Source organism: Pseudomonas sp. UBA3149, assembly GCF_002364655.1.
Lineage (GTDB): Bacteria > Pseudomonadota > Gammaproteobacteria > Pseudomonadales > Pseudomonadaceae > Chryseomonas > Chryseomonas luteola.
The window spans coordinates 57,672-108,387 of sequence record NZ_DEYV01000037.1 but is presented as its reverse complement, the minus strand read 5'-3'; the positions used below and the strand labels follow the sequence as shown (position 1 = coordinate 108,387).

The following is a 50,716-nucleotide window of genomic DNA, read 5'->3' as shown; positions in this document are numbered from 1 at the left end:
GAAAGAGAATTGCGTACCGGCGTCCTATTGGGCGGCAGGTCCGGGCTGGGGCAATTATTTCATGTCGGTTGAGCCTATCAATGGTGTAGAGCGCCCGCAGTGGCCGACGCTCAAGAAGTACATGGACAGCAGCAGCTGTACGGAAATAGGCCCGAAGAAAGCTGTTGCTACAACACCTGCAGCATCGACTACTCCTGTGGCCTCTACACCGGCCTCAGCAGGCACGGTGAGTGAGATTAATAACATCACTAACGTGGACTGGCTAAACGGCGTGTATCGCAAGAAGCCAGGTTTTTCGATTCCGGCCAATGATGCTAACAAGGCGGCCTTTAAAGTAGGAGCGTCGGTACGCTTGGCTGATGGCCAGGTCAGAAAGATCAGCTCCGCACAGGTCGGTGCAAAGATGGCGGTGTATCTTGAGGGCGCGGCGGTTAACGGCGCGGTGGTTGGGTATCCTAAAACACTGGTAGTTGTGCCTAACTAAATAAACGATTTCAGCCTCTATAAATCAAAAAGCCGTCCGTAGGGGCGGCTTTTTTTTGGCGTTACCCTATGGCTGATAGCAATACTACTACCGCTCCATTACATCAAGTACGACCCTATCCAATCCTGTCTTCGCGAGCCATTAGGATACCCCTGATGCTTAGAGTGGACACGGTAACAATCAAACGACAGTCATGAGCGTGATCAATCCCGGGGCTGTAACTCTTCTGGCTCAGGACAACGCGGTAGTCTTTCTAAGGGGTCTTGTGCAACCTGCCGGGTGGCAAGGTAGTGTTTTATATCGGCCCGCCTGTCTGCAAGCTTCTGGCGCCGCGTATGCCGCTCGAGCACTACGGCAGCTAATGCCATAGCCAGTAGCGAGACGCTGGCCAGCGTTACGAGTGCGCCTAGCCAGTAGGTATCGATACTGCCATCTATATCCCCGCTAGAGCTTCCCATGTGGAAACATGCGCTTGCCATTCCGGTGTAATGTATTGCCGCTATGCCAAAGCCGAGAAAAATGGATGCGGCGGAACGCAGCATCCAGACATGCGCCAAAGGCCGTTTTAGATGAAAAGCTACATACAGCGCCGAGATTGAGGCAGGTACTGCGATTACCAGGGAGGCGCCTAGCCATATGGGGTCGTAGCTGATGGCTGGATGCATATTGATTGCAGCCATGCCGGTGTAATGCATCGCTGCAATCCCGGCGCCCATGACCAGACCACCCCAGAAAAAATGCCGAGTCGCCAGTGCTGGACGGCAGACGATTCCCAGCGCTACAGCCGCTGCCAAAATAGCCAGCCCTAACGAAAGCACAGTGGCCGAGGCTTGGTAGCTAAGCTCGATAGGCAGGCTGAAAGCCAGCATGCCAATGAAATGCATTGCCCAGATTCCAACCCCCATTGCCACTGAGCCACAACCAAGCCATTTCCTCGCAGCAGTGCCGGATGTATTAAACACAGCAGAGGCCAGCTGGAGCGCCGTGTAGGAGGTCAGAACTGCCACAAGGATGGAGATTAAGACTAGGAGTGGGTCATAACTACCAGTAAGCATAGAGTTACCCGGTTTCAGATCCTAAGCTTAACGGCCGACTGCGTCGTTTCTGAAATTACGCTCGCAGTCCGAGGTCCATATCCCGGTACGCTCATGTGCTGCAACACATGCGCCAAATACAGCCGTCAATGAATATCCCATGTAGTCGATACACAAGAACCACCCCTTAAGCTGCGCCGTAGGGAAAAGCGTAACTGGTACCCACAACAAATGATCTCCATGAACCAGGCCAATCGTCTTCGGCGCGTCTTCATCGTGTTTGCCCTGTGCTTTACCCTAGGGCTTACCAGCGTTGTGTCACTTCAGCTTTTTAGAAGCTATGAGGCTACTTTAAATGCTGCTGAGGTGAATGCGGCTAATCTGGTGAAATCAATTGCGCAGCACGCTCAGGACACTTACGAGGAACTGGATCTGACCAGCTATGGCATAGTCGAGAGGCTGGAGTGGGATAACTTTGGCGCAGGGCTATCGGATGAAAATGTGGCGCGTTTGAAGCACTTTTTCAAACGCCAAGTGGCTCAGATGAACCAGGTGCACGGCATTTTCGTTTATGACAAGGATGGCAAATGGATCGTGACGGATAAGGATGACTATCCCGCCAGCATCAATAACAGTGACCGCGAATATTTCATCTACCACAAGACCTTCATGGATCGAGGGGTTTATATTGGTACACCCCTGCGCAGCCGATCTACAGGCGACCTTGTAGTCCCTGTTTCGCGCCGAATCAACAACCCGGACCAGAGTTTTGCCGGCGTTGTGCTGGTTACCATCAATATCGAGTATTTCAACGCCTACTATGCTGACTTCCGACTGGGTGCCGGGGATATCATTGTCCAGGCCTTGCGTAGCGGTGAAGTGATCTCACGGTTGCCCAACTCAGAAAATAACATACGGCTTAATCTCTCCAAGGGAGAGGTATACAGCAAGTACCTGCACCAAGGACGCTTTGGCGTTACTCGAATTACTTCAGTTGTAGACGGCGTAGAGCGTATCCAGGGATATCAGGCGCTTGAGCGCTATCCGCTGGTGGTTCAGGTCGGATTTTCCTTAGAGGATGTATTAGGCCCCTGGCTGACCGAGGTGGTGATCTATACCGGCGGGCTAGTAGTCATGCTCGCCGTTTTATTTGCCCTGGCGCTGGTAGTGCTACGCTACATGCGACTGGACCGGGAAAATCAACTTGAACTCAAAGCCGCCTATGACGCTGTTGAAAGGCTGGCAATGGAAGATGGCCTGACCGGTTTAGCCAACCGACGCCATTTTGATGTCATGCTGCCGGTTGAGCTTAACCGAGGACGCCGTCAGGCTCACCCGATCGGGCTTATCATGCTCGACGTAGATTATTTCAAACGATTTAATGACCGCTATGGCCATCAGATGGGAGATCTGTGCCTTCAAGCTGTAGCGCAGGTCATCAAACAGAATGTTCGCCGCGCAGGTGACTTAGCCGCACGCTATGGTGGTGAAGAGCTTGTCATCCTGCTGCCTAATACCGATGAAGCGGGTACTTACGGCATTGCGACGGCAATCATGGAAGGTATCAGGGCGGCAAACATTGAGCACATGGACTCTCCTCTGGGTCGCGTCACAGCCAGTATCGGATACCATGTAGTGATTCCAGACAGTTCTGAATACAATCCGGCCTATGAGCTGGGCTTTGCTGACATAAATCTGTATACAGCAAAGGAGCTGGGACGAAACAGAGTCCATCCTATTCCCAATATTATCTAACACCCTCTTGCCCAGCCGTTAGAGCAATTTCTCGTTTTCCTCCCCCTCGATTCGGTACGGCTGAAAATCTGCGAGTCTACTTGAAGCCGATATGAATTTACTTTTATCGCCTTATAGTCAGTGGTTATAGATTTGCGGCAGTAGACGCAGGAAGTAGTGCAGCCGCAGGCCTTATGAATAGTCTCTTTCGTGAAGCCAGAGGCATGAAAGATATAGAAGAATGGCTGATATCGAATATTGACCAGGAGTACTTTGTTTCAAAAACATAATTGGGCTTTGAATAAGTCAGCACAGGCCTGGATTGCGAGCAGGGCGAGGCTCCTACTAAGCTGCTATTACACGGTCACGGCCAGCCCTTTTAGCCATATACATCGCACTATCAGCCATACCGATTAGCTCTACCGGCTCTGTGCTGTTTTCTGGCGCAGTGGCTACACCAAAGGAGGCTGTAACGGAAATGGAGTGGCCACCTTCTAGAGTATTGAGCTGGCGCAGCGCCTCACATACCTGCTGAGCGCGAGCCACGGCGTTTTCCTTTGTACAATCCGGCAAAATCATGACCAGCTCTTCACCGCCATACCGGCAGGCTAGATCAGAGGCACGCAAGGACTTTTTCAATAATTGGGCTGTCATGCGCAGGGCTGCATCCCCTCCGGCATGCCCATGGAGATCGTTTATCTGCTTGAAATGGTCGATATCAAGCATGATTACGCTAACAGGTGATCCATTACGTTGTGAGCGGGCCAGTTCACGAGCCAGACTTTCCTCCATGAAGCGTCGGTTGTAGAGGCCGGTCAGAGCATCCTTGACGGACTGGTCACGCATTACCTGTCTCAGCTTCGCATTGGTTAGTGCCAGCGCTGTCTGCTCGCTGATGGCTTCAGCCAGATTCATCGCTTGATCAACCAAGGCGCCGTCCTTAATGGGCTTGCTGATATACAAAAGGCCCAGCACTTCACCGTAAGCGGTTAAGGGTAGGCAGTAATGATTGCGCGGGTCCTCTGCCATATAGTGATTACAGCGTAATGCAGAATGACTTTCCTCGCAGTAATGCACTTGTCCCCGGCGCAAAGCCCAGCAATCATGGGGAGCCATCATACGTGGCTCGACCTCCTCGCTGCCCCATGTGGCGCCTCGTTCCAACATGTCTGCTGAATTACGGTAGAGAAAGATCGCACCTACTGTATCTGGCAGCAGTTTTGAGCAATATAGCGAGCTGATTGCCAGTCCCTCTTGCAACGTCATCTCAGTCTGAAGCGTACGAGACATCTCTCCCAAGAGAGATACTTCAAGGTTACGCTGGCTAAGTTCTCTGACGCTCTCCTCAAGCTTTCGGCTGATGAGTTGAGCATCATTGGCTGAGTTTTCTTGAGCAAGGATAGCGTTACGCATTGACCTGAACATAAAGGATAGAAGCAGCATGGTCAGGAGTGTACTGACTAGAGAAAAGCCTACTGCCGCTATACTTTTCTCTCCAAGCTTATTATCAAGCGCTGCCAGTTCCTGCTGCTCTCCAAATATGAGTTCGCCTACCACGTTACGAACGTTTTCCATCAAATCCTTGCCGTGACCGGTACGAATAATGGCCTCTACTGCAGCGTACCCCTGCTCATGCCTGAGGGTGATGGTTCTGGCCAGATCTTCGAGCTTCAGCTGAGCATGCTTAATAAGCACATCTACTTTTTCTGTCTGATCCAGAACGTCGCCAGCGTAAACACTCTTGAGCCTCTTGAGTTCGTTAGGCAGGGAGGATAGCGAAACATAGTAGGGCCGTAAAAATACCTCATTACCGGTAATGACATAACCACGCTGGCCCGTCTCTGCATCGACCACCAGTTCCTGCACAATACGGAGACTTTCTATCTGCTTCTGGACAACATTACGTTCTTGGCGCGTATCGTTGACCCAAAACAGGCTAAGGGGGGCAACTGCTGCGGTTAGGATCATGATGATTGAAGCGCTGCCGGCAGCAAGCTTGAGCCGAGCCTTTCTGAACGCCATTACATTAACCTTGCTACCAAATCCGGTTGAGCGGAGCCAAAGTCAGCCGTACCTAAAGGAACGAGAGGGCCATAGAAACGTACTGCTCTGGTAAGCGCCAGCTTGTGAGTAGGCGCTCACCAAGAAACTATGAAAGCAGGCCTAAAGGAAATAAAAATAGCTCGCTCCATAATCACAGGTCTGTTCATTGTCATAAGCATCGACCAACCCTTCAAAAACCTGAGCTTGGCGGCAGCCTTTAAGCCTAGTGGCAGACAGACGGTCATACAGATTCTTGAAGGTCAATAATAAGGTGGGTCGTTACCTTATACAGACAAGCAGCAGAGTATCTGGCTCTGGCTTTAGGTGACGCCCTAGACCTCTCGCTGGCTTTGATAAGTAACGGGCAAGTACTGCGTGATATGACCATCGTCCTGCATGAACACTGGCCTAACGATGGTGAAACAATGACCAAAAAGCGCAACATGCTCCGTACTTTTAGTGTGGGAAGCATAGCGCGGGACGCGAAGCGGCCCTAATCGACCTGTTCTGCTGCTCGATGTACTGGCGTATGTTCGATATCGACGCCGCGCCCACGTTGCCCGCGAAATAGCTTGGGCTCCATAGGGCGTTATTTAAATACGCAGCCACCACGAGTTCCGGGTACATCAGCCGCAGTCGCCTGCTGGAGACGCCCTTGAGGCTATTCACGAGTCGCGAGAGCGCTACCTTCGACGGATAGTGCATAGCAAATGCACATGGTCAGGCCCGCCATTGAGCTCAATGAGTTCAGATTCAAAGTCCGCGCTGACACTACGGAAAATTCCTTCTGGCGAGAAGCGTACACCACCCGCGTCTGTTCAGCTTGCGGCTCCTTAGTAGGACCGCAGGGCGTCAATGGGTTGCGTATAAAAGAATGAACCTGCTGTGAGTGCGGTGTCGCTCACGATCGCGATATTAACGCGGCTAGAAACATTCTTGCGCTCGGGCATGAGCGTCCATCTGTGGGAATCCCCGTCCTTTAGGCCGGGGAGGATGTAATGGCAGGCATGAGCAATTACGTACCTGTAGTGAGCGCAGGCTAGATACTTCTGGGTTCGGTTACTCCCAGCATCACAGCATTACCTGCCTGCGCTCATCAGTAAGGCTTCGCTAGTGATGCTTAGTCCAGTAGATCTGCGGGTACGTTGCCGCCGTTCTCAGCCAGCTTTTGCAGTACAGCTTTGTGCAGCCACATGTTCATCTGCGCGGAGTCCTGCAGTTTGTCTGCTGGGCAGTTCAGTTCTTTGGCGAGCTCCTGACGAGCAGACAGGCTGCTGTCCAGGTCAAGCAGCTTGAGCAGATCGACGATGGACGTTTTCCAGTTGAGCTTTTCGGCATGGTTGGCTGCCAACCCGTCGAGCTTGGCAGCCACATCCACCTGACTGATGGCCTGTGGTGCGGCTCCGGTAGCTGTATCCGTGGACGAGGATGACGTTCCAGCGGGCGTACCTGCCGCTGCATCAGTGCTGCCCGGCTGCTGCGCGGTAGGTTCGGCAGCGTGTGCTTCTTTACCAATACCAAGCTTGGACAGGATATTGCCAAATAGGCTCATATAAACTCCTCATCTATCAATCGAGACGGTGACCTGCTTGTGCAGGGCTTGCCTATCTTCCGACCGCTGTGTCGAGGAATTAGTTTGAAATAAATGCCATTAGTTTGAGACCAGACCCAACATCTTCATTCCTGTTGGTGTTACTTCTCCTTCGGAATAATGGAGATGGCACCATTTTTCTCCAGAATCGCATATTTGATCTGATCCATTCGCTCAAGCCCATGCGTGGTACGGGCCGCCTCCAGGATGTCCTCCTCGGCCAGACGTACCTTGTTCAGTCTCGCCTTGAGCACCTGTCCATTCTCCACGATGATCATGGGCATCCCATCTATGAACCGCGCAAGCTTGGGCGACCGCTCCTTGACCAGCGATAACCCGATATCGATGACTACCAAGGTCACGATGATGAGCGCTGCGTTGGTTACGGAAAAATCATCGCCCAGCAACGCCTGTTGGGTCGCCTCGCCAATAATCAGAAGTAGCACAAAATCAAACGTTGTGATTTCAGCCAGGGTACGCCGCCCGGCAATCTTGAAGATAACAAAGACCACCAGATAAACCGCCGCAGCGCGTAATACCGCGTCCATGATTGCTCCTTACGGATAAATGAATTGCGTCAGTTGCAGGGCGGGCCCTGAAGTCAGCGTTGAAACGACACTGCGAGACAGACCAACCCCCTGTGCCCGAAGACTCAGGTGCGTCTGGACCCAGCCTCGATCATCAGCCAGGTAGGTAAGGCGCATCCCTGAGCCGTAGCTGCGGGATTCGACTGGCTCGGGTTGCAGGCTGTCGACACTGAATGAGTCCAACAAACTGCCGTCGAGCAGGATGGTCGCTTTTCCATCTGCTCCAGCCTTGGCCTTGATGGTGACCGGCATGGATGCACCATTACGTGCAAAGCGCTCGTAGACAATGATCAGTTCGCCATCAGGGCTCTGGATTTCGGTATGACTTAGTGGACCCTTGGAGAACAGACCAAGCAACGTCAGGATGACAATGACGCATAGCATGTACCAGCCTATACGCTCGATCATCCAGATCCGTTTCTGTACGCAAAGGTCTTCTTGGATCGGATACTGACGGCTGGAAAACTCGTTCTTATCGTCTGGCATTGACATATTTACGTCCCTGGCCTGTTGTTACGGTTGAAAGCCGGGACACTCATTAGTTCTGCGCGTACACGCCGTGCCTCGCCTCATCCCCCCTATCGCAGCACACCGCATACGGCGACCAGGAACCAAGCCCTTAAGCATTACGTCTGCAGGTAATACCTTGAGGGTGCACCATGACATTCAATGAACTCTCGGCAAAACTCTCAAACTGGGCAGGCCAGGCCCGCCGTTTCAGCTGGCTGTCGCAGGCATTATCCTTAGGGCTGTCACAGGCCCAATCTTTCATTACAACGATACGTGGCAGCTAATCATCAACACCTCCACGACCATCATTACGTTTCTCATGGTGTTTCTGATCCAGAACACACAGAACCGTGACAACGATGCCCTGCACATCAAGCTCGACGAACTCTTGCGCGTTACCAAGGCGCCCAGGATCGCCTGCTCTACCTGGAAAATCTCGACGCCAATGAACTTAAAGCGCTGCGCAAGAAGTATGAGGAAATAGGAAAAGAGGCCAGTGCGCTCAAGCGTCGGGACCTAGAGGCCGAAGAAAAGACTGAGCAGGCCTAAAACAACGTGAAACCAATCACAGTTAGAAAAACCCGACCTCAGTAATGGCACTAAACCATCACCTCATTATTGACATGTAAATAAATCCTATACCCGCCATTAAGTTTCAAGCGTAGAAAACGATAACCCTTCCAATGCGGTTCTCTGCGCAATCGACTTAATGGTGGTGCTTGATGCCTTCCTCTGATGTTTCTCTCGATCATTCCATTTCTGGAGCTTCCAACCACGCGTCAACGACAGGTACCGTCTGGATTCCGCTTGCGCTGTGTGGCGTAGCTGGCGGAGCCGGAATTGTCTGGGCAGGAAACGCTTCCTTGTTGAGCTGGGTGCTGGCAGCTGCGCTACTGATTGCAGCCGGGCTTTTGGCTGTCTGGGGCCAGGCGCGTCAGCAGCAGGTGCTGAAAGCACTTTCCGCCTCACAAAGCGAGGCACGCGGCATGACCGGCAAAAAGGCCCAAGAAGGTGCTGTGGACGGGATCTGTATTGAAGTGCTCCCGGTGTGGGCACAGCAGATCGAAACAGCGCGTAGTCACACGGAAGAAGCCGTTACCCAACTGACCCATCGCTTTGCTGAGCTGGCAGGCCGTATTCAAATGTCAGTCGAAGGGTCCCATGACGGCAGTGCTCAGGCGCTTGTTGCGCTCCTGTCCTCCAGCCAGAACGAACTCAACGGCATCATTACCGGCCTGCGTGAAGCCTTGTCAAGCAAGGCAGTGCTCCAGCGTGAAATCACGCAACTGCATGAATTTACCGGCCAGCTTCAGGCCATGGCCAAGGATGTTGCCGATGTTGCCAAGCAGACGAACCTGTTGGCCTTGAACGCGGCTATCGAAGCTGCACGTGCAGGCGAGGCAGGCCGTGGATTTGCGGTGGTTGCCGATGAGGTTCGCAAGTTGTCGACTCTGTCGGGGAATACCGGACAAAAGATCAGCGAAACGGTGGAAACCGTTAACGCGGCCATTCTCCGCACGCTGGATGCCTCCGAGCAGTATGCGCGCCAGGATGCTGAAACTTTGGCAAATTCCGGCAATGTCATTGAAAACGTCATCACCCAGTTCAATGCCAACGCCAGTCATCTGGTGCAGCAGAGCAACACCTTGCGCGAGCAAAGTGAAGCCGTGGGCGCTGAAATCTCGGACGTCCTGGTAGCCCTGCAATTCCAGGATCGCGTCAGCCAGATGCTGAGCCATATCCGCAATGATTTGAACAAGCTGGAACAGCGCCTGCTTGACCGGCGTACTCAGGCCGCGCAGGGCGAGGCGTTGAAGCCGATCGACACCAAAGCCTGGCTTGATGAGCTGGCCAAGACCTATACCACAGCGGAGCAGCTGGCTGTCCATCACGGCAAAACGCCGGCCTCAGCCGCTTCATCCGATATCACCTTCTTCTAAGCCACACTTCTGTTCGAGACCATTATGAGCACGAAAAAAACCGTTCTTATCGTTGATGACTCCATTTCGATCCGCCAGGTCGTCGGCATGACACTCAAGGGCGCCGGCTACGACGTGATCGAGGGCTGTGATGGCAAGGACGCATTGGGCAAGTTAGACGGCCGCAAGATCCACCTGATTATCAGCGACGTGAACATGCCCAATATGGACGGCATTGCGTTTGTTACAGCAGCCAAGAAGCTGCCGGCCTACAAGTTTACGCCGGTCATCATGTTGACCACCGAGTCGGGTGCCGACAAGAAATCAGCCGGTCAGGCCGCAGGCGCCAAAGCCTGGATGGTCAAGCCCTTCCAGCCCGCTCAGATGCTGGCGGCTGTTTCCAAACTGATTCTGCCGTAACCCTGCTACGAGATCGTCACCATGACCGAAGCCGCTATTGAACTGCATCACCGTGTGGCCCTGGATGGCCCGTTGACTATTTATACAGCAGCTGAGAGCAAGGCCAAGGTGCTCGATCCGCTCAAGGCCAGCGCACTTGTCGAATTTGATCTGGCAGGAGTAGATGAATTCGATTCGGCTGGCCTGCAGCTGCTCATCCTTGCAAAACAGGAAGCAGCCAGGCGTGGCTGCTCGCTTAGCCTGTGCAATCACAGCCCTGCGGTTGTGGAGTTGCTTGAGCTAAGCGGGCTAGTCAGCTTTTTTGGCGACCCTCTTCTTATTCAGCCGCATCTCGCTTGAGGCCACGCCGTGAATATCGATGACGTGTTAAAGATTTTTATTGCCGAAAGCCAAGAGCTTCTCCAGCAGATGGAAGATGCTCTGTTGCAGATCGAGCAGAACCCGCATGATCCAGACCTGATCAATGCGATTTTCCGTGCTGCCCATACAATCAAGGGTTCAGCAGGCCTGTTCGGGCTGGACGGTATCGTCAGTTTTACCCATGTGGCAGAAAGCGTTCTGGATCGCATTCGCAGTGGCGAGCTTGCCTTCAACGATGCGTTGGCCGCCCTATTCCTGCAGGTATGCGATCAGCTCAACGCCCTTATTACGCATGTAGAAACTGGCGGCTCGCTGGATGAATTGGAGCCGGCATTGCACAAGCAGGGTACAGCCCTGGTCGAGACCTTGAGCCAGTATCTGTCTGGCAATGCCATACCGACCTCGATTGTGGAAGCGGCTGCGCCCGTGGCCCGTGAGATCAGTGACAAGCCTGGCGAGCATTGGCATCTGTCACTGCGCTTTGGTCCCGATGTGTTACGCAATGGCATGGATCCCTTAGCGTTTTTACGGTACCTCAATACCTTCGGGCAGATCACTCATATCGTCACGCTAACTGAACATGTTCCTACGGCTGACGAAATGGACCCGGAAACCAGCTATCTGGGTTTTGAAGTGGCGTTTGCAACGGATGCCGATAAGGAAACTATTGAAGGTGCCTTCGAATTTGTTCGTGAAGACAGTCAAATTCGTATCTTTCCACCGAACAGCAAGACGGCCGATTATATCCAGTTGATCAACGAGCTACCGGAAGAAGATCTGCGCCTGGGTGAAATGCTGGTACGTTGCGGTGCGCTGACACAATCGGAGCTGGAAAAAGCACTTCAAAAACAGTCAGAGCCAGAAGCAGAAGCAGCGCCTATTGGTCAGGTACTGATCAATGAGAAGAATGTCCAACCACAAGTCGTGACCGCTGCGCTGCAGAAGCAAAAGCAGGTCAAGGACAACCGGACAGCTGAAGGTAACCTGATTCGAGTGGATGCCAACAAGCTTGATCAGCTTATTAACCTGATCGGTGAGCTGATTATTGCAGGGGCCGGTACCCAACTAGCCGCTCAGCAAAGTGGCGTTGCCCAACTGGTAGAGTCTACTGGCGTACTGTCGCGCTTGGTGGAAGAGGTACGTGATTCAGCCTTGACCCTGCGAATGGTACAAATCGGCACGACATTTAACCGCTTCCAGCGCGTCGTGCGTGATGTGTCCAAAGAGCTGGGTAAGGACATCGTTCTGGAAATCAGCGGTGGTGAAACCGAACTGGACAAGACCGTAGTCGAGAAGATCGGCGATCCGCTGACCCACCTTATTCGCAACTCCATGGATCATGGTATTGAGCCGGCCCCTGTTCGCCTCGAGCGTGGCAAGCCTGCCCAGGGTACGGTGCGCCTGAATGCGTATCACGAGTCCAGCAGCATTGTCATCGAGGTATCGGACGACGGTGGTGGTCTTAACAAAGATCGCATCCTACGCAAAGCCATAGAGCGCGGACTCGTCAGCGACAACCAGAGCCTGACCGACAAGGAAATCTTCAACCTGATTTTCGAGCCTGGTTTTTCTACCGCCGAGCAAGTCAGCAACCTGTCCGGTCGTGGCGTTGGGATGGACGTGGTAAAGAAAAATATCACGGCTCTACGTGGCACAGTGGATCTGGACAGCGTTGAAGGCATAGGCACTACGATTAGTATCCGCTTGCCCCTGACACTGGCCATTATTGATGGCTTCCTGATTGGCGTTGGCAAAGCCACCTATGTGGTTCCACTGGACATGGTTGAGGAATGCATTGAGCTGACCAGCGACCAGTCCTCTGCGGCCAGACAAAGTACGAGCGATTACATCGATTTACGGGGCGATGCCCTGCCCTTCATCCGACTACGTGAATTGTTTGCCGTTGAAGATGAACCGCCACGCCGTGAAAACGTGGTTGTCGTGAACTACGCAGGTAATCGTGCCGGCTTGGTTGTAGACCAGCTCATGGGTGAGTTTCAGACCGTTATCAAGCCACTCGGCAAGATTTTCGATAACAACCGCGCCTTGGGCGGCTTCACCATATTGGGTAGTGGTGCCGTGGCGTTGATCCTCAGTGTGCCGGGAATGATCGGCACAATTACACAAAGGCAGGCCGCTTCCAGCGCCGCCATGACCATCAATTCCTGATTGAGACAGCTATCATGAACGAAACGAAAAAAATGGTGCTGCTGGTAGTCTCTGCATTACTAGGCATCTTGGTCCTGGCCGGCGCTGCGCAGTACCAGATCAGCCGGGTATTCGAGGCAGCAAACTTCGGCAACGAGAACGCAGTGCCGAGCTTATTGGCTATCGCAGCGGTCAATGATCCTACCAATAAGTCTGTAAGAGCTATGTTCCTTCACTTACAGAGCAACGATGCCCTTGAGAAAGGGCAGCTGGCTCAAGAAGTCCATGACCTGCAGAACAAGGTCCAAAACGCTCTGAAAGACTATGAAAATTTCCTAGCCAACGATGAGGATCGTCGTCTGCTGGAGCAGGACCGTGAAACCATCGGTGCCCTGTTCACCCTTCAGGATAAATTGCTTCTGCTCTCCCAGCAGGGACAACTGGATCAAGCCAGGGAAGTACTGATGGCTAACCGTCCGGTTTTCACCAAGCTGGCCGAAGCCTTGGGTGCTCATCGTGAGTTCAATCAGCGCCTGGGTGAACAAAGTGCTCAGCTGGCAGCCAGCATCAAGACCAATGCAACAATTACATCCATTGTTATCGCCCTGGTGACTCTGCTTGCTATCGGCTTTATTGGTTTCGTCATCATCCGCAGCCTGCAAAAAGTCGTAGCCGTAGCCAATCGCGTGGCTAAGGGCGATCTGCCGGATGACATTGTAGTCAAGGCAAGCGATACAACTAGCCTCATGGCGGCCATGAGTCGCATGGTAGGTACGTTGCGCAATCTGCTCAACGAGATGAATCACATGTCCAAGGAGCACGACAAAGGGGAAATAGATGTTTTCATTCCCGCTGACCGCTTCGAGGGCAGCTACCGCACCATGGCGCAAGGCGTAAACACCATGGTGTCCAGCCATCTCGAAGTCCAGCAGAAAGCCATGGCATGCGTAAAAGCCTTTGGCGAGGGCAATCTGGACGCCTCTCTTGAGCGCTTCCCCGGCAAGAAGGCGGTGATCAACGATAACATCGAGCAGGTACGTGCAAACATCATGCAGCTGGTCAATGAAATGCAGCGCATGTCCCGTGCTCATGACAAAGGTGACATCGACGTCTTCATCGAAGCAGCCCGTTTTAGCGGCTCCTATCAGGCGCTGGCAGAAGGCATCAACACCATGGTCGATGGCCACCTTGAGGTGCAACGCAAGGCCATGGCGTGTGTACAGGCTTTTGGCGAAGGTGATCTTTCTGCACCGCTGGAACGCTTCCCAGGTAAAAAGGCAGTAATCAACGACAATATCGAGCAGGTACGGGCCAATATCCAGCGGCTGGTAGATGATGCCAGCGCGCTCAGCAGTGCAGCCATGGCCGGCCAGTTGGCGACCCGCGCCGATGCTGGTCAGCATAAGGGTGATTTCCGCCGTATCGTCGAAGGCATCAACGGGACGCTCGATGCGATTGTCAGCCCCGTTAATGAGGCCATGAGTGTTATGGCCGGCCTTGCCCAGGGTGACCTCAGCCGCACGGTACAAGGTAATTACCAAGGTCAGCTCTTGGAACTCAAGCAATCCATTAACAGCACCGTTGGCAAGCTGAACCAGATCATCACGGACGTTCGCGATTCGGCCGATGCACTGGCTAGTGCGTCAGAGGAGATTTCAGCAACTGCCCAGTGCATGAGCCAGGCCTCCACAGAGCAAGCGGCATCGGTTGAGGAAACCAGCGCGTCCATGGAGCAGATGTCCGCTTCTATCGGCCAGAATACCGAGAACGCCAAGGTCACTGACAGTATGGCCAGTAAGGCTGCCCAGGAAGCATCCGAAGGTGGCAAGGCCGTGAAGGACACGGTCGCAGCCATGAAGACTATTGCCGACAAGATTGGCATCGTGGACGACATCGCCTATCAGACCAACCTGTTGGCCTTGAACGCGGCGATCGAAGCGGCACGTGCCGGTGAGCATGGCAAGGGCTTTGCGGTAGTCGCTGCTGAGGTGCGCAAGCTGGCCGAGCGTAGTCAGATTGCAGCTCAGGAAATCGGCAACGTGGCCAAGGGCAGCGTAGACCTTGCCGAACGTGCCGGTACGTTGCTGGACGAAATTGTGCCGTCGATTGGCAAGACCTCCGATCTGGTTCAAGAGATTGCGGCCGCATCAGAGGAACAGAGTTCAGGTGTCAGCCAGATCAATGCAGCCATGGGCCAGTTGAGCCAAATTACGCAACAAAATGCTTCAGCCTCTGAAGAATTGGCCGCTACAGCCGAAGAAATGAGCAGTCAGGCCGAACAACTGCAGCGTCTGATGAGCTTTTTCAGCAGCAATGGCCACACGGCTACAGCAGACCTTCAACGTGCGTTGGACCATACTCGTCCATTCACGGAGCAGGTACGCATTAAAGCTCAGGCTCATCCGCATGCTGCAACGGCATCTGGAGCGTTACCGGAAGGCTTCATCCGCTTCCAGAGCTGATGATCATACAGGGCGCCTGCATCTTCCGCAGGCGTCCCTTCTATCTAGATATCTAACCCAGGTTGGCCAGAGGCTTACCTGTGAGGCTGATCATGACTGTTTCAAAGAAAATGCTTCTTCTGGTGTTCTCAGCCCTGTTTGGCATTGTGCTATTGGCAGGGACAGGTCAGTACCAGATCGGCCGCGTATTCCAGGCGGCTAACTATGGCAATGACAATACAGTGCCTAGCCTATTGGCGATCAATGAGATTAGCCAAAGCGTTGATAGCTCCATCAAGAATTTTTACGTGCACATCTTAAGCACTGACGCGGCTCAAATGGCGCAAGTCGATGAGACACTGGCGTCTATTCGCGCAGATATTGACCGGGGCTTGAAGCACTATGAAACCCTACTGTCAAACGATCAGGACCGCCAGTTGCTGGCTAACGACCGGGAAGCGTTGAAAGGCCTAAAAGAACTAGAGAGCAAGGTGCTGCCCTTGTCACGGGAAAACCGTACTGAGGAAGCTAAATCAACGCTCTTGGAAAATCTTCAAGTCATTGAAAAAGTTAGCCAGGCATTTGATGCTCACGTCCGGTTCAATGAGCAACTCGGTAAAGAAGGCGCCGCGACCGCAGTAAGCCTGAAAGGAACTGCCACGCTTATCTCTATCATGATTGCGCTGGCTACATTGGTAGCCGTAGGCCTGATCGGCTTTGTCATTACCCGCAGCCTGCTTCGGCAGTTGGGTGGCGAACCCGCCGACGTTGCAGCCATGGCCAATCGTGTTGCGGCCGGTGACCTGCCTAGCGAGATTGCGCTAAAGAAAGGCGACTCTACCAGCCTCATGGCAGCCATGAGCCGTATGGTGGAAACCTTACGCGGCCTACTCAATGAAATGAATCGCATGTCCACTGAGCACGACAAGGGCGAGACCGATACCTTCATTCCGGCTGATCGCTTCGAGGGTAGCTACCGCACAATGGCGCAAGGCGTGAACGATATGGTCAAGGGCCATATCGATGACCAGCGTAGTGCAATGGCCTGCGTAAAAGGCTTTGGTGAAGGCAACCTGGACGCGCCTCTGGCCCGCCTGCCGGGCAAGAAAGCATTCATTAACGATAACATCGAGCAGGTACGTGCCAACATCAAGGCACTGATTACCGATACCCAGCAACTCAGTCAGGCGGCAATAGCCGGTCAGCTCGATGAGCGAGCCGACGCTTCCCAGCACCAGGGTGACTTCCGCCGGATCATCGAAGGCGTCAATGGCACATTGGACGCCATCGTTGCACCACTAAGCGAAGCCATGGACGTTATGGGAGCGCTGTCAAACGGCGACCTAGGCCGTACGATTCAAGGCGATTACCAAGGTCAGCTCTTGGAACTCAAGCAATCGGTCAACAGCACCGTCAGCAAGCTGTCCCAGATCATCATGGATGTGCGTGATTCGGCCGATGCATTGGCCAGTGCGTCAGAAGAAATTTCAGCTACGGCGCAAAGCATGAGCCAGGCGTCCTCTGAGCAAGCGGCATCGGTTGAAGAGACCAGCGCGTCCATGGAGCAGATGTCTGCTTCCATTGCCCAGAACACCGAGAACGCCAAGGTGACTGACGGCATGGCCAGCAAGGCTGCTAAAGAAGCCGTTGAGGGTGGTCAGGCGGTTCGTGAAACCACTTCTGCTATGCAAAGCATTGCCGAGAAGATCGGCATTGTGGACGACATTGCCTACCAGACCAACCTGCTGGCCTTGAACGCGGCGATTGAAGCTGCACGTGCCGGTGAGCATGGCAAGGGCTTTGCGGTAGTCGCTGCTGAGGTGCGCAAGCTGGCCGAGCGTAGTCAGGTTGCCGCTCAGGAAATCGGCAACGTGGCCAAGGGCAGCGTTGCCTTGGCCGAGCGGGCAGGCACGCTGCTGGATCAGATCGTTCCGTCGATTACCAAGACTTCCGACCTGGTACAGGAAATCGCTGCTGCATCCGAAGAGCAAACCTCAGGTGTAGGCCAAATCAACTCCGCAATGGGTCAGCTCAATCAAATTACGCAACAAAATGCTTCAGCCTCTGAAGAATTGGCGGCAACGGCCGAAGAAATGAGTAGCCAAGCAGAAAAACTGCAGCAACTGATGAACTTCTTCTCAGCCCATCGTGCCGCGGCCGATCTGCAGCGCGCCATTGATCATGTAAGGCCGGTTTCTAGCAAGCCGAGCCATAGCAGGGAGCGGGTCATGGCGCAACGTCCACTTCGTACAGGCTCGTCACCGGAAGGATTCGTCCGGTTCGAGGAATAAGACATGAGTACCGATGTGACTACTGCGTTGCTCTCTTCAAACGGTGAAGCCGAGCGTCAACACCTGACCTTTGTAGTAAACGGTGAGACCTTTGCCGTGGATACGCTGTGCGTACGGGAGATTATTGAATACGGCCAGCTTACTGTCGTTCCGCTGATGCCAGCATTTATCTGCGGAGTAATCAACCTGCGCGGCGCCGTCGTGCCAGTCATTGATCTGGAAGCACGGTTCGGAGGCACTCGTACGGCTGTTACATCGCGGACCTGCGTCGTCATCCTCGAGACTGTAGATGACGATCAACCCCAGGTCATTGGCGTGGTGGTTGATGCTGTAAGTGAAGTGCTTGAAATACCTCTTGAACATGTCCGTCCGACTCCGGCTTTCGGCAGCCGCATCCGGACTGACTTCATTCAGGGCATTACCAAGATCAAGGACGAGTTCGTGGTCCTGCTGAACGTCAGCCAAGTGCTGTCCATCAGCGAAATCGCAGGACTCGTCAAAACCCCAGAAACCGCTATGGCCTTCGGCAGCGCGCGTGCAGCGCTTCCGCAGCGCTCGTTGTAACCTTTCGGAGTCATAGCCATGTTTAGAAACATGCGCGTTACTACCAAGCTTGCCTTGGGCTTTGGCACAGTCGTCGCTCTACTTGTCATCGTGATTCTAGTGGGCGTCGTTAACATGGCGGCCATGAAGAAGTCTGCAGATACCATGTCTTTGGATCGTTTCCCAAAAACGGAAATGACCAACGAGCTTATTCAGAACACACTGAATAATGGCCGATTGCTCCGCAATATTTTGCTTAATGATGATTTAAGCAAGCGTTCTGAGTATGTCGATCGGATTAATAAGTACCGTAGCGCAAATGCGGAGGTCATCAGTCGTCTCGAAAAGAGCGTTTACTCGGAAGAAGGCATCAAGCGTATCAAGGCTGCTATTGCTGCTCGAGATGCACTACAAGGTAAATATGCGCAATTTTTTAAGTTAGTTGAATCGGATCAGAACCAAGCTGTTCATTTCCTATTGGACGAATTTACTCCAACCAATAACGCCTTCGTTGACACCCTCACGGCACTCAATCAGTACATGAAGGATGAAATGAGCAGGGCGGGAGTCCAGGCGACTGAGTCTTTCGAGTCGGCGCGCCTGCTCATGATCAGCATCGGCATTGCAGCCGTTATCATTGCCATGATCCTAGGCTTCATCATCGCTCGCAGCCTTATCAAGCAACTGGGTGGCGAACCGGCCTATGCTGCTGAAGTCGTTAGCCGCGTTGCTGCAGGTGACCTGAGCGTCAATGTTGTGACCAAACCTGGTGATACCACCAGCATGCTTGCGGCTATCAAAGGCATGACAGACAAACTGGCTTATATTATCAGTGAAGTGCGGGGCTCTGCCGATGCGCTGTCCAGTGCCTCAGAGCAGGTTTCCGCTACAGCACAAAGCATGAGTCAAGCGTCTTCTGAACAGGCCGCATCGGTTGAGGAAACCAGCGCGTCCATGGAGCAGATGTCTGCCTCTATCGGCCAGAATACCGAGAACGCCAAGGTTACCGACGGCATGGCCAGCAAGGCCGCCCAGGAAGCAGCCGAAGGTGGCAAGGCCGTGAAAGACACAGTCGCAGCCATGAAGACTATTGCCGACAAGATTGGCATCGTGGACGACATCGCCTATCAGACCAACCTGTTAGCCTTGAACGCGGCGATCGAAGCGGCACGTGCCGGTGAGCATGGCAAGGGCTTTGCGGTAGTGGCAGCTGAAGTACGCAAGCTGGCCGAGCGTAGCCAGATTGCAGCCCAGGAAATTGGCAATGTAGCCAAGACAAGCGTTGCCTTGGCCGAGCGTGCCGGTACGTTGCTGGACGAAATCGTACCCTCGATCGGCAAGACGTCTGATCTGGTACAGGAGATTGCGGCCGCATCTGAAGAGCAAACCTCAGGTGTAGGCCAGATCAACACGGCGATGAGCCAATTGAGCCAAATCACTCAGCAGAACGCTTCTGCCTCGGAAGAGCTGGCTGCGACCTCCGAAGAAATGAGTGGTCAGGCCGAACAACTCCAACAGCTGATGGAGTTCTTTACCCTGGCTCACAACGGGAGTGTCTCTCCCAGTGAAGCTCCGCGCAGCCAGCCACCAGCGGCTGTACCGACTCGCAAGGCAGCAACGCCAGCGCGTGACTACAGTCCTGCCGCCGGTCAATTGGCTGGCGTACCGGCCGGTTTTGTACGCTTCAAGGATTAACGCCCATGAGTGTTCTAAAGGCTAACCGCGTGGCTGCTATCGAGCAGCCACAGCAATACCTGACCTTCTCATTGAATGCAGAGATGTTTGCGGTCAGCACGACGTGTGTACGTGAAATTATCGAGTATGGCCCGATTACAGCCATGCCCATGATGCCTCGTAGCATTCGCGGCGTAATTAATCTGCGTGGTGCAGCAGTACCTGTTTTCGATCTTGGGGTGCACTTTGGTGGTGCGCCTACCGAGGTAAACCGGCGCAGTTGCATTGTGATGCTGGAGCTAAGTGTCGAAGGTCGACATCAGATCTTTGGCATCGTAGTAGATGCCGTTAACGAAGTACTGGAAATCAGTGCCGATGCCATTGAACCAGCGCCGCGCTTTGGCACCCATGTCCGTACCGACTTCATTCTCGGCATGGCCAAGCGCGAAAATGGTTTTGTAATCCTGCTCAATATCGACCAAGTCCTCAATGCTGAGGATATTGATTACCTGGCCAGCCAGAACTGACGGTAAATGCCATGACGATGGATAACCTTGCTCTTTCAGACAGCGATTTCCGCAAGTTTCGTGGAATGATTTACGATGCTGCCGGGATCAGCATGGCAGACTCCAAAAAGCCCCTGGTCAGCGGACGGCTGGCCAAGCGGGTTCGTCAGCGGGGCCTTCCCAGTTATGGAGCCTACTTTGACGTCCTGATGCGCGATCGGAGCGAGTTTCAAATAGCGGTTGACTTACTCACCACTAATGAAACCTATTTTTTCCGTGAGCCCAAGCATTTTGAGTTCCTCCGTACCGTTGTACTACCAGAGATACGTGACCGCGCGTCCGTTCGTATCTGGAGTGGAGCGTGCTCGACCGGTGAGGAACCTTATACCCTGGCGTTAACTCTGGCTGATACGCTCGGCACCCGCCCGTGGGAAATCGTTGCATCTGATATCAGTACCCGGGTGCTGGAAAAAGCGCGTCGGGGCCAATACCCCTTGGAAGATGCCGAAGGTATTCCAAAAGCATTACTGCACAAACACTGCTTCAAGGGTATTGGTCAAAATGAAGGGACATTCCTGATTGATCCAAATCTGACGGCACGCATTACCTTTCGACAGATCAATCTCAATACCACCCTGCCTGATGTTGGTCAGTTTGAAGTGATCTTTTTGCGAAATGTAATGATTTACTTTGACAACGACACCAAGCGCCAAGTGGTCCAACGTCTTGTAAACCATTTACGTCCAGGAGGTTATTTCATGGTAAGCCATTCAGAAAGCCTCAATGGCATCACTGAAGCGCTCAAGATGGTTAGACCCTCTATCTATCAGAAGCCTCATGCCTGAGCCAACCAAGATTAAAGATGTTTATCTTAAGCCTGGGGAGCTGCATTTCGGGGGTGCTGATACACGCATCCGAACGTTGCTAGGCTCCTGTGTGGCGCTGGTGTTCTGGCATCCCCAGCGCCAGCTGGGCGGGATGTGCCATTACCTACTGCCTACTCGCAGCAAGGGGCACAAGGTATCGGACCGACTCGATGGTCACTACGGTGACGAGGCGCTGGCGCTACTGCTCCAGGCTATCCAGATGTCAGGTACACAACCATCGGAGTTTACTTTGCGTGTCTTCGGTGGCGGCAACATGTTTCCAGGAATCGCACGTAATGAAAAGGACCACATAGGCTTGCAGAACGTCAAGGCGGCTAAGCGCCTTCTACAGGCACACGGACTGGTTTGTAGCGCCAGCCATGTGGAGGGGATCGGTCATCGACGCCTTAGCTTTTCCATTTGGGATGGGGAGGTCAAGCTTGAGCAATCGCCTCCTGTACAGGCTCCACCACGGCAAAGAGATCGCCTATGACTAGCATTAAAGTACTGATCGTCGACGACTCCGCCGTGGTGCGTCAGGTGTTATCCACGACGCTGTCTGCCGACAGTGCCATCGAAGTGATTGGCGTGGCGGCTGATCCGCTTTTCGCCATGGACAAGATGAATAAGCAATGGCCGGATGTCATCGTCCTTGATGTGGAAATGCCCCGCATGGACGGCATTACCTTTCTCAAGAAGATCATGGCCGAGCGCCCTACTCCGGTTGTGATCTGCTCGACGCTGACGGAAAAAGGTGCCGCGACCACCATGCAGGCTCTCTCATCCGGCGCGGTCAGCTTTGTCACCAAGCCACAGGCTGGGCTCCGACAGTTTCTGGTAGAAAGTAGCCAGGAGTTGATTTCCGCGGTCAAGGCAGCGGCCCGCGCCAACGTTCGCCGTATCGCAACGTCCGCGCCACCGGCCAGCCCGCCGCCGAAACTCAGCGCAGATGTCATCCTGCCGCCGGGCCAGGCGATGACCCGCACGACCGATACAGTGGTCAGCATTGGCACCTCTACTGGCGGCACTCAGGCGCTGGAAGTGGTTCTGACCGCCCTGCCACGGGTGTGTCCAGGCATCGTCATCGTTCAGCATATGCCCGAGCGCTTTACGGCCGCCTTCGCCGAGCGCCTGAACGGACTCTGTCAGATCGAAGTACGCGAGGCCCAGCATGGTGATCGCGTCATTCCCGGTCGCGCCTTGATCGCACCCGGCGGACGGCACATGCTGCTCAAGCGCAATGGCGCGCAGTATCAGGTAGAGATCGTCGACGGCCCGCCAGTAAGCCGTCACCGCCCTTCTGTTGATGTCCTGTTCCGTTCAACGGCGCGCTGCGCCGGCAAGAATGCCCTAGGTATCATCATGACCGGTATGGGAGACGACGGGGCACGAGGTCTTAGGGAAATGCGTGAAGCAGGCGCCAAGACATTGGGCCAGGATGAGCAGAGCTGTGTGGTTTATGGAATGCCCAAGGAGGCTTTCAAGTTGGGGGCCGTGGAGCGTGAACTGCCTCTGGACCAGATTCCGGCAGCTATTTTGAACATGGCCCGCTAGGCATTCTACGGACAAGCGCAGCATGGCGCCTGTCCGTAGGATTTTAATTAACGCGTAAGGTCCGCCTTCAACTGCTCGCCTGCATACTGCTGAGCCTGTCTGGCCTTCTCAACGACCGCTGCCGTACCAAAGAACTCGTGCGTAACCCCTGAATATAACTGACGATCTACCGCTACGTCCGCATTGCGCAGGGCAGTCTCTAACTGGGCGCCGTCATCCCGCAACGGATCCACCTCGGCATTGATAATTGTGACTGGCGGCAAGCCTTTCAGGTCGGCATGGACCAAGTCGATACGTGGGTCGTTCAGGTCGACCGGAGACTTCGTAGCCTGGGCCACGAACCACAGCATCATGGGTCGATTGAGCGGCATCGCATCGGCGTACTTGTCATAGGATTCGGTGTGGGTGTTGGTCTGGGCCACCGGGTAAACCGACAGAATATGCTTGGGCGCCGTCAGGCCGGCCTTCTTTGCGGCAATGGCCGTTGCAACAGCCAAATTACCACCGGCGCTTTCGCCCGCCAGTGCCAGGCGCTTGGGATCACCACCCAGCGAGCCGGCATTCTGGATCACCCAACGGTAGGCTGCGATGGCATCATCATGGGCAGCCGGGAATTTATGCTCGGGCGCAAGATGGTAGTCGACCGAAACCACGATAGCATTGGCCTGCTTCGCGAGCCCACGTGCACCTGCGTCATAAACATTGCGATCCGCATACACCCAGCCGCCACCGTGGAAGTACAGGATGACTGGAAAAGGCCCCTTGCCTTCAGGAGTATACACGCGAGCCGGTAATGTACCTGCGGCGCCGGATACGCTGGTATCCACGCTCTTGACCCCGGGTACCAGTGCTTCAGGCGCACTGTCGCGCCCTTCCTTTTCAAGCACCGCCTTTACCGCATCTGCAATGGTTGGCTGCTGACGCGCCTCAGTCGGAGTGATCTTCTCGATGGCTTTCGGATCGAAGCGGGCGTACTGATTCAGTACTTTTTGCATGTCCGCATCATTACGTACCGAGCTTTTAGCCCCGCTTATCGCCAGTTCGGACAAGGGCCTCTTTTCCGGCGACCGGTTGCTGCAGGCCGCCAGCGACACGCCCATGCCCACCGCAGCCATGAGAAGAATGCCGTTCTTAAGTCGGGAAGGTTGTAAACGCATAGGGTTTCCTGTTGTGTGATGTCATGTTAAAAACGACCACACAGGTTCAGGAACGTTGCCATTTCACATCAAAACACGGTAGTGGTAGCCATAGCGACGCTCAAAGCCGAGCGAGTGGTAAAGGCCTATTGCAGAGGTGTTTGAGTCTGTTACCTGCAGGTATGCCTGTCGGGCACCTTGGCGCTTTCCCCACGCTAACAGTGCGCTAACCAACTGACGCCCGAGACCACGCCCACGCCAGGCTGGCGCTACCACCAGATCAAACAGGCCCACCCAGTCACCTTCCGCCACTGCCAAGCCATAGCCAACAGGCTGCCCTTCTCTGTAAACCGTCGCGTAGGCCACAGGCCAGACGATAGCGTCCAGCAAGGTATCATGGTGTTGGCGACGGGGCGCATCCAGGCCGCTGAGCAAGGCAAAGCCGTTACCCCAGGCCTGTGTACGCAAGGATTCAAGCGTGACCGTACCCTGGCTCTCTTTTAGATTACCTAAGCCCAGCGTCATCACCTCGGTAGGGTCGACCCGCTCATAACCCGCCGCTTCGAGCTGCCTGCCCGGCGCATCACCTGCCAGAGGCGTCAATCGAAAGATGACAGGCAAACCCTGCCGGCGGTACAGCAACTCGATATAGGAGCGTACGCTATCGAACGAGGCCGTTGGCTGCCAGGCATTGGCGGAATTAGCGCGCTTGGTATAGCCGCCTGCCAGACGCAGCACCCACCCCTCGTGAAAAACCGTCTTTTGTGCAGGCCAGGCATTAAAGGCACAGGCTTCCAGCGTAAAGATATCAGTCATGAATTGCTCCTGAGCTGCTCCTTAAGCATGAGCCGCGCAAGGCCCTCCTCCGCCCTATCCGTCCCGCCATTTAAAGCATGGCACTTCTGCAAAGTACTCATAAGCTCAGTACGTTTCAAAGCCAAATGCTGATGTCTCCTGTCTCGCTGTCACCTGAGCAGATCACAGAACGCATACGCCAGGAAATCACTATGTACCGTGCCCTGAGCCAAGAGTACAGATTAAGTCAGATGAGCTGAGGGTCAACGTCTAGGTTATCTAGATCCAACTAGAAAGGGCTAGATAACTGCACTCCATCTAGCGTTATCCTTTATACCTCATCCTGACATTGGTCATTCAGGTGGTATCACAGGCTCATTTCTGTAATGTACAACACGTCCGGTTTGGCCATACGCTGACCAGAGCCCACGTCTTTACTGCCTTGAGTGAAGAAATTGAAAATGCAGTAATTTTTTTAAAACAGCCCGAGCATGGGCTTTTTCATTCGGGCGATACCTCATCCTGACACCTAGAAAAGTGAAACATATCCAGACAAACCACTTTACCTTCCGCTTTTGAGGGTCAGAACATCGTTATCTTTTTGAATATGAACGGATTTGGTCCATCTACAGCATAAGAGTCGCATGTCCTTTAACCTGCTTCTCTAAAGTGGTTATTTATCCAAACCTATAAGAGAAGGCTGATACGTCATTCTGACCTAAGCATGCGATGTCAACAACGATGGGGCTACCAAGCGAATAGCTAGCCGGTAAAGAGATCGGCCTGTTTGTTTCCGGTCGTATTTAATCGCGGCGTCTTAAAGGTAAGAACAGTCCTGTGGTGGAACATGGGCCATTCCACTTAGTGCCCCGCTTGATGTCCGCTGCTACATCATGGCTATACCCTATCCGCCATACCGTTAAGTATCACGGATAACTCTCCCCTTTAGGCAGCACCACGGAGGGCCTAATACTTCAGGTTAATTTCACTACTTGATACAAGCCGCCTCAATCTTTTTATTGGCTGCACGGTTCGCTTGGGCAAGACCTAGCTCAGCCACCTAGATTAGTAGAATTTACGACCCCACCGCTTGATCAGACAAAAGTAAAAGGTCTGTCTATAAGAATTAGCAGGTAGCGTTTAGGCGCAAGACCCCAGGCTCCCGCAGGCTGAAATAGCGGTAGCCTGTGGGAGAAACAGGCTACGCGAGCGTCGTTGTTAGTCCCTATTGACCGAGCATAGCCGGATAGAATCGGCAAGCACATCAATGGCCTGGGGACGTGGAAAACTTGCACGCCATGCAATTGCAATTGTTCTAAAAGGCACGGGAGCGCTGAATGGTCGAATCTCGATCATTCCCGGTGCGTAATGGTGGCTTTCCAAGGCAGAGAGGGGAAGCACCGACACGCCTAAGCCCGAGGCAACCATATGACGAATCGTCTCCAGAGATGAGGACTCGACCTGGGTATGCTTGGACTCCACACCTGGTTTCTTGATCGTTGGGCACGCTTCCAACACCTGTTCTCGGAAACAATGCCCCTCCCCTAACAGCAGGAGGCTCATTTCGTCCAGTTTTGCATTTTCGATGGTTTTGAGCTCTGTCCAGGGGTGCTTCGCCGGCATCATCACATAGAACGGCTCATCGTAAAGCGGCTTGGTCAGTACATCCGCTTCGCTAAAAGGCAACGCAACGATGATTGCATCCAGCTCGCCTGTTCTCAGCTTGTCACGCAAAACCGGTGTAAAGTTTTCCTCTATATAGAGGGGCATTTCTGGCGCAACACGATTCAGCTGCGGAATCAAATGAGGGTAGAGATACGGGCCTACCGTATAAATAGCACCCACTTTAAGTGGTGCACTCAGTTGATTTTTACCGGCCTTGGCAAGATCACGAATACCTTGCGCCTGCTCCAGGACTTTTTGCGCCTGAACAATAATGCTTTCGCCGGTAGGTGTAAGGCGAACATTGGTTTTGCTGCGTTCAAAAATCAGAATACCAAGCTCGTCTTCAAGCTTCTTGACGCCTACTGACAGCGTTGGCTGGCTGACGTGGCAGCGCTCAGCGGCACGGCCAAAATGCTGTTCTTGGGCAAGCGTTACGATATAGCGCAGTTCTGTCAGAGTCATCTTGGATCTACACACTTATGCAGTTAGGTTTGTTGAATCATTTATCGGCTGAAAGCTCGATTTCTTTTGGGTAAGACCGTATGACAGCCCCAAGCAATGACGTCATGCTCCGACCTTTAATCCCCCGCGACCTGCTCTGCCTGTCAATACTGATGATCCTGGTCTATGGTTTATAAGAAGCAGGAACTTAACCCCATCGAAAGTGTCTAGTGGTTCTCACATATCACAAGGACGGTAAGCGATATGGTAGTGCCTCATCATGAGCAGGCTCAGGAAATGATTTGCGCAGGGTTAGCGCCCCTTGTCTGTCATTTCACACCCAAAACAACTCTCGGTTTCATGACCTTTACTGCATCCGACGAATCGGGTCGCATCGTATACAGGTCAGAACGACTGGTGCCCTTGTTTTACGCCAATCGGCGTGCGCTGCGTCTTTACTTATGTAAAGTAAGAAGAGAGCTTACCAATAAGGGATTCTCCCTAAACGCTTGGAATGACAATGTTTCCCTACAAGACCTGGGAAACTGGTCTGAGCGACTGAACTCCAGACGTAACAGTCGGACTCGCTAATGCTATGTCAGTATGAGGTGTGTAGTTACCTCATATCCTCTTATAAAAGAACGCCTGCAGGGCGTTTTTTTATAGTTTTACCTCCCTAAGCCATATCTGCTTTAACACAGCGGCTACGCCACGTCTTTCAGCGCATCCTTATTTATCCTAGGTTACTACGTCTACCCTAGCTTACCTGCTCGTGTCCAAAAAGGCATGCCGCTTGCGAGTTTCAATAAGATTAAGCAAGAAAAAGCATTCCTTTGGAAAGTTATTTGGTTACCCTTTCGATAGAACAGCTATCCATATCCGCTGAGTCACGCTCAGTAGATTCCCTAGTAGGGACTTAATAATTAGGCATATCGCTCTATCGTATAAATAGACTTTAAAAGAATTAATAAAACGCAAATAGCAGGTCGTAGCTTCCTATGACATTAAATCCCTACTAGGGACTTTTCTAGACATCCAGTCTTACCTGACCTCAGTATTTTCCCTACTAGGGACTCTTAATGAGATATAGGCCTAAAACATCCTGACCAAAGCCAAATAACCGTTAAAAGCAGTATGTTTGTCTGTTACGATTACTCCAACACATGGCCTCAACGAAGAGGATGGAAAATGGCCCGGAGTGGATCGGCTGTGCAGAAAGAAGAGAAGAAAACAGTTGTAATCGCTATCGCCAACCACAAAGGCGGAGTTGGCAAGACGACAACCTGTATCAATTTGGCAGATAACTTAGCACAAATGGGAAAATTGGTTTGTGTCGTAGACATGGATCCCCAGGCTAACGCAAGTCAACATATCGGGATGTCTCACCCTGCTGAGATAAATTATACAACAGCCGAATTACTGACGAATCCTGAGCTACCACTCACCTACTTTGTTCATGACGAAACCAGGATCGATGGTGTTGCACTTATCTATGGAAGCATGGCTCTGGATAATGCAGACGATGCACTACGCATGGAGCCTCGCCCTAATGAAGTATTACGGGACCGGCTTCAGCCTCTACTGGGTAAAGCGGATTACATCATCATTGATTGCCCGCCTAGCCTTAGGCTTCTGACTTCCAATGCATTGGCCGCGGCGACCCATTTATTGATTCCCGTAGAGTCAGGATCGCCTTATGGCTTGTACGGCCTCGCTGATCTGACCAAACGAGTTCAGCAGATCACGCGGATCAACCCGACATTGATCAACTTAGGCGCACTGCTGATTCGTCATGATGATCGTCAGCTGGTCTGTCAGAACATCGAGCAAAAAGCGATGGGCCTATTTGGAAAGCTTGTTCCAGTAAAGATAGGAACAACAACGAAGATCAACCAGTCATCAACCGTTCAAACCTCCCTGCGGATGTTCGACTCAACGAACAAGGTGGCTAAGCAGTACAAGGAATTGGCCAAGTACATCGACAAAGAGACCGCAGCGTAAGAGCATATTATGGAAAAGAAATCGACCTCCTCACAAAACGCACCCAAGCAAAAGTTGGGCTCCATTCTCGCTCAGGGCTTGGTCAGCCAGATATCTCGTCATTCGGCGGTTCAACAGGTAGAGAATTTAAAGTCCCATCGAGTACCGCGCTCGATTCCTGTCGATCTGGTTGACGCTAACCCCTATCAACCTCGCCTGGTTTTTGACGAGGAATATATTGAAGAGCTGGCATTATCGATTGAAGAGGAAGGGCTGTTAAGTCCAATCAACGTTCGAATCGCTGGTGAGCGCTATGAGCTAATTGCCGGAGAGTGCCGACTACGTGCTCACAAAAAGCTTGGCAAGAAATATATCGATGCCCTGGTAGAAGTCGTCGATGATTTCGAAAGCGCACTGCGCAGTCTGTTCGAAAATATACACCGCAAGGACCTCTCGGACTTTGAGAAGTACCATGCTATTACCCGAATGCGCACCTCGTTCACTCAAGTCAATGATTTGCAGCGCAAACTGGATATCAGCAAATCTCAGCTCTACCGCATCATGGCTTTTGGCGCTCTGCCAGAGTCGAGCCTTAATATGCTCAAGGCCAACCCCAAAATGCTGGGCGCGAACGCAGTAGATGCGTTGAAACCTGTTATTAAGGAAGTTCAGGCAGCAGGTCTTGATTATGAGTCTGCCTTGAACAAGGCCCTTAGAGATCTGGCCAACGGAAAACTGGCACAAGCTGGGCTGGCCAAACGTATTCGTGAAGACTTGCTGACCAAATCAGTCTCTGCACCCAAGGCTTCGACGCCCAGTGAAGATATCGTTATTGGTGAGCGAAAGGTCGCACGCGTTTCCACCAAGAAGGACAGGGTGATATTTGAGCTGGACCGCAAAACATTTAGTGATGACCAACTCAAAGAGCTAAGAGCTCTGATCAGTAATCTGGCTGAACAGGGAGCAGAACCTCGTGAGTGATGAGAAAGAGCCAGCCGCTCCTGAAAAAACGGAGCGTAAAGGCAGGCCCCCCCGAGAAACAGCACTTACTCGCATACAACAGCGCGCTGAAAAGGTAATCGAGGAAAAGGTCAATCAACTGCCATTATGGGCAGATGATTTACGCAGTGCGCCCAATGAAATGCTGCGTAGTGCGCTGTTTACGGTTGGTAACCGAAACCAAGCCCGCGAGTTCATCAATGGGCGTGAATTGCACTGTTACGGTAACGCAAGAATCTACTACACCGGCCAGGAACTTCGTCAGGAAGACGATATGGATGTCTGGCTGCAGGTTGTCCATATGGCTCGTACAGAGAAGCTTGGCAACCGAGTGAGTTTCCGCCCTTCGGAAATGAAGAAGGAATTGCGCTGGCCGAGAGGGAAAGACTACACCCAAAAGCTCCTGAATGTATTGGAGCGCCTCAAAGCGACGTCTGTTCGTATCGAATCGACCCGCCTGGGTAAAGGGGTGGGCGTCTCTCTATTGCGGCGTTTTGAGTACACAACAGAAGAAGGTGATTTGAGCGACACGTGGCATGTCGAAATTGAGCCAGAAATGGCTATTCTCTTTGCAGCCGATGTGTATACAACACGTCTCGATTGGCAGTCACGCCTGGAACTACGTCCGCTGGCTAAGTGGTTACATGGCTTCTATGGTACCCATCGCGAGCCCTATGGCATTAAGGTAGAAACCATCCGGGAATCATGTGGATCCAAAGCCAAGACAGAGGCAAAGTTCAAACAGATGTTGCGGGACGCACTCGATGAGTTAAAGAACATCGATTTTCTCAAGGAATGGGATATAGGCAAAGACAATATTGTAAGGGTAGTCCGAAACAACAGGCCCTTACTAAAGAGCGAATAACGTAAAACTCTCGAAAAACGGAGCCTAGTGGCTCCGTTTTTTTATTAAGTGTTTTATTCTGTATGCCTATTAACACCGATTCATGCCGCTAAATCATCTAATTCAGGGGTTTTATAGCGGTCGAGAACCCATTTTAGGATCTTGTAAGAGTAAAAGACGGCGAAAATGTCAGGATGAGGTAGTTTTTCTGCTGAAACCGGAGGTTTTCCAAACTGCATGTCAGGATGAGGTAGCTTTTAAGCAGCGAAAGGGCATGGCTTGACAAGTATGCGCTGGAGATAATGGCGACATTTTAAGCAAATGACTACTTACTCTACGTCAATTCTATAAAAAGTCCTTAAAAATCAATGGCTTATGCAAAAATACCTCATTTTGACATTGGCTTTGTATTGGCTAAGTAAATGGAGCGAAGGTACTGCAAGCCTAGGGAAAAGTTAAAAACCGCTTAAAAATTAGGGAGTTATCACCAAAAAAGGAGGGATCACCCTTGTTTGATGGCCTCAAAATAGTCTGTCAGACCGATTGGGCAACGGAATAAAGTACTTAAATATCAGTAACTTATGGAAAACCATACCTCATAATGACATATGATACGTCATTATGACGTATCTATACCTCATAATGACTTAGGTATTGAATATTAAAAAAGTGTTTAAAAATCAATGGGTTACGTTGTTAAGAAGGACTTTAGGGTACGATATACGTCAACATGACGCATCTATACGTCATGTTGACAGGCACATACCTCATGTTGACGTATATAAACGTCATGTTGACGTTTCCGCATACCCAATAAAACCCTTATATATCAATAAGTTAGCAGTTATATCCACAGCCCTTAACCGTTCTTTAACCTTAAATAACCGTCTTTTAACCCATTAAAGTGTATTTTTATGGGTAAAGCGATTTGTTTACAGTGCTGAGCGAAGCTCATGAGTCTGTACAGAAGACAGAACGTGGGTGAAATGAGAGGGTAGAACCTCCTATAGAAGTCGCGTTCTACCTCAAGCTGACAATATTAATAAACGGTCCTGGGATTATTGATTACACAGGCCCATGCTTCGGCCTGCACAGTCGAGACAATCCATACTGTTTGAAAGAGCCATGACTTCAGCACGTTTGTCTATCAGGAAGGGAATCACTTGCACCTATTATACTCGTAATAATACCACTCCATACAGGAATTTATACGATTAAGCTTGCAGATACCTCATATTGACTTTAAAAGCTCTAATTCCAGGGTATAGGTAAAGTAACCACGATAAACAGATGTTAATATGAGGTATATATGGGGAGTGGTATTAAAAGAAATGCCTGAAAGTATCGAAACTGCTTATATGCACCTTAAGCAGGCTGTCGCCGATTTGAATTCGCGATGGTCTACCTGTGTGGTTTCAGGTGAGGTGTGGTCATTGCCGACACTCACTGAGCAAGCTGCACCGAAAGCGATTACTCCCGTGTCCGTGCGAGGTAGGCAGGCCATTGAACTCAGCCAAGCAGTACTTCAGCAGTTCGAACGGGAAGCCGATCAGGCTCCGGGAACAGTCAGGCGTTTGCCAGGCTGGTTTCTGCTGAGCGAATCAATGCTGGAGCCGATACGACAGGTCAATCAAATGAAAGGGGCTGTAGAGGCTGCTATTGAGCGTGTAAGGCTGAAGCAGGGACTGGCTGAGACGGCGCGTACCCGTTTGGTAAGAGAGGCCCTGGGAGCGAGTATCAGCCTTAAACAACTAACACGTCATATACAGGCCTTTGATGCGACACCGCGGCTGTTGAGCTTTACCTGGGCAGGCCATACCGGCAAGACCAAGCGAGTACCCGTGGGGGAGGTGAGACGTCGGCTGGAGAAGCTGGCTCAGCTACAGGCACAGCGTGAGGGGAGCGATATTGAAGGGACACCAGCAGGCGCGGCCTTGAGGGTGATCTTCAATCTGGCCGATCATGCCCGGCTGGTAAAGGTCGAGAAGGTAGCGCCTCACCCAAGAGTCAATGTGTTTTTCAGTCATCGCTCTCGCTACGACGCCATGTTGCACGCCAACCTACCCCTGTTCTTTTTGGCGGGTGAGCAGCCTACAGAGGTGGTGGGGTTAAAGAATTTCAATATCGAAAACCGCATTGCACTACGGCGCAGCAACAAGAGCAGCCAGCGAATTCCTGTACTTCCCGAATACGGTCTGTATATGGATGAGGACGAATTGTGGGGGAGGTCGCGTCCTGGCCTGGAGGTCAGTCCATTATTCGTTGAAAGCACCTACCGGGCCCGGACAGGGTATAAGCCCTGAGAAATGAAAAAGGCCTGCTTCAAGCAGGCCTTTTGTTACCGCGTCGGACGTCTGTCAGTTCACAGCGTCTTTCAGGCCTTTGCCAGGCTTGAAGCCAGGCACTTTGGCAGCTGCGATTTTAATGGTCTTGCCAGTCTGAGGATTGCGGCCTTCACGGGCGGCGCGCTCTTTGACGGTAAAGGTACCAAAACCAACCAGAGCAACATCGTTACCCTTGGCCAATTCCTGGCTGATAGTGTCGGTGATGGCGGTCACAGTTGCTTGAGCTTGAGCCTTGGTTAGGCCTGCTGCTGCAGCCACTTGATCGATCAATTCCCCTTTATTCATGCAAATACTCCAGAGTAGTCAGTTGTCTTGATGGAATCGCGGCCTTGCTTTCCATTATGCGTTATCTCTCATCCCGGATGGTATAGGAAGCCTGCCAAAGAGATAAGGCTCTTCAACAGACAACCTGATGCCCAATAAGGTCTTTTTCTCATCCAACAGCGTGAACTCCTTTCCATTCTGTTCAATGGAACTGTCAGGATGAAGTGTATCCCGCTCAGCATACCGTATTCCGGCCTTATGGCTGGAGTTTCTCTGAGACAACGGGGTAACGGTCCCACACACGCTGATCACTGAGCGAACGAACCAATTTGACATACTCGGCATGGGACCATGCCAGGGGCGTTGCGCTGTCAGTCCCCTTGCCCTTGGTATATTGATGACGTTCATTATTACCCACGCCGTCCCATACCTGTTCGGGAAGCATGAACCCCTGGTTGGCAAAAAGCTCCATGGCCTTGACGTAGGTATCACGGATTCCCTTTAACTGATCCTCGGATAAGATCTTTTCTCCACCCGGCTGCTGCGCTTTTGCAAGTGCCAGAGCGTAATGGCCGCGCTCGCCTGTGAAAATAGGCCAGACACGGCCACGCAACCCTGAGTTCATGACCGGCTCTTCAGTCGCGGGATAATTGATACCCGTGGTCTCACTTTCACCGTAGCCATCATTTCCGTAGCGTCTCCAGCCGGGAAATTCTCCTGAAACGCCCGGGTAGGTAAAGGTGTACTTGACCCTGAGGTTTTCCGGAATGGCTTGATTGTCCAGTACATTCAGGCTATTGACGATGTGGGTGTCTGTGGCAGGACGAACACCGTAACGGACAAGCTCCAGAAAGCCCGCGTCCAGTATCTGGTTTTCTGGAAGGCCTGGCCGGCTGTTGTTGTCCAGCAGCATCCCGCCGTCGTCAGGGTTATCGTTTTGTGTGATCCGCAGGTAATAGCGCTTGTCTCCAAAAACACCTTTTTGTGTAAACATGCTGGATTCGATACGACTGGAGTAGCGCCTGGCAGTATCCAGGTAGGATTTGGCTCCTTCCTGGTCACCTGCCTGGGTGGCCAGTTCCGATGCGGCTACAAGACCTGCAATGACGGCCGCGGTGGTAGAGGGGGAGTAGCCCCATTGTTCCTCCCAGCGATCCTGCTGTGTTTGTGGAGGTTTTACGGTCCAGTCATTCCAGCCCAGCCTGACCTGCCCACCTTGAGCCAGGAAGTCCGCGGCCGGTTTGAGCATCTCCCGATACCACCGGGTGATGTAGTTGTCAGAAAGCACGCCATTTTTCCAGAGCTTGTAGCCCAGCATGATCGGCATGGCGGTTTGATCGAGCTGAACACCTACCCATTCAATCGTGCCGTCGACATGGGTCTTCTGAAGAAACCAGCCGGTTGCTCCAGACTCAGCGCTTTTCTGGGCACTCTCTTGCTTTTGCTCATGGATATAGGCAGAGCCATCTGCCTGCAGGGGAGGTGTGTCTTTTGTGACCTGGACCTTTTTCAGGTATTCAAACGCTACCCTGGAGGTCTGTGTATCGCCCAGAGCCAGCAGAGCCATGGCACATTGGTAAAAGTCCCGTGGCCAGACGGCCTTGTAGCCGGTAGTGCCTTTGGTAGCGGGTACCGTTTCACCCCAGGGGTTGGACAGCGAGGCGATTAGAGCGCCTGCATGAGTCTTGTCTTCCTGGGCTTTCAGCACCATCGCACTGACATTGAGCAGCTTGCCGTTATCTGTCGTCTGTTGCCGCATCGTTGGCAGACTGGTCAGCGAGGCCAGATAGTCCTGCCAACCTATAGCATCTCCCTCACCGTTATAGTGCGCAAGCACATGTTCGTAGCCACGCTGCAAGGTGCTATCGGCTGCCTGGTCTGCAGCCTGTCGAGTACGACCGAATCCGACTACGACATCGATGGTGGTTAAGTCCCCCGTACGGGGTATCCGGGCCATCATGGCTACATTGCCGGGTGTATTGCCGGTAGTGGTATAGCGTGACTCGAGCGATCCTTTCTTGCGCAACTCCTCAAGCCCATCCGAGACTCCGGCAAAGCCCACGGTTGGTAGCTCCAGATCACGACTAGCCTTGACCACCAGAGTGGTTTCCTGTTCCTGGGCATACAGTGCGTTTCGCTCTGTAAAGGCATGATCACCGCTTCCGCTGTTATTTATGGCAGGGTCAATATGGAGATAAGCCTCGAGTGCAGGGTTGGCACTGCGAAAGATGACTCGCATGATCAATGCGTCGGAGTCTGGATCGGTAAATACATGCTTTTCGATTTCATACTGGCCGTTTTTGGCGCGATTGATCAGCCGGTAGGCCAGGGACGTAGGTCTGCCCTCGCTGTCGGTAGAGAGATAGTGCGTTTCGCTGGTCGTATCGGTTTCTTCAAGATTGACAAAGTCAGGCCCTTTTACCACTACCTGCATTGCACGCAGCTGTGCCTCATGAATCAGGCCGAACATGGTTTCTGTCACGATGCCGTTGGCCAGGGAAAACCACACCCTGGACACCTGTCCTGTCGCGGCATCGCTGGAATAAGCCCCGTTATGGTATTGCTCATAGGACGTTCCGATGCCGGTCTTGCCTGAATACGACCAAAAGGGCGATTCACCCGGTACCCCGGGTGCGACAGCCGAATCGGCAGCGACGGCGGTGGAAAGGCTTACGCACAGGGTAAGCAGGCTGTTTCGAAGCAACATGATGCGCATAGGACCTTCTTGCTTTTCTTATGAGGTAGGGGAGCACGCTGCGGCTATAGAGCGACGCCCCTGCTAGGATGTCGAACAAGCGCAGCGCCAGTCCTAGGCAACTATAGACAAGGATTATATGACTGCCCGGTCATCTTGAGAGTGAGGGGAAAAAGAGCAGCCAGCAGGCGTTTGCCTTGCAGGCCGTTTTTTATTTAACGTACGCGTCTTTAATGCGACCGCTACGGACGTAACGCCATGACTATCGAACCGGCTAGCCTTGCTCACTACATCGACCACACGTTACTGGCTGCCAATGCCTCGCGCGAACAGCTTCGGCAGCTGTGCCAAGAGGCGCAGCAGTATGGGTTTTATTCCGTATGCGTAAATTCGGCGCATGTGCCCTATGTGGCTCAATGCCTGAAAGAGACTCCGTCGCGTGTGTGCGCTGTAGTGGGGTTTCCGCTTGGAGCAGGGTTAAGCGAAACCAAGGCATTCGAGGCCGAACGTGCCATTGCAAACGGTGCTCAGGAGATCGATATGGTGCTGAATATCGGTTGGTTTAAGGATGGTTTGCTGGAAGAGGTCCGCAGCGACATTGCACAGGTACTTGCTGCCTGCGGTTCCGTTCCGCTCAAGGTCATTCTGGAAACCTGCCTGCTGGATGATCTGCAGAAGGAGCAGGCTTGTGTGATCTGTCGGGAGCTGGGCGTTGCGTTTGTAAAGACGTCTACCGGCTTCAGTCATCAGGGCGCAACCCTTGAAGATGTTCGCCTGATGCGCCGGGTCGTCGGGCCTGATATAGGAGTCAAGGCTTCGGGCGGTGTTCGGGATTACGCCACCGCCGTTGCCATGATTGAGGCGGGTGCTACCCGCCTTGGTACTAGCTCTGGTGTGGCGATCGTACAAGGGGCGGGATCTGACAAGCCCTACTGACCGCTGCGTATGAGCATGCATTCCAACAGATGGCCCTATATCACCCAGTCTAGCTACTTTCCCGCACGACCAATTCAAATCCCAGGTCGATCTGGGTTGGTCCGGTACGTTCTGCCATCAGGTCCAGGAGTAATGTGGCGGCTTGATGACCTACGGCTTCCCGGGGTGTCCGGATGGACGTAAGGCGTGGCACCATGTGGGCCGAGGCCGGCAGATCATTGAAGCCGACCAGGGCGACCTGATGGGGAATGGAAATACCCTGGCGCTGGGCCTGAAAGATCGCTCCGTGTGCCAGGTCATCGTTACAAAAGAAGATCCCATCCACGTCAGGATGCCGGTGCATGAGATCGGTGAACAAGGTAGCTCCCAATTCGATCGAGGAGGGCCGGACATCAAGTATCTCCAAACCAGGATCATACATGCCGGCTTGCTGTAGGGTTTCCCGGAATCCATCGCCACGCCTTAGCGCGCGTGGATCGAGCTGGGCCGCAATATAGGCAATGCGTTGGCGGCCACGCTCAATCAGGTGCCGGGCCGCCGCTGCCCCCGCAGCATATTGAGAGAAACCAGCGCTGCACGTAGCCGTATCCGCATCCAGTTCCATCATATATACGCAAGGAACACGACTGCCAGCCAATAGCTGACGGGCATGCTCCGTTCTGTCAAAGCCTGTCAGCAGAATTCCCCTGGGCTGATACGCCAGATAATTGCGAATCAGGTTTTCTTCTTCTTCAGGCGAGTAGTGATAATTGCCAATCAGTACCTCCAGCCCGTGAGGTCTTAAAACCTGATGGATAGCTTCCAGACTCTCAATGAATAGCTGGTTTGACAGCGAAGGGATCAGCACCACAACGGATTGACTTTGTGCGGAGGCCAGGGTGCGGGCGGCAGGGTTGGCAACGTAACCCAGGGCACGGGCGGCCTCGCGGACTTTTTCGACCAGCTCGGGCGCAACCGTGGCAACCCCTCGCAGGGCTCGTGATGCAGTAATGGGCGAAACAGCGGCCAGTCTGGCTACTTCGGCCAGCGTAGGGCGGCCAGTGGTACGGGAACCTGTTCTGGGCATAGGTTAATCAGTGCGTTGTTGTTATGAGTCGTACATCCGGGATATAGCCGTCTAAGGTAGCGCTGTCCAAGAGGGGCTTACAAGCAAATGATTCTATCTGGACGGATAAGGCGGCTCGGGAATGCAGAAGACGAGGCAATTCTTAGCACACCTATCGTTTTGCACTATCATCAAAGCCGAAAGGATTGCGTCTCGCTGAGACAACACTCTGCCTAGGAACTGGCAGCAGTAGCTGGCAGCAGGCTTTTGAATTTTAGATCAGGACTACACTCCTTCATTAATAATACGTCATAACGTAACCGATTCAGTTGACTTATTGGATTGCTAATCCTCTCAATTTATACCGTGGACGTATCCCAGGAAGCGTGCTGAATGGCCTGGCAACGTTATCTTCATTTTTCAGTTATGGCTGCCGAGACACCGCCAGCATTACCAGACGCGACGGTAGGCGTCTGGTTTGGAGTGCAACCCGGTGATAGGCTTAAAACCGAAAATGTAACAGCTCCTTGAGTAGTCTTAAGCCTCCGGAGAGGCCTGCCAGCCCAGTCGGTGATAGACGGGGAAGAGGCTCATCAGATGTAAATCTATCTGTTAAGAGGCTATTTCACGGCCGCCCTTTATTAGTCATATGGGGCGGTACGGCACTGCATGAACGTCGTGGTTTTACAGAGTAACATTTGGTCATTCAGCTCCATGACGGAGCGAGCCTTTATATCGATTACGGGACGGCTACGTTTCCAACGGACCTGTAATCAGCTGGGCTGATTGAGCTGCTATGGGGAGTCGCCTCTCTATTTCATGGCAATAGTCGCGGCTGGTGTAGTGGACAACGTCCTGTCAAAACAGTCCCTGCAAAAGCTGATCCAAAATCATCTACGTTTGGGCTACGGCAGCTATGACCTGTGGCAGATGGCCTTTGATGGCGAAGGATAGATGAAAGAGCAGTTCAGTTATCAGCTCAACCTTACTCAGTAAGCCAGTAATACCTGAGCAAACCAGGGTTCCCTTGCTAGCCTATATCTGTGCCTCTTTGCTTTCAGGCGTCATGGTGGTGGTTAGCAGCGCCATTGTATTTGTCAGACTGATGCTCCCACATCTGGCGAGGCGGTTTATCGTGGCCAAACAACGGCAACCTTTACTAGTGGCAGCACTACTAGGCGGGCTGTTTCCGCTATGGATTGACATGGCCGCGCATACCTTATTCACATCCGACGATCTTCCTATTGGTATCGCAACGGCTGTTCTGGGCGGCGGTTCTTTCTTATATTGAGGCAGAAACGATGAATCCAGAAAACATGAAGCCTTTGCTCGAAAGGGAGTACATGACACCTACATGTTACTCGATGAAACAGGACGTTTTTCCCGACTAGGGACACCGGATTAGCTAATTACTCTATCAAGCGCATATAGACGCTAGCTATTTGATAAGTTACGTTATCTCATAACATTATCGGTTGAGTGTTTTATGTCAGATCTACGCGTCCCTGTCACGGTGCTGACCGGCTTTCTGGGTTCAGGCAAAACGACGTTGCTCAATCACATCCTTAGCAAGCAGCATGGTATGCGTATTGCTGTGATTGAAAATGAGTTTGGCGAGATCGGCATTGATGACGCCTTGGTGGTTAATGCCGACGAGGAAGTCTTTGAGATGAATAACGGTTGTATCTGCTGCACGGTACGGGGTGACCTTATCCGGATCCTGGGCAACCTGATGAACCGGCGTGACAAGTTCGATCATATTCTGGTGGAGACCACGGGCATGGCCGATCCTGGCCCGGTGGCACAAACGTTCTTTGTTGATGACGAAATCCGAGCGCAGCTCCAACTGGACGGCATCATTACCGTCGTCGACGCTCACCATGTCGGGCTGCATCTGGAGGACAGCAGTGAGGTACGAGAGCAGATTGCCTTTGCCGATGTCATCCTGCTGAACAAGACGGATCTGGTCGAGCCCGCCAGGCTGGACGAACTGGAAACACGAATCCGCAAGATGAATTCGTTGGCTCGTATCCATCGGACCGTTAATGCCGAAGTCGACATTCCTACTGTCATGAACGTGGGCGGCTTTGATCTGGAACGGGTGTTGGACCAACGGCCAGACTTTCTACAGAAGGAATATCCGTTTGAGTGGGCTGGAATCTGGCATTTGCCGGCAGGCATTACCGAGCTCCGTTATGGGGCAGGCCCCGATCCGTTTATTGGCGCGCTGCTGATGCCTGTCAATGGCGAAAGTGAGGGTGATCTGGACAGGGCTGTTGTTATCGCCGAAGGAGCCTTTGATCGAGAGGCTAAAAAGATCCGTGCAGGTACCAAGCTGATGCCTGGTCGTCAGGCCGTCAATTTGAAAGTGCCGGAAGACGATGCAGAGCAGACGGTTAATCTGCTGATTCCGGCGGCGGGATACTATGCTCTGGTAACTGAGCATGGGCCCGAAGAGTTTGGGCTGCGACTGGAGCAGTCAGGCGTTCGCCTTGAGCCGAGCAGTCAACGCGAGTTTGCCGCGTCCCATAGCCATGATGAAGAAATCAGCTCTGTTGGCATTACCTTGGAAGGGGCGCTGTCGGAGGCAAAGGTCAATCAATGGCTAGGTCCGCTACTGGCTCGGAAGGGGCAGGACATCCTGCGAACCAAAGGCATTCTAAACATTGCACAGGAGAATCGCCGATTCGTCTTCCAAGCCGTTCATATGTTGCTTGATGGCGGCCCGGATCGGTTGTGGCAGCCCAATGAGAAACGCCAGAGCGAAATCGTATTCATTGGCCGTAATCTGGACCGCGAAGAGCTGATAGCAGGACTGAAAGGTTGCCTGGCATGAGCGACTCCACAGCGGTACAACGCCTGCAGAGTCTCTGGCAAGTGGAGGGTGGCGAGCACATCAACACGCTGCTCTGGTCGCCAGACAATACCCGGCTGGCGACGGCCTATGCGGACGGTTCGGTTGCGGTGTATGACACGGCTAATGGTCGCGAAGTATGGCGTCATGCGGTGCATGGGCTGGCGACCAGTGCATTAGCGTGGTCACCTGACGGTAACCTTTTGGCCAGTGGTGGGCAGCGGGGCGGTATTATCCTGTGGGAGCCCGCTACGGGCAGTAAAGTACATCAGCTGGATAGCGGACGTAGTTGGGTTGAATTCTTATGCTGGTCAGCCGAGGGCGGATTGGCTTCAGCAGCCGGCCGGCAGATCCAGCTCTGGACCGCCGAAGGCAAGCTGAAGCAAAGCTTTGGACAGACCGCCAGTACGGTCACAGGGTTGTTATGGCTGGCTGATGCTACCCTGCTCAGCAGCTGCTATGGGCTGGTCAACCAATGGTCTGCGGAGCGTGAGCAGCCCCTGCGGCACTTCCCCTGGAAAGACTCTCTGCTGAGTCTCTCGGTCAGTCCAGATCAGCGGTTTATTGCCGCCGGATGCCAGGACAATGCTATTCACCTGTGGTATCTGAAAAGCGGCGAAGATTTTCGCATGAGTGGGTACCCATCCAAGGTCAGGCATTTTGATTGGAGTGCTGACAGCCGCTACTTCGCAACAGGCGGTGCAGCTTCTCTGATTATCTGGGATTGTTCAGGTAAAGGGCCACAAAGCAGCAAGCCGGTAGTACTGCCCGTACATACCAAACCCATTAGCTCTATTGTGTTCAGCCATGCAGACAGCCGCCTAGCCTCCGGTGGAGACGATGGTCTCACGGTTATTTTTGATCTGGCCCGTGGTGAACCTTTGGCAGGCTTGCTGGACGAGGCGGGTGTAAGCTCCATGGCCTGGAGCGAGGACGATCAGTTCCTGGCGATTGGCTACAGTTCCGGCCGCTTGCGGTTGTGCCCGGTGCCTGCGAAGCCTTGAACGCAACAGTGCGGTACGCCAAGGCGCGCCGCACTGCGTCGGCGGGATTACAGAATTGTCGGGTTCGGTATGTCTCCGTACACCTTTTGGGGATCAAACGTCTTAGTCGACTCGGTAAAGCCCAATGTATGAAGCAGTTATTTGTGAAAGTGGATAGGCAGAGTTGACCGTTATACCCAGAAACGACAAAGCCGCCCCTGGGTCAGGGGCGGCTTTGTTTGATCATCGAGCCGCTGTGTTTTCAGACTGAGCGTCTTGTCATGAGATGGAGATAAAAACAACCGGCGGGCTCTTCAGACAGGGGAGGCGTTCCCTGTAGTCAAGCAAGGCGTATCAGGCGACTACCGTCGTGCTTTCCCGCTTGTCCCACTCTTCTTCAACTTCACAGAAACAGACATCGGCTGCAGCATGCAGACGGTCCAGTTGGGCTTCGGTCAGATTATGCAGGGGAAGCGTTTCAAGCAGCTGGATAAGCGTATCAAATTGGGTAACGTCCATCATGTCCTCGTGGGATAATCAGATCGATATGGCGTATTACCTCCTGTTAGTACGCGCGAGGCGTTCTCACAGGAGGTCTGTCAATTTCAATGAGTAATTCGACTTCACAGGGCCAAGGCATATCGTGTGGACTGCCGGCCGCCGTGCGCACATGGACTGCCTGATAACGACCTTTAGCCGCTACCGGTTCGAGTTCCATGGGTTAGGGGCGCGCATTCTAATGATGACCGCTCGTTCCCTCTAGGGGGTTCTGCCCAATGGCACGCAAATATTTCCGTAATATTGCATTGACGTGTAAAAAAATCTTTTGCTGGCACGGACTTAGCTAACCCAAAAAAAATTTAATTTTTTTGGGTTGCTTTTTACGTTATTGGACGAACTGTATACATTCAGCGCCAGACCAAGCTCCATAGAGCCTGGTCTGGCCAGCACGCGGTCTGCAAACAGTCACTCTCAGAGCCCTTTTATGCGAGAAGGCGCTGTGTGGCTTATGTTGTCAGCTGGTTGAACTGGCCCACTGCATCAACTACACGCTGGGCACCGTCCTGGATATCAACGATGACCACACCGGCTTCAGAGGCCAGCGCCAGACCCTGTTCTGCCTGGTTCTTGCCTTCAGACATGCGGGAGACGGCTTCCTGAGCAAGGGCCTGGTTCTCTTGGACAACGCCAACGATTTCTTCGGTTGCTTTGCTCGTTCGGGCTGCCAGCTGACGCACTTCATCGGCCACTACCGCGAATCCACGGCCCTGCTCACCTGCGCGGGCGGCTTCAATAGCCGCGTTGAGTGCCAGCAGGTTGGTCTGCTCGGCAATGCCACTGATGGTCTTGACGATTGAGCCGATTACGAGCGACTGCTTATCCAATGCCTCAATGCCTTCAGCAGCATGTTCCATCTGCCTGGACAGCTGCTGCATGATACCGATGGTCTGGTTGACTACGCCTGCGCCCTTCTTGGCTGCAGCATCGGTTTTTTGCGACGTACCGTAGGCGATACCGGCTGCCTCGATGACAGCGTTTTCACGATTGACCTGATCTGTGACGACCGTTGCGAACTTCACGATCTTGCACAACTTGTCTTCGGCATTGAGGATGGGGTTGTAGGAGGCCTCAAGCCAGACGACATGACCATATCGGTCCACGCGCTTGAAGCGACCGTTGACGAACTCGCTGCGATTGAGCTTGGCCCAGAAATCCTGATACTCAGACGAATTGTATTCGGCAGGCTCGCAGAACAGGCGGTGATGCTTGCCCTTGACCTGATCCAGCGTATAACCCATGGCACTGAGGAAGCGGTCGTTGGCGGTAATCACTTCGCCGTTCAGGTTGAACTCGATGACGGCGGTAGAGCGTAACAGTGCTTTTATCAGGCTTTCATGCTCGCGGGAGGTCTCGATCGTACGGGTCAGGTTGTTGGCATAGATGTAAAAGTGATCAACCTGACCCGAGGCGTTGCGTATCGGTTGCCATAGGCAGCGTAGCCAGGCCTCCTTACCGTCTGCCCTGAGCAGACGAACAACGCCACTGAAATGCTCACCTTTCTGTAGCGCAACCTTCATCCGGCGATAGATATCGGTTTGCTTGATATGCACCGGAACCAGCTCATCAATATTGCGGCCGACGATCTCATGGCTCTTGTAGAGCATTTCAAGCATGAATTGATCGTTGACCTGTTCAATCACGCCTCGTGAATTCAGGGTGAAGCCGATCATCGATGTGTCGAGGCTTTGTTTAACCTGTTGTACAACCGAGAGGCTTTCCCGCAGGGCGGCCAGTTCCTGTTTGAGGCGTTTGAAGAACATGATTGATCCTTGGATGAGTGGCCAGAAGTGGAGGCTTAGTTCATTTATCGGCGCCCACAGGATTTAATGAAAGGCAGACGATCATTAAATATTTATGGCAGACCAGCGGCAGGATTTGACTGCTGGTCTGCCACACCTGGCAATCACTCCCTTCAGGTGCTGGCCAGCTCCGCCGCACGGACTACGTCTCGAGCCGGCAAGGGTTTAGCGAACAGATAGCCCTGATAGGTGGTGCAACCATTTTCGGCCAGCAGCTGGCGCTGTGCTTCACTTTCCACACCCTCTGCTACGATATCGAGGCCAAAGGTCGTAGCCAGACCGGAAATGGCCTGGATGATGGCAACACTCTCCGACCCTGGCAGCCGTTGCACAAAGCTCTGGTCGATCTTGACCTGATCGATGGGCAGCTTCTGCAGATAGTTGAGTGATGAGTACCCGGTACCGAAGTCATCCAGGGCGAAGCGAACACCTTGTCCTCTGAGTGTTTCGATATGCGAACAGGCCTGGTCGAGGTCCAGTATCAGAGTTGCCTCAGTCAGCTCGATTTTGATCAGGGCAGGGTCGATATGCTTGTGTTTCAAGACGTCCATGACCTCAGTGGCAAAACTGGATTGCCGTAGATGGGACGCGCAGACATTGACCGAAACCGGTAGGTGGGCGAGAGAAGGCTCTTTTGACCAGGCAAGCAACTGCGAGCACACCTCATCGAGCAGCCAACGGTCCAGTTCGGTAAGTAATCCTGTGTTGCTTGCGACTTCCAGAAAGGCGGCAGGGCCTACCAGGCCCCAATCCGGATGCTGCCAGCGCAGAAGCGCTTCAAGGCCGATAAGCCCTTTCTGATCGCTCCACTGAAGCTGATAGTAAACGCGGAATTCATTGTCGAGCAGCCCTTGCCGGATCTGTTGCTCCAGTTGCAGGCGGGCAGCAATGCTGCTTTGCATGCTCGGATCATAAAAGCGAATGGCATTCTTGCCGTGGCTCTTGGCTGAATACATGGAGATGTCGGCCTGCTGAAGCAAGTCGTGGCTTGCACTTCTGCTGTCAAACAACACAATGCCTACGCTACCGCTAATGGTCTGATTACCTTGTTCGAATTCGAAAGGACGCTCTAGGGCCGCCAGCACCTGCTGGCCGATGTGACTTGCCTGGTGCGCGGCAGCTTGTTCGTCTTCCGACAAGCCTTCCAGCAGGATGACAAATTCGTCTCCTCCCAGACGAGCCACGGTATCGGTTGCCCGCACGATCTGTTTCAGACGGTGTGCTGCTTCCTTGAGGACGGTATCGCCGGCATCGTGGCCATACAGATCATTGATGTTTTTGAAGTTATCCAGATCGATGAATAGCAGGGCGCCGCTATGTCCGTGTCGCTGGCAGGCAAGTTGGGCCGTTTTGAGCCGCTCCAGGAAAAAGCGCCGATTGGGAAGTTCGGTCAGGGTGTCGTAAAACGCCAGCCGACGGATTTGCTCTTCGTACTCATGCCTGGCCGTGACATCACGAGTTACCATGACGATCGCCTGCTTACGTTCTGCATCCGAAGCGATCGCCTGGGCCTTGCCCTCGAAATAGCGCTCCCCCGCAGGAGAGCTAAGCTGGTATTCCACGGTGAGAGGTGTCGGGCTTTTCAGGACCTTTCTGACCCAGGTGGTCAGGTAGTTCGCCTGGGTATAAGGCAGCACATCCTGCAATCGCTGGCCCACCTTCGCCAAGTGCTCATTGATCTTCTTGGCATCATGGGAGGACGAGACGACCTCCTGAAAGCGACCGTCCTGATCGATAACCAGCAGGATGTCAGGAATCGCCTGGGTAATGGCGCTCAGCCGGGCTTCGCTTCGCGCCAGAGCCTGTTCAGCCTGGTTACGTTTCTCCTGGTCACGAAACAGAAGCCAGACGAGCAGGCCTGTAGGGGGCATCGTCAGCATCATGGCCAGCATGGTACGTTGAGCCGCTTGGCCGAAAGGGCAATATACGAGGGTAAGCGTGAGCAGGGCGAGGGCATGTACCGCACCGCCCAGCAACAGTACCTGAAGAGGGCCTTGTCTGATCCAGCCTCGGTGGTAGGCCATGCGATAAGCGAGACCTAACGCCACGGCCATGAAGGCATTCAATACGCCGGGATAGGCCCCTACGCCGCCTAGCCAGAACCGATACAGTGCCGTCATTGCTGCTGCAATACTGGCAACCAGGGGGCCTGCCATCAGGGCGGTCACCGACAGTATGGCCAGCCGCGCATCTACAAAGATCCCGAGGCCAATCGGTACGGGATGTATCATGACGGCAATACAGATCAAGCCCGTTGCACATCCAACAATCAGTTCCGATGACAGTACCTTGTGTGGCCAGGTACGCCAGAGGTAGTCCCGTAGCCAGCAGAGCGCCAGAAGTAGAGCAGCATTAGAAAGAAAATCCACAAACATGGCGACCTTGGTCTCCTTCGCCTAGGCGCAATTCCGTACTGGCATTCAGATAGACGTCTGAGTCAAAATTGCTAGATAAATGCGGCCCAATCGTCGGATAACAGCGATCTGAGTCCGTTATTCGGGACGTTTGTCAATGGCAAGCGCTGAAATAGAACAGCGCAGCGGTTTGAGTACAGGTTTAACAGGAATGTTCATTGCAGCAGGGATGTTGATCGTAGCGCTTGTGCTAGGGCACATGGGGCGCAGCTATAAGGCGACACGTACTGTTCGCCTTGATCGGCCTCTGGCCTATATCGGACTGTTTGCCTTTGTTCTTGCAAGCGCTGTAGTGTTCTTTGGCTAATGTCCGCCAATTTCCTACCGACACCATCAGGCTCGACATGCCTATCGTCAAGCGGCTGGCAATGTCCCTTATTTGAACAGCCTCGCATCCATCGTTTCGCCATGTCATGCCCAGAGCAAGCTGGTCATGGCCGAGGATGTCGACACGGAGGAAAAGCTCAACGCTGTCATTCAGGGCTAACTTGTGTCACCTCCATTACTGTTGAATGAACTCGCCGCCTGGCATTACAGGCGCGATGTTCTGCTCTATTACGTATAGGGCTCTTCCGTAGCGCCCTGTATCTGCTGGGCGCAGTATCTTCTCGCTTCCTCTCAGCCCTAAGTGTTAGCGACTTCTCCCTTTATGCATCGCCTTGATGGCTTTCATTGCGCCCTATTGAACTCTTTTAGATCCTGGAGTCCGACTGTTGGCGTAAAAACCTGTCAAGTAAATTTAAGTTTTTTGTATGTACAAATGTAACCATTTGATGCTGTAAGTTGATCGGTTGCGTTCGCTCTTTTGAGCAGTGACTTCAGTAGCAAGTGTGTCCACACGGCGTGAGCGCGGCAGGTTATTGGTGTTTCAGAGTGGTGCAATCAAGGATTGCGTATTGGTTGTGTAGCCGCATCAGGCGGCACGTCATGTCCAGGTAATAGGACGGGTAGTCAATGAAGAAAGTAAGTACAAATACGTTGTACTGTGGTTTATTGGGGTTGGCGTTTGTGCTGCATTTCGGGCTGCTTGAGCAGAATCCCCAGAACCCTATTGGTATCAAATACCTGACAGAGCTTTATCTGGCCGCCTGTTTGGGTTTCAGCGCCATGTTTCTAGTAGGAACCGTTGGAGCTGAACGAAAAGATTACAGTGTTGCGTTCCTGTTCTGTCTATTTTCGGCTTTTACCTTTACCTTCCTACCGGCGTTGTTTGCCGAGCTCTTTTATGGTCAGCCGCTAGTCTATGGGGTAATCGAAGAACGCAGGGTGCTGCTCTGCTTTAGTGTCATTCCCTTGTTGTACCTGGCCAAACATGTATCGGCGGCACAGTTTGAAAATTGCATTCTGATCGTGGCGCTAGGGGCTGTTGTCCTGTCCTGGCTGTGCTATTTCGAGGTATTGCCAGATCTGCGAGATGGGATGGACCTGGACCTCAGCCGACCGGGCCGCGCCTCGACCGGGGCATTTGCCCTGATCATTGGCTACTGCCTGAGCATCTACTTCTGGGGCAAAGGAAAATCACCTATCGACGGCAGCCCTCGCTCCAGTCTTCGCTATGGACTGTTGGCGCTCGTTTACCTTGCGACACTGGTGTTCGTCACACAGACCCGGCAGGTCATTCTCTTGTGCATCATCTTTACGTTCCTGTGCCTGCGGGTTAAGTCTGTGAAGCTGGCGGTGATTGGCGGCTTGCTCGTTTCCCCCTTCGTTATCGATCCTGACCTGCTCGAGCTTTTCGGGGTTAATATCGATTTCTACATGCAATCTGCCCAGAACGGCGCTACGGATAATGTGCGCGAGGCTACCATCGCCCAGATTATGGATCATCTGCATGAGTACAACTGGGTACCCAGCGGTAGTCTGAGCCTGATGTGGAATGATGGTTTCAAGCACTACTTCAGTTACTACTTCTTCCTTTCGGATGTAGGTGTGATCGGTACGCTGTTCCGCTTTGGTTTTCTAACCATCGCGATCATTCCGGTCAGCTTCCTGGTGTATTTCAAAGTGGCCAAGCGGCTGAATCCCAGTCTGGATTTTACCTTGGCTGTATTCCTGGCCCATCTTTCTATCTGGCCTTTGCAAGGTATCTTCGAATATCAGGAGGGTATGACTGCCTTGTTATTTGTTTTCCAGGCACTTAAAACGTTTCATAGCCAGATGCCCAACGAATCGCTGTCCAATCATCCCGAGCGGGAGCCTTATCAGTTGGCCTGAACCGCATCTGACATTAAAACGGCCCGTGGAGGGCCGTTTTTTACCTACCAGCCTGCGTGTCCCGAGCTGGAAATATCAGGCAATGCGTGCATGAATGCATGAAAAAGATAAACCGATACACCAGTACATGCTAAAGGTACTAGCCGTTCAGTCTATTGTTGTCATGCCGTCACCTCTGCTGCTCCATTTATCCAGTAGCGCTCACTGCTGATTACGATGATGGCTGCGCGCCATTATACTTGTTGCGATACATCAGGTAGTGCAAGCAGAGCGGCAGTGTTCAGTTATATCGAGTGGAAACGTTTTCGTTCCTTGTAGTCGAAGTGTCATCTAGACATCAGCTGGCAGTTCGACTGGGTAGAGGCAGACATCCATGATCTTGACCGAATTCGATTGCTATCAACTGCAAAACCGGCTGGACAATATTTGCGGTGCCCGACTGCCGGCCGCCAATATCGATAGCTTCTACTTCTTTCTGGACGCTTTGCGTACCGCCCGGAATGTATCTGAGCTGGAGCTGGCCGCTGCCAAGATTGACGGTTTCATGATTGCGCTGGAAGGGGCCGGGCTTGTCAGTGGAACATCCGCCATGTTGATCGGCGGTTTTGTTTCTCGGGTACAGGCACACCGTTTGGAAAGGTTGGGTGTTGAATGAGCCGCCGTTAAGTAGCTGGCTGGTAACCGGCTCATTATGGAGCCAGATAGTGACAAGCCACTCGTAGGGCTGACGATCTGCTTTATTCTTGATGATGTATGACAGGTTCTTCGATGGGCGCTTTGCTTTTTGTATTACACGCTTGCCTTCGAAGGCTGTCCTGTTCAGCAGGTATTACGTCGCTCGCCGTGGTGCTGATCGCTTGCTCCACGTTGGCAGCAGAAGCACCTGCTGCACCAGGACGCGTATTGGTTCTGGATAACCAGGATAACTATCCTGCAGGCTACCAGACGGACTATCTGTTGCACCCCTTCGCCGAGACATTCGAGGCTATTCGCTACGCTGTACCTGATAGCGCGTGGCAGCCGAACGCAAAGGCATTAATCAGTCTTGGGTATCAGCAGGACGGTGGCTGGATCCGATTAAGGCTGGAAAACCCCTCGTCCGAGGTTCGCCGATGGTTACTGGTGGCCGAAACCCCTCTGATCGATCAGCTTGAGCTGCGCCTGTTCGATCCTGTTCTGGAGCGGTGGTCTTCAGTCGAATCGCTTGGTAATCGCATACCCTTGAGTAGGCAAGCCACCCGCGGCCCTTATCCGGTCGCTACGCTTGACTTGCCGCCCAATCAGGCCATGGTTCTGTACGGTCGCATGCGTGCGAGCCAGCCGCTGACCATTCCGATGGAGATCATGTCTCCTGCCGCGTATGAACGCATCTATACGCAAACAGCCCTGAGCCTGAGCGCCTTTCTGGGCGCAGCAGTAATCATGCTGGCTTACAACCTATCACTCTATGTCTTCATACGGGACCGGGCCTATCTCTGGTATAGCGGTTATCTCGCTGGTGCCATCTTCTATATGGTCTGTGCGACCGGCTTTGGACGGTTGTATCTGTGGCCGGAATGGACCGAACTGGCAGTGCGTGCCACCGTTCTGTCCATTTCGCTTTGCATGGCCGGTGCCGCCCAGTTCATCAAGCACTTTCTTCAGTTATCCAGCCACAGCCGCTTCTTTTCAGTCTTGTGTAAAAGCTTCCTGATCTATTGGCTTGGCGCCTCGCTGATTATCGCGATCGACCCTGCGTTCATTCCGTTTCTCGGTATCGATGTCATGGTCTTTCTCAGCTGCCTCACGGGGCTATGGGTTGGCCTTGCCTTGTGGTGGCGAGGCCATGTATCGGCCCGTTATTTCACCATCGCCTGGATAGTGCTCAATCTAGCCACCTTATATATGACGCTGGTCATGTCTGGCTTGAGCAAAGGGTGGGTCAATCCGTTGTATGTCCAGATGCTTGGGTTCGCGCTTGAGTTCCTGTTGCTGTCGATGGCCTTGGCCGAGCGGATAAACCGTGAGCGTGCAGCACGAATACAGGCAAAGCAGGAGGCCA

General features: G+C 53.0%; 37 protein-coding genes and 8 pseudogenes (1 of these 45 running past the window's edge). 29 read left to right on the top strand and 16 right to left on the bottom strand.

The genetic code is table 11. From position 1 onward, the window contains the following. A pseudogene (locus B3729_RS21350) lies at positions 1-472 on the top strand (glycoside hydrolase family 5 protein); the annotation flags it as partial. Positions 473-687: 215 nt separating this feature from the next. Here B3729_RS21350 and B3729_RS21345 read toward each other — a convergent pair. After that, entirely contained in the window at positions 688-1,539 is an 852-nt protein-coding gene (locus B3729_RS21345; RefSeq protein WP_312125087.1) for an MHYT domain-containing protein, read from the bottom strand. Between the two features lie 219 nt (positions 1,540-1,758). Between B3729_RS21345 and B3729_RS21340 the strand changes: the two genes are divergently transcribed. Then, positions 1,759-3,273, top strand: a complete 1,515-nt coding sequence (locus B3729_RS21340) for a sensor domain-containing diguanylate cyclase (protein WP_286788953.1) — start codon at positions 1,759-1,761, stop codon at positions 3,271-3,273. 324 nt (positions 3,274-3,597) lie between these two features. Here B3729_RS21340 and B3729_RS21335 read toward each other — a convergent pair whose 3' ends face one another. The 5 genes and pseudogenes from B3729_RS21335 to B3729_RS21315 form a co-directional block, all read right to left on the bottom strand. Further along, a complete protein-coding gene (locus tag B3729_RS21335) occupies positions 3,598-5,274 on the bottom strand; it encodes a diguanylate cyclase (RefSeq protein ID WP_286788952.1) in 1,677 nt (558 codons plus the stop codon). A gap of 477 nt (positions 5,275-5,751) precedes the next feature. Then, a pseudogene (gene tnpA / locus B3729_RS21330) lies at positions 5,752-6,077 on the bottom strand (IS200/IS605 family transposase); the annotation flags it as partial. Between the two features lie 338 nt (positions 6,078-6,415). Beyond that, positions 6,416-6,847 (bottom strand): DUF3597 domain-containing protein, encoded by a 432-nt coding sequence (locus B3729_RS21325; protein WP_010798861.1) that lies wholly within the window; start codon positions 6,845-6,847, stop codon positions 6,416-6,418. A 140-nt stretch (positions 6,848-6,987) separates the two neighbouring features. After that, entirely contained in the window at positions 6,988-7,434 is a 447-nt protein-coding gene (locus B3729_RS21320) for a DUF421 domain-containing protein (RefSeq protein WP_122043929.1), read from the bottom strand. A gap of 9 nt (positions 7,435-7,443) precedes the next feature. Continuing rightward, positions 7,444-7,965: a hypothetical protein gene (locus B3729_RS21315; protein WP_286788951.1), complete on the bottom strand. Its 522-nt coding sequence runs from the start codon at positions 7,963-7,965 to the stop codon at positions 7,444-7,446. Positions 7,966-8,132: 167 nt separating this feature from the next. On the opposite strand from B3729_RS21315, the pseudogene B3729_RS21310 reads away from it, so the two are divergent. From B3729_RS21310 to B3729_RS21245, 15 genes and pseudogenes are all read left to right on the top strand, one after another. Beyond that, a pseudogene (locus B3729_RS21310) lies at positions 8,133-8,532 on the top strand (low affinity iron permease family protein). A 173-nt stretch (positions 8,533-8,705) separates the two neighbouring features. Continuing rightward, a complete protein-coding gene (locus B3729_RS21305; RefSeq protein ID WP_286788950.1) occupies positions 8,706-9,923 on the top strand; it encodes a methyl-accepting chemotaxis protein in 1,218 nt (405 codons plus the stop codon). 24 nt (positions 9,924-9,947) lie between these two features. After that, complete coding sequence (locus B3729_RS21300; RefSeq protein ID WP_019366686.1) at positions 9,948-10,322, top strand: response regulator; 375 nt, start codon at positions 9,948-9,950, stop codon at positions 10,320-10,322. Positions 10,323-10,343: 21 nt separating this feature from the next. After that, positions 10,344-10,661, top strand: a complete 318-nt coding sequence (locus B3729_RS21295; protein ID WP_019366687.1) for an STAS domain-containing protein — start codon at positions 10,344-10,346, stop codon at positions 10,659-10,661. A 9-nt stretch (positions 10,662-10,670) separates the two neighbouring features. Next, entirely contained in the window at positions 10,671-12,851 is a 2,181-nt protein-coding gene (locus tag B3729_RS21290; protein WP_286788949.1) for a chemotaxis protein CheA, read from the top strand. A 14-nt stretch (positions 12,852-12,865) separates the two neighbouring features. Further along, positions 12,866-14,140, top strand: a pseudogene (locus B3729_RS21285) (MCP four helix bundle domain-containing protein); the annotation flags it as partial. A 51-nt stretch (positions 14,141-14,191) separates the two neighbouring features. Next, a complete protein-coding gene (locus B3729_RS21280) occupies positions 14,192-15,292 on the top strand; it encodes a methyl-accepting chemotaxis protein (protein ID WP_409438642.1) in 1,101 nt (366 codons plus the stop codon). A gap of 92 nt (positions 15,293-15,384) precedes the next feature. After that, positions 15,385-16,632 (top strand): annotated as a pseudogene (locus B3729_RS24905) (MCP four helix bundle domain-containing protein); the annotation flags it as partial. Between the two features lie 75 nt (positions 16,633-16,707). Then, positions 16,708-17,562, top strand: a pseudogene (locus B3729_RS24900) (methyl-accepting chemotaxis protein); the annotation flags it as partial. 3 nt (positions 17,563-17,565) lie between these two features. Continuing rightward, the gene (locus tag B3729_RS21270; RefSeq protein ID WP_286788947.1) at positions 17,566-18,126 is read left to right on the top strand and encodes a chemotaxis protein CheW; all 561 of its coding nucleotides are present in this window, start codon (positions 17,566-17,568) and stop codon (positions 18,124-18,126) included. An 18-nt stretch (positions 18,127-18,144) separates the two neighbouring features. Then, positions 18,145-19,800 carry a methyl-accepting chemotaxis protein gene (locus tag B3729_RS21265; protein ID WP_286788946.1) on the top strand — a complete coding sequence of 552 codons (1,656 nt, stop codon included), beginning with the start codon at positions 18,145-18,147 and terminating at the stop codon, positions 19,798-19,800. A 5-nt stretch (positions 19,801-19,805) separates the two neighbouring features. Continuing rightward, a complete protein-coding gene (locus B3729_RS21260; RefSeq protein ID WP_197873438.1) occupies positions 19,806-20,306 on the top strand; it encodes a chemotaxis protein CheW in 501 nt (166 codons plus the stop codon). Positions 20,307-20,317: 11 nt separating this feature from the next. Further along, a complete protein-coding gene (locus B3729_RS21255) occupies positions 20,318-21,130 on the top strand; it encodes a CheR family methyltransferase (RefSeq protein ID WP_286788945.1) in 813 nt (270 codons plus the stop codon). Continuing rightward, positions 21,123-21,644, top strand: coding sequence for a chemotaxis protein CheD (locus B3729_RS21250; RefSeq protein WP_010798847.1), 522 nt, complete (start codon positions 21,123-21,125; stop codon positions 21,642-21,644). Before B3729_RS21255 ends, B3729_RS21250 begins: the two co-directional genes overlap by 8 nt. Beyond that, the gene (locus B3729_RS21245) at positions 21,641-22,705 is read left to right on the top strand and encodes a protein-glutamate methylesterase/protein-glutamine glutaminase (RefSeq protein WP_010798846.1); all 1,065 of its coding nucleotides are present in this window, start codon (positions 21,641-21,643) and stop codon (positions 22,703-22,705) included. Before B3729_RS21250 ends, B3729_RS21245 begins: the two co-directional genes overlap by 4 nt. 47 nt (positions 22,706-22,752) lie before the next feature. On the opposite strand, the gene B3729_RS21240 is transcribed toward B3729_RS21245, so the two are convergent. The 3 genes from B3729_RS21240 to B3729_RS21230 all read right to left on the bottom strand — a co-directional run bounded on the left by B3729_RS21240 (position 22,753) and on the right by B3729_RS21230 (position 26,763). Continuing rightward, entirely contained in the window at positions 22,753-23,862 is a 1,110-nt protein-coding gene (locus B3729_RS21240) for an alpha/beta hydrolase (protein ID WP_286788944.1), read from the bottom strand. A gap of 63 nt (positions 23,863-23,925) precedes the next feature. Further along, the gene (locus B3729_RS21235) at positions 23,926-24,657 is read right to left on the bottom strand and encodes a GNAT family N-acetyltransferase (RefSeq protein WP_286788943.1); all 732 of its coding nucleotides are present in this window, start codon (positions 24,655-24,657) and stop codon (positions 23,926-23,928) included. 1,197 nt (positions 24,658-25,854) lie between these two features. Beyond that, positions 25,855-26,763: a hydrogen peroxide-inducible genes activator gene (locus B3729_RS21230; RefSeq protein WP_010798842.1), complete on the bottom strand. Its 909-nt coding sequence runs from the start codon at positions 26,761-26,763 to the stop codon at positions 25,855-25,857. 1,188 nt (positions 26,764-27,951) lie between these two features. Between B3729_RS21230 and B3729_RS21225 the strand changes: the two genes are divergently transcribed. The 4 genes from B3729_RS21225 to B3729_RS21210 all read left to right on the top strand — a co-directional run bounded on the left by B3729_RS21225 (position 27,952) and on the right by B3729_RS21210 (position 32,868). Next, positions 27,952-28,743 carry a ParA family protein gene (locus B3729_RS21225; RefSeq protein ID WP_026004067.1) on the top strand — a complete coding sequence of 264 codons (792 nt, stop codon included), beginning with the start codon at positions 27,952-27,954 and terminating at the stop codon, positions 28,741-28,743. A gap of 9 nt (positions 28,744-28,752) precedes the next feature. Beyond that, positions 28,753-29,703, top strand: a complete 951-nt coding sequence (locus B3729_RS21220) for a ParB/RepB/Spo0J family partition protein (RefSeq protein WP_010798839.1) — start codon at positions 28,753-28,755, stop codon at positions 29,701-29,703. Beyond that, on the top strand, positions 29,696-30,586 hold the full coding sequence (gene trfA, locus B3729_RS21215; protein WP_010798838.1) for a plasmid replication initiator TrfA: 891 nt from the start codon (positions 29,696-29,698) through the stop codon (positions 30,584-30,586). Before B3729_RS21220 ends, trfA begins: the two co-directional genes overlap by 8 nt. 1,277 nt (positions 30,587-31,863) lie before the next feature. Then, complete coding sequence (locus B3729_RS21210) at positions 31,864-32,868, top strand: DNA replication terminus site-binding protein (RefSeq protein WP_313595665.1); 1,005 nt, start codon at positions 31,864-31,866, stop codon at positions 32,866-32,868. A gap of 54 nt (positions 32,869-32,922) precedes the next feature. Here B3729_RS21210 and B3729_RS21205 read toward each other — a convergent pair whose 3' ends face one another. Continuing rightward, entirely contained in the window at positions 32,923-33,195 is a 273-nt protein-coding gene (locus tag B3729_RS21205) for an HU family DNA-binding protein (RefSeq protein WP_010798836.1), read from the bottom strand. 235 nt (positions 33,196-33,430) lie between these two features. After that, positions 33,431-35,890 carry a glucan 1,4-alpha-glucosidase gene (locus tag B3729_RS21200; protein ID WP_286788942.1) on the bottom strand — a complete coding sequence of 820 codons (2,460 nt, stop codon included), beginning with the start codon at positions 35,888-35,890 and terminating at the stop codon, positions 33,431-33,433. Between the two features lie 237 nt (positions 35,891-36,127). Here B3729_RS21200 and deoC point away from each other — a divergent pair, with 237 nt between their 5' ends. Further along, a complete protein-coding gene (gene deoC, locus B3729_RS21195) occupies positions 36,128-36,805 on the top strand; it encodes a deoxyribose-phosphate aldolase (protein ID WP_074828551.1) in 678 nt (225 codons plus the stop codon). A 49-nt stretch (positions 36,806-36,854) separates the two neighbouring features. Here deoC and B3729_RS21190 read toward each other — a convergent pair whose 3' ends face one another. Further along, entirely contained in the window at positions 36,855-37,871 is a 1,017-nt protein-coding gene (locus B3729_RS21190) for a LacI family DNA-binding transcriptional regulator (RefSeq protein ID WP_286788941.1), read from the bottom strand. Between the two features lie 1,006 nt (positions 37,872-38,877). Between B3729_RS21190 and B3729_RS24895 the strand changes: the two genes are divergently transcribed. From B3729_RS24895 to B3729_RS21180, 3 genes are all read left to right on the top strand, one after another. Beyond that, positions 38,878-39,141 (top strand): iron chelate uptake ABC transporter family permease subunit, encoded by a 264-nt coding sequence (locus B3729_RS24895; RefSeq protein WP_409438640.1) that lies wholly within the window; start codon positions 38,878-38,880, stop codon positions 39,139-39,141. 195 nt (positions 39,142-39,336) lie between these two features. After that, a complete protein-coding gene (locus tag B3729_RS21185) occupies positions 39,337-40,686 on the top strand; it encodes a CobW family GTP-binding protein (protein WP_286788940.1) in 1,350 nt (449 codons plus the stop codon). Continuing rightward, positions 40,683-41,708 (top strand): WD40 repeat domain-containing protein, encoded by a 1,026-nt coding sequence (locus tag B3729_RS21180; RefSeq protein WP_286788939.1) that lies wholly within the window; start codon positions 40,683-40,685, stop codon positions 41,706-41,708. Before B3729_RS21185 ends, B3729_RS21180 begins: the two co-directional genes overlap by 4 nt. 333 nt (positions 41,709-42,041) lie before the next feature. Here B3729_RS21180 and B3729_RS21175 read toward each other — a convergent pair whose 3' ends face one another. From B3729_RS21175 to B3729_RS21165, 4 genes and pseudogenes are all read right to left on the bottom strand, one after another. Next, positions 42,042-42,206, bottom strand: a complete 165-nt coding sequence (locus B3729_RS21175; protein ID WP_010798829.1) for a hypothetical protein — start codon at positions 42,204-42,206, stop codon at positions 42,042-42,044. 488 nt (positions 42,207-42,694) lie between these two features. Next, positions 42,695-43,126, bottom strand: a pseudogene (locus tag B3729_RS24890) (methyl-accepting chemotaxis protein); the annotation flags it as partial. A 108-nt stretch (positions 43,127-43,234) separates the two neighbouring features. Next, positions 43,235-43,918 (bottom strand): annotated as a pseudogene (locus tag B3729_RS24885) (PAS domain-containing protein); the annotation flags it as partial. A gap of 242 nt (positions 43,919-44,160) precedes the next feature. Then, positions 44,161-46,422, bottom strand: coding sequence for a putative bifunctional diguanylate cyclase/phosphodiesterase (locus B3729_RS21165; RefSeq protein WP_286788937.1), 2,262 nt, complete (start codon positions 46,420-46,422; stop codon positions 44,161-44,163). Between the two features lie 190 nt (positions 46,423-46,612). Between B3729_RS21165 and B3729_RS21160 the strand changes: the two genes are divergently transcribed. The 4 genes from B3729_RS21160 to B3729_RS21145 form a co-directional block, all read left to right on the top strand. Further along, positions 46,613-46,768, top strand: coding sequence for a hypothetical protein (locus B3729_RS21160; protein ID WP_019366710.1), 156 nt, complete (start codon positions 46,613-46,615; stop codon positions 46,766-46,768). 647 nt (positions 46,769-47,415) lie between these two features. Beyond that, positions 47,416-48,675, top strand: a complete 1,260-nt coding sequence (locus B3729_RS21155) for a hypothetical protein (RefSeq protein ID WP_010798825.1) — start codon at positions 47,416-47,418, stop codon at positions 48,673-48,675. Positions 48,676-49,048: 373 nt separating this feature from the next. Continuing rightward, a complete protein-coding gene (locus B3729_RS21150) occupies positions 49,049-49,330 on the top strand; it encodes a hypothetical protein (protein WP_010798824.1) in 282 nt (93 codons plus the stop codon). A 188-nt stretch (positions 49,331-49,518) separates the two neighbouring features. Then, positions 49,519-50,716, top strand: the 5' portion of a protein-coding gene (locus B3729_RS21145) for a sensor domain-containing diguanylate cyclase (RefSeq protein WP_286788936.1). 665 nt of this gene lie beyond the right edge of the window; 1,198 of the gene's 1,863 nt are visible here — the first part of the coding sequence; it begins with the start codon at positions 49,519-49,521; its stop codon lies beyond the right edge, outside the window.

What these genes read in the sequence shown, in the direction of transcription:
- B3729_RS21345 (WP_312125087.1), bottom strand. Translation starts at nt 1,539, where the DNA reads ATGCTTACTGGTAGTTATGACCCACTCCTAGTCTTAATCTCCATCCTT.
- B3729_RS21340 (WP_286788953.1), top strand. Translation starts at nt 1,759, where the DNA reads ATGAACCAGGCCAATCGTCTTCGGCGCGTCTTCATCGTGTTTGCCCTG.
- B3729_RS21335 (WP_286788952.1), bottom strand. Translation starts at nt 5,274, where the DNA reads ATGGCGTTCAGAAAGGCTCGGCTCAAGCTTGCTGCCGGCAGCGCTTCA.
- B3729_RS21325 (WP_010798861.1), bottom strand. Translation starts at nt 6,847, where the DNA reads ATGAGCCTATTTGGCAATATCCTGTCCAAGCTTGGTATTGGTAAAGAA.
- B3729_RS21320 (WP_122043929.1), bottom strand. Translation starts at nt 7,434, where the DNA reads ATGGACGCGGTATTACGCGCTGCGGCGGTTTATCTGGTGGTCTTTGTT.
- B3729_RS21315 (WP_286788951.1), bottom strand. Translation starts at nt 7,965, where the DNA reads ATGTCAATGCCAGACGATAAGAACGAGTTTTCCAGCCGTCAGTATCCG.
- B3729_RS21305 (WP_286788950.1), top strand. Translation starts at nt 8,706, where the DNA reads ATGCCTTCCTCTGATGTTTCTCTCGATCATTCCATTTCTGGAGCTTCC.
- B3729_RS21300 (WP_019366686.1), top strand. Translation starts at nt 9,948, where the DNA reads ATGAGCACGAAAAAAACCGTTCTTATCGTTGATGACTCCATTTCGATC.
- B3729_RS21295 (WP_019366687.1), top strand. Translation starts at nt 10,344, where the DNA reads ATGACCGAAGCCGCTATTGAACTGCATCACCGTGTGGCCCTGGATGGC.
- B3729_RS21280 (WP_409438642.1), top strand. Translation starts at nt 14,192, where the DNA reads ATGGCCGGCCAGTTGGCGACCCGCGCCGATGCTGGTCAGCATAAGGGT.
- B3729_RS21270 (WP_286788947.1), top strand. Translation starts at nt 17,566, where the DNA reads ATGAGTACCGATGTGACTACTGCGTTGCTCTCTTCAAACGGTGAAGCC.
- B3729_RS21265 (WP_286788946.1), top strand. Translation starts at nt 18,145, where the DNA reads ATGTTTAGAAACATGCGCGTTACTACCAAGCTTGCCTTGGGCTTTGGC.
- B3729_RS21260 (WP_197873438.1), top strand. Translation starts at nt 19,806, where the DNA reads ATGAGTGTTCTAAAGGCTAACCGCGTGGCTGCTATCGAGCAGCCACAG.
- B3729_RS21255 (WP_286788945.1), top strand. Translation starts at nt 20,318, where the DNA reads ATGACGATGGATAACCTTGCTCTTTCAGACAGCGATTTCCGCAAGTTT.
- B3729_RS21250 (WP_010798847.1), top strand. Translation starts at nt 21,123, where the DNA reads ATGCCTGAGCCAACCAAGATTAAAGATGTTTATCTTAAGCCTGGGGAG.
- B3729_RS21245 (WP_010798846.1), top strand. Translation starts at nt 21,641, where the DNA reads ATGACTAGCATTAAAGTACTGATCGTCGACGACTCCGCCGTGGTGCGT.
- B3729_RS21240 (WP_286788944.1), bottom strand. Translation starts at nt 23,862, where the DNA reads ATGCGTTTACAACCTTCCCGACTTAAGAACGGCATTCTTCTCATGGCT.
- B3729_RS21235 (WP_286788943.1), bottom strand. Translation starts at nt 24,657, where the DNA reads ATGACTGATATCTTTACGCTGGAAGCCTGTGCCTTTAATGCCTGGCCT.
- B3729_RS21230 (WP_010798842.1), bottom strand. Translation starts at nt 26,763, where the DNA reads ATGACTCTGACAGAACTGCGCTATATCGTAACGCTTGCCCAAGAACAG.
- B3729_RS21220 (WP_010798839.1), top strand. Translation starts at nt 28,753, where the DNA reads ATGGAAAAGAAATCGACCTCCTCACAAAACGCACCCAAGCAAAAGTTG.
- B3729_RS21210 (WP_313595665.1), top strand. Translation starts at nt 31,864, where the DNA reads ATGAGGTATATATGGGGAGTGGTATTAAAAGAAATGCCTGAAAGTATC.
- B3729_RS21205 (WP_010798836.1), bottom strand. Translation starts at nt 33,195, where the DNA reads ATGAATAAAGGGGAATTGATCGATCAAGTGGCTGCAGCAGCAGGCCTA.
- B3729_RS21200 (WP_286788942.1), bottom strand. Translation starts at nt 35,890, where the DNA reads ATGCGCATCATGTTGCTTCGAAACAGCCTGCTTACCCTGTGCGTAAGC.
- deoC (WP_074828551.1), top strand. Translation starts at nt 36,128, where the DNA reads ATGACTATCGAACCGGCTAGCCTTGCTCACTACATCGACCACACGTTA.
- B3729_RS21190 (WP_286788941.1), bottom strand. Translation starts at nt 37,871, where the DNA reads ATGCCCAGAACAGGTTCCCGTACCACTGGCCGCCCTACGCTGGCCGAA.
- B3729_RS21185 (WP_286788940.1), top strand. Translation starts at nt 39,337, where the DNA reads ATGTCAGATCTACGCGTCCCTGTCACGGTGCTGACCGGCTTTCTGGGT.
- B3729_RS21180 (WP_286788939.1), top strand. Translation starts at nt 40,683, where the DNA reads ATGAGCGACTCCACAGCGGTACAACGCCTGCAGAGTCTCTGGCAAGTG.
- B3729_RS21175 (WP_010798829.1), bottom strand. Translation starts at nt 42,206, where the DNA reads ATGGACGTTACCCAATTTGATACGCTTATCCAGCTGCTTGAAACGCTT.
- B3729_RS21165 (WP_286788937.1), bottom strand. Translation starts at nt 46,422, where the DNA reads ATGTTTGTGGATTTTCTTTCTAATGCTGCTCTACTTCTGGCGCTCTGC.
- B3729_RS21160 (WP_019366710.1), top strand. Translation starts at nt 46,613, where the DNA reads ATGTTCATTGCAGCAGGGATGTTGATCGTAGCGCTTGTGCTAGGGCAC.
- B3729_RS21155 (WP_010798825.1), top strand. Translation starts at nt 47,416, where the DNA reads ATGAAGAAAGTAAGTACAAATACGTTGTACTGTGGTTTATTGGGGTTG.
- B3729_RS21150 (WP_010798824.1), top strand. Translation starts at nt 49,049, where the DNA reads ATGATCTTGACCGAATTCGATTGCTATCAACTGCAAAACCGGCTGGAC.